The sequence below is a fragment of the Methylobacterium sp. 275MFSha3.1 genome, assembly GCF_900108435.1.
Lineage (GTDB): Bacteria > Pseudomonadota > Alphaproteobacteria > Rhizobiales > Beijerinckiaceae > Methylobacterium.
In genome coordinates, this window is record NZ_FNWP01000010.1 from 56,344 (window position 1) to 111,558 (window position 55,215).

At 72.8% G+C, this 55,215-nt stretch carries 51 protein-coding genes and 1 pseudogene (2 of these 52 cut by a window edge); 29 read left to right on the plus strand and 23 right to left on the minus strand.

The window, feature by feature from the left end; genetic code table 11:
* Positions 1–1,276: the 3' portion of an ABC transporter substrate-binding protein gene (locus BLW78_RS13645; protein ID WP_020092320.1), read on the plus strand. It extends 317 nt beyond the left edge of the window; 1,276 of the gene's 1,593 nt are visible here — the last part of the coding sequence; its start codon lies beyond the left edge, outside the window; it ends in the stop codon at positions 1,274–1,276.
* Between the two features lie 139 nt (positions 1,277–1,415).
* Here BLW78_RS13645 and cobT read toward each other — a convergent pair whose 3' ends face one another.
* The gene (cobT, locus tag BLW78_RS13650) at positions 1,416–2,456 is read right to left on the minus strand and encodes a nicotinate-nucleotide--dimethylbenzimidazole phosphoribosyltransferase (RefSeq protein WP_091680246.1); all 1,041 of its coding nucleotides are present in this window, start codon (positions 2,454–2,456) and stop codon (positions 1,416–1,418) included.
* An 86-nt stretch (positions 2,457–2,542) separates the two neighbouring features.
* On the opposite strand from cobT, the gene cobS reads away from it, so the two are divergent.
* The 3 genes from cobS to BLW78_RS13665 are packed head-to-tail and all read left to right on the plus strand — an operon-like array spanning position 2,543 to position 4,330.
* Complete coding sequence (gene cobS, locus BLW78_RS13655) at positions 2,543–3,376, plus strand: adenosylcobinamide-GDP ribazoletransferase (RefSeq protein WP_091680247.1); 834 nt, start codon at positions 2,543–2,545, stop codon at positions 3,374–3,376.
* A gap of 52 nt (positions 3,377–3,428) precedes the next feature.
* Positions 3,429–3,641 (plus strand): DUF1289 domain-containing protein, encoded by a 213-nt coding sequence (locus BLW78_RS13660; RefSeq protein WP_020092317.1) that lies wholly within the window; start codon positions 3,429–3,431, stop codon positions 3,639–3,641.
* On the plus strand, positions 3,638–4,330 hold the full coding sequence (locus BLW78_RS13665) for a retropepsin-like aspartic protease family protein (RefSeq protein ID WP_091680249.1): 693 nt from the start codon (positions 3,638–3,640) through the stop codon (positions 4,328–4,330). The genes BLW78_RS13660 and BLW78_RS13665 overlap by 4 nt, the downstream gene beginning before the upstream one ends.
* A gap of 21 nt (positions 4,331–4,351) precedes the next feature.
* Here BLW78_RS13665 and dusA read toward each other — a convergent pair whose 3' ends face one another.
* Complete coding sequence (gene dusA / locus BLW78_RS13670) at positions 4,352–5,494, minus strand: tRNA dihydrouridine(20/20a) synthase DusA (RefSeq protein ID WP_348272443.1); 1,143 nt, start codon at positions 5,492–5,494, stop codon at positions 4,352–4,354.
* 206 nt (positions 5,495–5,700) lie between these two features.
* On the opposite strand from dusA, the gene motA reads away from it, so the two are divergent.
* The 3 genes from motA to BLW78_RS13685 all read left to right on the plus strand — a co-directional run bounded on the left by motA (position 5,701) and on the right by BLW78_RS13685 (position 9,956).
* Positions 5,701–6,564, plus strand: a complete 864-nt coding sequence (motA, locus tag BLW78_RS13675; RefSeq protein ID WP_020092314.1) for a flagellar motor stator protein MotA — start codon at positions 5,701–5,703, stop codon at positions 6,562–6,564.
* A gap of 22 nt (positions 6,565–6,586) precedes the next feature.
* A complete protein-coding gene (locus BLW78_RS13680; RefSeq protein WP_056532644.1) occupies positions 6,587–7,447 on the plus strand; it encodes a flagellar motor protein MotB in 861 nt (286 codons plus the stop codon).
* 898 nt (positions 7,448–8,345) lie between these two features.
* Positions 8,346–9,956, plus strand: coding sequence for a methyl-accepting chemotaxis protein (locus tag BLW78_RS13685; RefSeq protein ID WP_244526939.1), 1,611 nt, complete (start codon positions 8,346–8,348; stop codon positions 9,954–9,956).
* Between the two features lie 68 nt (positions 9,957–10,024).
* Here BLW78_RS13685 and BLW78_RS13690 read toward each other — a convergent pair whose 3' ends face one another.
* Positions 10,025–10,900 (minus strand): SDR family oxidoreductase, encoded by an 876-nt coding sequence (locus tag BLW78_RS13690; protein WP_091680254.1) that lies wholly within the window; start codon positions 10,898–10,900, stop codon positions 10,025–10,027.
* Between the two features lie 322 nt (positions 10,901–11,222).
* On the opposite strand from BLW78_RS13690, the gene BLW78_RS31360 reads away from it, so the two are divergent.
* The 3 genes from BLW78_RS31360 to BLW78_RS13700 all read left to right on the plus strand — a co-directional run bounded on the left by BLW78_RS31360 (position 11,223) and on the right by BLW78_RS13700 (position 12,212).
* The gene (locus BLW78_RS31360) at positions 11,223–11,393 is read left to right on the plus strand and encodes a hypothetical protein (RefSeq protein ID WP_157862090.1); all 171 of its coding nucleotides are present in this window, start codon (positions 11,223–11,225) and stop codon (positions 11,391–11,393) included.
* Positions 11,394–11,406: 13 nt separating this feature from the next.
* Positions 11,407–11,622 carry a hypothetical protein gene (locus BLW78_RS13695; protein WP_091680256.1) on the plus strand — a complete coding sequence of 72 codons (216 nt, stop codon included), beginning with the start codon at positions 11,407–11,409 and terminating at the stop codon, positions 11,620–11,622.
* A gap of 164 nt (positions 11,623–11,786) precedes the next feature.
* Positions 11,787–12,212 carry a GFA family protein gene (locus BLW78_RS13700; protein WP_091680428.1) on the plus strand — a complete coding sequence of 142 codons (426 nt, stop codon included), beginning with the start codon at positions 11,787–11,789 and terminating at the stop codon, positions 12,210–12,212.
* 95 nt (positions 12,213–12,307) lie between these two features.
* On the opposite strand, the gene BLW78_RS13705 is transcribed toward BLW78_RS13700, so the two are convergent.
* The gene (locus BLW78_RS13705) at positions 12,308–13,009 is read right to left on the minus strand and encodes an urease accessory protein UreE (protein WP_091680258.1); all 702 of its coding nucleotides are present in this window, start codon (positions 13,007–13,009) and stop codon (positions 12,308–12,310) included.
* A 251-nt stretch (positions 13,010–13,260) separates the two neighbouring features.
* Here BLW78_RS13705 and BLW78_RS13710 point away from each other — a divergent pair, with 251 nt between their 5' ends.
* From BLW78_RS13710 to BLW78_RS13720, 3 genes are all read left to right on the plus strand, one after another.
* Positions 13,261–13,530 carry a hypothetical protein gene (locus BLW78_RS13710; protein WP_012318984.1) on the plus strand — a complete coding sequence of 90 codons (270 nt, stop codon included), beginning with the start codon at positions 13,261–13,263 and terminating at the stop codon, positions 13,528–13,530.
* 152 nt (positions 13,531–13,682) lie between these two features.
* Entirely contained in the window at positions 13,683–14,423 is a 741-nt protein-coding gene (locus BLW78_RS13715; RefSeq protein ID WP_091680260.1) for a TerB family tellurite resistance protein, read from the plus strand.
* Positions 14,420–15,175, plus strand: a complete 756-nt coding sequence (locus BLW78_RS13720; protein WP_091680261.1) for an N-acetylmuramoyl-L-alanine amidase — start codon at positions 14,420–14,422, stop codon at positions 15,173–15,175. The genes BLW78_RS13715 and BLW78_RS13720 overlap by 4 nt, the downstream gene beginning before the upstream one ends.
* A 24-nt stretch (positions 15,176–15,199) precedes the next feature.
* Here BLW78_RS13720 and BLW78_RS13725 read toward each other — a convergent pair whose 3' ends face one another.
* Positions 15,200–16,234 carry a TerC family protein gene (locus tag BLW78_RS13725; protein WP_091680263.1) on the minus strand — a complete coding sequence of 345 codons (1,035 nt, stop codon included), beginning with the start codon at positions 16,232–16,234 and terminating at the stop codon, positions 15,200–15,202.
* Positions 16,235–16,505: 271 nt separating this feature from the next.
* A complete protein-coding gene (locus BLW78_RS13730; RefSeq protein ID WP_091680265.1) occupies positions 16,506–18,041 on the minus strand; it encodes an MDR family MFS transporter in 1,536 nt (511 codons plus the stop codon).
* Positions 18,042–18,297: 256 nt separating this feature from the next.
* Here BLW78_RS13730 and BLW78_RS13735 point away from each other — a divergent pair, with 256 nt between their 5' ends.
* Complete coding sequence (locus tag BLW78_RS13735; protein WP_091680266.1) at positions 18,298–19,515, plus strand: TIGR03862 family flavoprotein; 1,218 nt, start codon at positions 18,298–18,300, stop codon at positions 19,513–19,515.
* 10 nt (positions 19,516–19,525) lie between these two features.
* On the opposite strand, the gene BLW78_RS13740 is transcribed toward BLW78_RS13735, so the two are convergent.
* Positions 19,526–20,428: a collagen-like protein gene (locus BLW78_RS13740; RefSeq protein ID WP_091680268.1), complete on the minus strand. Its 903-nt coding sequence runs from the start codon at positions 20,426–20,428 to the stop codon at positions 19,526–19,528.
* 225 nt (positions 20,429–20,653) lie between these two features.
* Here BLW78_RS13740 and BLW78_RS13745 point away from each other — a divergent pair, with 225 nt between their 5' ends.
* The 4 genes from BLW78_RS13745 to BLW78_RS13760 all read left to right on the plus strand — a co-directional run bounded on the left by BLW78_RS13745 (position 20,654) and on the right by BLW78_RS13760 (position 26,864).
* The gene (locus BLW78_RS13745) at positions 20,654–21,439 is read left to right on the plus strand and encodes an ImuA family protein (RefSeq protein ID WP_091680430.1); all 786 of its coding nucleotides are present in this window, start codon (positions 20,654–20,656) and stop codon (positions 21,437–21,439) included.
* Positions 21,366–23,051, plus strand: coding sequence for a Y-family DNA polymerase (locus tag BLW78_RS13750; RefSeq protein ID WP_091680270.1), 1,686 nt, complete (start codon positions 21,366–21,368; stop codon positions 23,049–23,051). Before BLW78_RS13745 ends, BLW78_RS13750 begins: the two co-directional genes overlap by 74 nt.
* Complete coding sequence (locus tag BLW78_RS13755) at positions 23,048–26,332, plus strand: error-prone DNA polymerase (RefSeq protein WP_020092275.1); 3,285 nt, start codon at positions 23,048–23,050, stop codon at positions 26,330–26,332. The genes BLW78_RS13750 and BLW78_RS13755 overlap by 4 nt, the downstream gene beginning before the upstream one ends.
* Positions 26,333–26,399: 67 nt before the next feature.
* On the plus strand, positions 26,400–26,864 hold the full coding sequence (locus BLW78_RS13760; protein WP_091680272.1) for a hypothetical protein: 465 nt from the start codon (positions 26,400–26,402) through the stop codon (positions 26,862–26,864).
* Positions 26,865–26,903: 39 nt separating this feature from the next.
* Here the strand turns inward: BLW78_RS13760 and fae are convergent, their stop codons facing one another.
* Positions 26,904–27,443 (minus strand): formaldehyde-activating enzyme, encoded by a 540-nt coding sequence (gene fae, locus BLW78_RS13765; protein ID WP_020092273.1) that lies wholly within the window; start codon positions 27,441–27,443, stop codon positions 26,904–26,906.
* A gap of 330 nt (positions 27,444–27,773) precedes the next feature.
* On the opposite strand from fae, the gene BLW78_RS13770 reads away from it, so the two are divergent.
* Positions 27,774–27,989, plus strand: a complete 216-nt coding sequence (locus tag BLW78_RS13770) for a hypothetical protein (RefSeq protein WP_020092272.1) — start codon at positions 27,774–27,776, stop codon at positions 27,987–27,989.
* Between the two features lie 18 nt (positions 27,990–28,007).
* Here BLW78_RS13770 and BLW78_RS13775 read toward each other — a convergent pair whose 3' ends face one another.
* A complete protein-coding gene (locus tag BLW78_RS13775; RefSeq protein WP_026604787.1) occupies positions 28,008–28,457 on the minus strand; it encodes a hypothetical protein in 450 nt (149 codons plus the stop codon).
* Positions 28,458–28,707: 250 nt separating this feature from the next.
* Here BLW78_RS13775 and lexA point away from each other — a divergent pair, with 250 nt between their 5' ends.
* A complete protein-coding gene (lexA, locus tag BLW78_RS13780) occupies positions 28,708–29,436 on the plus strand; it encodes a transcriptional repressor LexA (protein WP_020092270.1) in 729 nt (242 codons plus the stop codon).
* Here the strand turns inward: lexA and BLW78_RS13785 are convergent.
* Entirely contained in the window at positions 29,430–31,745 is a 2,316-nt protein-coding gene (locus BLW78_RS13785; RefSeq protein WP_091680273.1) for a ComEC/Rec2 family competence protein, read from the minus strand. The two genes, lexA and BLW78_RS13785, sit on opposite strands and share 7 nt — an antisense overlap.
* Positions 31,746–31,938: 193 nt before the next feature.
* Here BLW78_RS13785 and gltX point away from each other — a divergent pair, with 193 nt between their 5' ends.
* From gltX to BLW78_RS13805, 4 genes are all read left to right on the plus strand, one after another.
* Positions 31,939–33,366 (plus strand): glutamate--tRNA ligase, encoded by a 1,428-nt coding sequence (gene gltX, locus BLW78_RS13790; protein ID WP_091680275.1) that lies wholly within the window; start codon positions 31,939–31,941, stop codon positions 33,364–33,366.
* A 289-nt stretch (positions 33,367–33,655) separates the two neighbouring features.
* Positions 33,656–34,945, plus strand: a complete 1,290-nt coding sequence (gene gltA / locus BLW78_RS13795; protein ID WP_020092267.1) for a citrate synthase — start codon at positions 33,656–33,658, stop codon at positions 34,943–34,945.
* Between the two features lie 68 nt (positions 34,946–35,013).
* Entirely contained in the window at positions 35,014–35,895 is an 882-nt protein-coding gene (locus BLW78_RS13800) for a DNA-3-methyladenine glycosylase family protein (protein WP_091680277.1), read from the plus strand.
* A 73-nt stretch (positions 35,896–35,968) separates the two neighbouring features.
* A complete protein-coding gene (locus BLW78_RS13805; protein WP_020092265.1) occupies positions 35,969–36,217 on the plus strand; it encodes a hypothetical protein in 249 nt (82 codons plus the stop codon).
* 286 nt (positions 36,218–36,503) lie between these two features.
* Here the strand turns inward: BLW78_RS13805 and parC are convergent, their stop codons facing one another.
* Positions 36,504–38,750: a DNA topoisomerase IV subunit A gene (gene parC, locus BLW78_RS13810; protein ID WP_042674740.1), complete on the minus strand. Its 2,247-nt coding sequence runs from the start codon at positions 38,748–38,750 to the stop codon at positions 36,504–36,506.
* A 175-nt stretch (positions 38,751–38,925) separates the two neighbouring features.
* A complete protein-coding gene (recO, locus tag BLW78_RS13815; RefSeq protein WP_020092262.1) occupies positions 38,926–39,645 on the minus strand; it encodes a DNA repair protein RecO in 720 nt (239 codons plus the stop codon).
* A gap of 136 nt (positions 39,646–39,781) precedes the next feature.
* Here recO and BLW78_RS13820 point away from each other — a divergent pair, with 136 nt between their 5' ends.
* Together BLW78_RS13820 and BLW78_RS13825 are read left to right on the plus strand one after the other, a co-directional pair.
* Entirely contained in the window at positions 39,782–40,195 is a 414-nt protein-coding gene (locus BLW78_RS13820; protein WP_091680278.1) for a hypothetical protein, read from the plus strand.
* 20 nt (positions 40,196–40,215) lie between these two features.
* Positions 40,216–40,911: a gamma-glutamylcyclotransferase gene (locus tag BLW78_RS13825; RefSeq protein WP_091680280.1), complete on the plus strand. Its 696-nt coding sequence runs from the start codon at positions 40,216–40,218 to the stop codon at positions 40,909–40,911.
* A gap of 69 nt (positions 40,912–40,980) precedes the next feature.
* Here the strand turns inward: BLW78_RS13825 and BLW78_RS31365 are convergent, their stop codons facing one another.
* Positions 40,981–41,124, minus strand: a complete 144-nt coding sequence (locus tag BLW78_RS31365) for a hypothetical protein (protein WP_170855152.1) — start codon at positions 41,122–41,124, stop codon at positions 40,981–40,983.
* A 175-nt stretch (positions 41,125–41,299) separates the two neighbouring features.
* On the opposite strand from BLW78_RS31365, the gene BLW78_RS13830 reads away from it, so the two are divergent.
* On the plus strand, positions 41,300–41,923 hold the full coding sequence (locus BLW78_RS13830; protein ID WP_091680281.1) for a hypothetical protein: 624 nt from the start codon (positions 41,300–41,302) through the stop codon (positions 41,921–41,923).
* 64 nt (positions 41,924–41,987) lie between these two features.
* On the opposite strand, the gene BLW78_RS13835 is transcribed toward BLW78_RS13830, so the two are convergent.
* Together BLW78_RS13835 and BLW78_RS32165 are read right to left on the minus strand one after the other, a co-directional pair.
* Positions 41,988–42,734, minus strand: coding sequence for a substrate binding domain-containing protein (locus BLW78_RS13835; protein ID WP_348272445.1), 747 nt, complete (start codon positions 42,732–42,734; stop codon positions 41,988–41,990).
* Positions 42,735–42,792: 58 nt separating this feature from the next.
* Positions 42,793–42,987 (minus strand): annotated as a pseudogene (locus tag BLW78_RS32165) (LysR family transcriptional regulator); the annotation flags it as partial.
* Positions 42,988–42,989: 2 nt separating this feature from the next.
* Here BLW78_RS32165 and BLW78_RS13840 point away from each other — a divergent pair.
* The gene (locus tag BLW78_RS13840; RefSeq protein ID WP_091680283.1) at positions 42,990–43,709 is read left to right on the plus strand and encodes a L,D-transpeptidase; all 720 of its coding nucleotides are present in this window, start codon (positions 42,990–42,992) and stop codon (positions 43,707–43,709) included.
* 193 nt (positions 43,710–43,902) lie between these two features.
* Here the strand turns inward: BLW78_RS13840 and dnaE are convergent, their stop codons facing one another.
* Positions 43,903–47,421, minus strand: a complete 3,519-nt coding sequence (gene dnaE / locus BLW78_RS13845; protein ID WP_091680284.1) for a DNA polymerase III subunit alpha — start codon at positions 47,419–47,421, stop codon at positions 43,903–43,905.
* A gap of 440 nt (positions 47,422–47,861) precedes the next feature.
* Here dnaE and BLW78_RS13850 point away from each other — a divergent pair, with 440 nt between their 5' ends.
* Complete coding sequence (locus tag BLW78_RS13850) at positions 47,862–49,229, plus strand: glycosyltransferase (protein ID WP_234082876.1); 1,368 nt, start codon at positions 47,862–47,864, stop codon at positions 49,227–49,229.
* Between the two features lie 173 nt (positions 49,230–49,402).
* Here the strand turns inward: BLW78_RS13850 and BLW78_RS13855 are convergent, their stop codons facing one another.
* The 7 genes from BLW78_RS13855 to BLW78_RS13885 form a co-directional block, all read right to left on the minus strand.
* Positions 49,403–49,663 (minus strand): hypothetical protein, encoded by a 261-nt coding sequence (locus tag BLW78_RS13855; RefSeq protein WP_020092251.1) that lies wholly within the window; start codon positions 49,661–49,663, stop codon positions 49,403–49,405.
* A gap of 299 nt (positions 49,664–49,962) precedes the next feature.
* Positions 49,963–50,676 carry an ABC transporter ATP-binding protein gene (locus BLW78_RS13860; protein ID WP_020092250.1) on the minus strand — a complete coding sequence of 238 codons (714 nt, stop codon included), beginning with the start codon at positions 50,674–50,676 and terminating at the stop codon, positions 49,963–49,965.
* A gap of 13 nt (positions 50,677–50,689) precedes the next feature.
* Entirely contained in the window at positions 50,690–52,000 is a 1,311-nt protein-coding gene (locus tag BLW78_RS13865; RefSeq protein ID WP_091680286.1) for a lipoprotein-releasing ABC transporter permease subunit, read from the minus strand.
* A 9-nt stretch (positions 52,001–52,009) separates the two neighbouring features.
* Positions 52,010–53,335 (minus strand): proline--tRNA ligase, encoded by a 1,326-nt coding sequence (proS, locus tag BLW78_RS13870; protein WP_020092248.1) that lies wholly within the window; start codon positions 53,333–53,335, stop codon positions 52,010–52,012.
* Between the two features lie 507 nt (positions 53,336–53,842).
* Positions 53,843–54,169 (minus strand): DUF1467 family protein, encoded by a 327-nt coding sequence (locus tag BLW78_RS13875; protein WP_020092247.1) that lies wholly within the window; start codon positions 54,167–54,169, stop codon positions 53,843–53,845.
* A 5-nt stretch (positions 54,170–54,174) separates the two neighbouring features.
* A complete protein-coding gene (gene mce, locus BLW78_RS13880; RefSeq protein WP_020092246.1) occupies positions 54,175–54,579 on the minus strand; it encodes a methylmalonyl-CoA epimerase in 405 nt (134 codons plus the stop codon).
* 272 nt (positions 54,580–54,851) lie between these two features.
* Positions 54,852–55,215, minus strand: partial view of a ribonuclease J gene (locus BLW78_RS13885; protein WP_012319023.1) — the 3' portion only. 1,310 nt of this gene lie beyond the right edge of the window; the window shows 364 of its 1,674 coding nt (coding positions 1,311–1,674); the start codon falls outside the window, past its right edge — the gene reads right to left on this strand; the stop codon is at positions 54,852–54,854.

The following is a 55,215-nucleotide window of genomic DNA, read 5'->3' on the forward strand; positions in this document are numbered from 1 at the left end:
CTCCCCCGTCGAGGCCAAGGACTGCATCGCGTCCATCGCGCGCTGGTCCAAGCGGGACGCGTTCGGCCAGACCCTGGCGGGCTTCGTGGAGGGGTACGGCCAGGAGGACGCGCGGACCTTCACGGTCGCGCTGAAGAAGCCGTTCCCCCTGCTCCCGGCGGCGCTCGGCAAGCTGTCCTCGAACGTGCCCTTCATCATGCCGGAGCGCGTCGCCCTCCAGGACGCGTCCAAGCCGATCGCCGACGCCACGGGCTCCGGGCCCTGGCGCTTCGAGGCGCGGGAGTGGATCCCGGGCCAGAACGCGATCTACACCCGCCACGCCGGCTACCGCCCCCGCGAGGAGGCGCCCTCCTGGGCGGCCGGCGGCAAGGTCGCCAAGGTCGACCGGATCGAGTGGCTCGCCATCACCGAGGCCTCGGCGGCGGTGGGCGCGATGATCCAGGGGGCGGTCGACTGGTACGAGCAGCCGGCGATCGACCTGATCCCCGTCCTCAAGGGCAAGCCGGGGATCGAGATCCGCAACGTGCCGCTCGGGCTGATCCTGCTGATGCGGTTCAACCACACGCAGCCGCCGTTCAACAATCCCGAGATCCGCCGGGCCGTGATGATGGCCATGAAGCAGGACGACTACATGCAGGCGGTGGTCGGCAGCCCAGAATACTACCGGGAGGCCAAGACCTTCTTCACGCCGGGCTCGCCGATGTCGACCGGGGCCGGCGGGGCCGCGGCCATGCAGGCGGACCTCGCCAAGGCCAAGGCGATGCTGGCCAAGGCCGGCTACAAGGGCGAGCGCGTGGTGCTGCTGGCCCCGGCCGACCAGCCGATCGCCTACAACCAGTCGCTGGTGACCCAGGACCTGCTCAAGCAGCTCGGCATGAACGTCGATCTGGTCTCGACCGACTGGGGCAGCTTCATCGCCCGCCGCGGCAACCGCGGGCCGGTCGATGCCGGCGGCTGGTCGCTGTTCCACACCCTCTGGTCGGGGGCCGACGTGCTGAACCCGGCGCTCCACCCGCTGATCCGCGCCAACGGTCAGGCGGCGTGGTTCGGCTGGCCGGACGACCCGACCCTGGAGGGCCTGCGCAGCGAGTGGATCGCCACCAGCGACGAGGCGCAGCAGAAGGCGCTCGCCGCGCGCATCGAGGAGCGGGCCTTCGCGGTCGTGCCCTACGCCCCCGCGGGCCTCGTGCAGCAGCCGATGGCGGTCAGCGCGAAGCTCAAGGGCATGGTCATGGCGCCGGTGCAGTTCTTCTGGAACATCGAGAAGACCGCCTGAGTTTGGGCGCTCCCGAGGAAGGTTCGTCTTTGCGAGCGCAGCGAAGCAACCCAGGGCAGCGGGCCGCTGATGGGCGTGGCGCCGCTGGATTGCTTCGCTCCGCTCGCGAAGACGCGGCGTCTCGGGTGCGTCTGCGTCTTCAGCCCGCGCCCTTCCCCGACACGCCGGCCTGCGCGAAGGTCGCCATGCCGGTGTGGCAGGCGAGCGCGCCCTTCAGCAGGCCCATCGCCATGCCGGCGCCCGAGGCCTCGCCGAGGCGCATGCCGAGCGCCAGCAGCGGCACCAGCCCGAGCCGCTCCAGAACCTCCGCGTGGGCGCCCTCCGCCGAGACGTGGCCGGCGAGGCAGTGGTCGAGGGCGCCCGGGTCGGCGGCGTGCAGCACGGCCGCGGCGGCGGTCGCCACGTAGCCGTCGATCACCACCGGGATGCGCTGCAGCCGCGCGGCCAGGATCGCCCCCGCCATGGCGGCGATCTCCCGGCCGCCGAGGCGCGCCAGGACCTGGAGCGGGTCGTCGAGGTGGCCGGCATGGTGCGCGAGCGCCGCCTCCACGGCCGCGACCTTCCGGGACAGGCCGTCCCGGTCGACTCCCGTGCCGCGCCCGACCCAGTGGGCGGGATCGCCGCCGAACAGGGCGGCGTAGAGGGCGGCCGCCACCGTGGTGTTGCCGATGCCCATCTCGCCGATGCCGAGGCAGTCGGTGCCGGCGGCCACCGCCTCCATGCCGAACGCCATGGTGGCGACCGTGGCGCGCTCGTCGAGGGCCGGCCCCTCCGCGATGTCGCCGGTGGGCATGTCGAGGGCGAGGTCGAACACCTTGAAGCCGAGGCCGTAGGCCGCGCAGATCTGGTTGATCGCCCCGCCCCCGGCGGCGAAGTTGTCGAGCATCTGGCGGTTGACCGCGTCCGGGAAGGCCGAGACGCCGCGGCGCGTGACCCCGTGGCTGCCGGCGAAGACGCAGACCAGCGGCCGGTCGAAGCTCGGCGGTGCCTTGCCCTGCCACGCCGCCAGCCACGTCACGAGGCTCTCCAGGCGTCCCAGCGAACCGGCGGGCTTCGTCAGGGTCGCGTCCCGGGCCGCGACGGCTTCCTTCGCCTCCGCGTCGGGGCCCGGCATCGCCTTCAGCAGGTTGCGGATGTCGTCGAAGGGGCCGGGTTCGGGAGCGGTCGTCGAATCGGTCATGGCGGCGATGATTTCCTGTGGGCGCCTCCGGACGGGGAGACTATACGGGAGCGGCGCGCGGTGGCGGGCGGATGCGAGAGGCCGCGATGGACAGGCAGACCGGCGGGGAGGCCGACTGGCCCGGGCGCGGCGCCCTCTACGACCTCGCCGGGTGCCTGCGCTTCTACTCCCGCCTGCCGGTGCCGCAACTGCCCGGCGAGCCGGACCCGCACCGGAGCCCCGACTTCACCACCCTGCCGCGGATGCTGCCGCTGGCCGGCCTGATCCTGGCGCTGCCCGCCGCCCTGGTGCTGGCGGCCGGCTGGGCCGTCGGGCTCGGGCCGTTCCTGGCCGCGACCCTCGCGGTGGCGGTCGCCGTGGTGGCGACCGGCGCCCTCCACGAGGACGGGCTCGCCGACGTCGCCGACGGGTTCGGCGGCGGCGCCACGCGGGAGCGCCGCCTGGAGATCATGCGCGACAGCCGGATCGGGGCCTACGGCGGCGCCGCCCTGGTCCTGGCGCTGGCCCTGCGGATCGGCGCCCTGGCGACGCTCCTCGACCGGATCGGCCACGCGGCCGTGACCGGCCTGATCCTGGCGGCCGCCCTGTCGCGGGTCGCCGCCCTCGCCCCGATGGTGCTGCTCGCGCCGGCGCGGCCGGGCGGCCTCTCCGCCTCGGTCGGCCGCCCGGGCCGGGCGAGTCTCGCCACCGCGCTCGGCCTCGGCGCGGTGCTGGCGCTCGGCGCCGTGCCCCTCGGCCTGCCCCTCGGCGGCGTCGCGCTGATGATCCTGTGCGCCGGCCTCGCGGCCCTGGGCCTGACCCGGCTGGCGCGCGCCAGGATCGGCGGCCAGACCGGCGACGTCATCGGCGCCTGCCAGCAGGTCGCGGAGATCGCCGCCCTGCTGGCCCTGGTGGCGGCGACGGCGGGCGTGGCGGATTGAGGGAGGCCGCCGCGTCTTGACCCGGCCACGATCCCCCGGCCAAGGATCACCGATGCCGCCCGCGCCGAAACCCTCCTCGCCCTGCACCAAGGTCTGCGTCCTCGACGCCGCGACCGGCCTGTGCTGCGGCTGCGGCCGGACCCGCGACGAGATCGCCGCCTGGGGCTCGCTGTCGGAGGACCGGCGCCGCGCCGTGATGGCGGGGCTCGGCGCCCGGATGCGGGCCGCCGGCCTCACCCCCCTGGAAGCGCCGCTGCCGTCATGATCTATCTCGGCCTCGCGGCCCTCGCCCTGGTTCTCGTCGCCCTGGTCCTCAGCGACGGCAGCGACAGGGTCGGCGGCGTGATCGAGCCCGACCAGTTGGCGAACCTCGCCTGGACCGGCACGATCCTGCTCCTGGTGGTGGCCGGGTTCTGGCGGCAATTCACCGCCCGGCTCGGCGCGAACCTGCAGGCGCTCCTGGCCTGGGCGCTGATCGGCCTCGCCCTGGTGATCGGCTACAGCTACCGCGACCGGATCCAGGATGTCGGCGCCCGGGTGCTCGGCGATCTCCGGCCGGGGAGCGCGACCTCGAGCGGCGACGGCGCCGTCACGGTCACCCGGCGGGCGGACGGCGATTTCCGGGTCGACGCCTTGGTCAACGGCCGGGTGCAGCCTTTCCTGTTCGATACCGGGGCGAGCAGCGTCGTGCTCACCGCCGAGAACGCCGCCGCGCTGGGGCTCACGCCCGCGCCCTCCGAGTTCACCGCCCGCGTCTCCACCGCCAACGGCATCACCTACGCGGCGCCGACCCAGCTCGACTCGCTCAGCGTCGGGACGATCACCGAGCGGCGCGTCAACGCCATGGTGGCCAAGCCGGGCGCGCTCTCGGCGAACCTCCTCGGCCAGACCTTCCTGTCGCGGCTCTCCGGCTACGAGGTCCGGGGCGACCGCCTGATCCTGCGCCGGCCCTGACCGGGCCGCCGCGCAAGGCGCTCAGGCGGCGCGGGCCTCGGGGGCGGCGCGGGAGACCAGCGCCACCGCCTCCCGCAGGGTCGCGAGGTCGGCCTCCGGGCGCATCCCGTGGGTCGAGAGGTGGCGCCGGAAGGCCCGCGCGCCCGGCCGGCCGTTGAACAGGCCGAGCATGTGCCGGGTGACCGCGTGGAGGCGCTCGCCCCGGGCGAGGCACGCGGCGATGTAGGGCTCGAACGCCGCGACCGCCGCGAAGGCGTCGGGGGCCGGGGCCGGCACGCCGAACAGGTCGGGATCGACCCCGAGCAGGAGCGCCGGCTCGGTGTAGGCGGCGCGGCCGACCATGACGCCGTCGACCTCGGCGAGCCGCGCCCGCGCGGAATCCAGGTCGCGCAGGCCGCCGTTGACCGCGATCGGCAGGCCGGGAAGCCGCCGCTTCAGCCGCGCGGCGCGGCCGTAATCGAGGGGCGGCACGTCCCGGTTCTCCTTGGGCGAGAGTCCCTGGAGCCACGCCTTGCGGGCGTGGACGATCAGCCCGTCGACGCCCGCCGCCACCACGGCGTCGGCCAGGGTGTCGAGCGCCGCCTCGGGGTCCTGGTCGTCGACGCCGATCCGGCACTTCACCGTCACCGGCACGGAGACCGCGGCCTTCATGGCGGCGACGCAGTCGCCGACCAGGGCCGGCTCGCGCATCAGGCAGGCGCCGAAGCGGCCCTCCTGCACCCGGTCCGAGGGGCAGCCGACGTTGAGATTGACCTCGTCGTAGCCGAGATCCGCGGCGATCCGGGCGGCCCGCGCCAGGTCCGCCGGGTCCGAGCCGCCGAGCTGGACCGCCACCGGGTGCTCGATCTCCGCGAAGCCGAGCAGGCGCTCCCGCGGCCCGTGCAGCACCGCGCCGGTCGTCACCATCTCGGTGTAGAGGCGGGCGCGCGCCGAGAGGGACCGGTGGAACGCCCGGCAGTGGCGGTCCGTCCAGTCCATCATCGGGGCGACGGAGAAGCGCCATCCACTGAGAGTTCTGGGTTCTTCCGTTGCGGCAATCACTTGCTGTCGCTCTCGTGCTGTACCTCGGCGATGCCCCATCGGGCGTCGGACTGCTCGGAATCCGGCTGTGGCGTGCCCGCTCGGCCCCGTCCGGTCCCACCGCGGGGGCGCGATGGGGACCATCGTCGAGTCCGCGGGGAAGCACGGGACGACGGGGTATCACGCCCGGATCGTCGTCAAAAGAGACGGCACGGTTCACCGCGGGGCCCGGACCGTCGACCGGCGCGCCGCCGCGGCTCTAAACGCGCCGTTAACCAAGATCAGTGATTTCCCAGGTCATTGGTAGCGTCGCGCGGGGTGCATCTGCCGCCGCGCAAGGATGGCACATCATGCGGCTGATCGTCGGCACAGTGATCGTCTTCGCCTGCGTCTTCGGCAGCTACGCGGCGATGGGCGGCCATCTGCTGGTCCTGTGGCAGCCGTTCGAGTTCGTCATCATCCTGGGGGCGGCGATCGGCGCCTTCGTCATCGGCAACACCGGGCCGGTGCTCAAGGCCGTGCCCGCCATGCTGGGCACGCTGATCAAGGGCCCCAAGTACAACCAGCAATCCTATGTCGAGCTGCTGGGAATGCAGTATTCGTTGTTCAAGCTCGCGAAGCAGAAGGGTGCGATGGCGCTCGAGCCGCACATCGAGGATCCGGGCGAGTCGACGCTGTTCAACGCCTTCCCGACCTTCGCGGCGAACCACCACGCGGTCGAGTTCGTCTGCGACTACATGCGCATGGTGACGCTGGGCGCCAACAACGTCCACGAGATCGACGCGCTCATGGATGAGGAGCTGGAGACGCACCATCAGGAGCAGGAGCGCGTCGTCTCGGCCATGCAGTCGCTCGCCGACGGGACGCCGGCGCTCGGCATCGTCGCCGCCGTGCTCGGCGTGATCAAGACGATGGGGGCGATCAAGGAGCCGCCGGAGGTGCTGGGACACCTGATCGGCGGCGCGCTCGTCGGCACCTTCTTCGGCGTCTTCGTGGCCTACGGCTTCTTCGGGCCCATGGCGCAGTCGCTCAAGAGCCTCTTCGAGGCCGAGTCCAAGTACTATCTCTCGCTCAAGGCGGGGCTGCTCGCCCACATCGCCGGCCAGCCGCCTGTGATGGCGGTCGAGTTCGCCCGCAAGTCCCTGATGAGCGACGTCCGCCCGACCTTCAACGAAGTGGAAGCGGCGACCGCCGCTCTGCCCGCCCAGAGCTGATCCGACATCCGGGAGGGAGTCCATGGCGACGATCATCATCAAGAAGGTCAAGAAGGCCGCCCACGCCCACCACGGCGGGGCCTGGAAGATCGCCTACGCGGACTTCGTGACCGCCATGATGGCGTTCTTCCTGCTGATGTGGCTGATCAGCATGACGACGCAGGAGCAGAAGATCGGCCTGGCGGAGTACTTCTCGCCGGCGGCTCTGAGCCCTGCGACCAGCGGCGCCGGCGGAATCCTGTACGGGACCGCCCTCGACACGTCCGGCAACAAGCCGTCCACGCCCCGCGACGCGGAGCGGGGCTCCGCCGAGCGGGAGGAGATCACGCGCCCGACCAGCCCGGGGCGCGTCAGCGACGTCGATGCCAGCCGCCCGGTCGCCAACGTGGAGGCCAATTTCAGCGCCATAGCCAGCCTCCGGCAGGCGCTCCAGACGATGCCCGACATCGCCGAACTGTCGAAGAACATCGTGATCGAGCAGACCAAGGAGGGCGTGAACGTCTCCCTCGTGGACCAGGACGGCCGCTCCATGTTCCGCGAGGGGTCCGTCGAGCCCTACGACCGCACCCGTCGCGTGCTGGAGGCCCTCGCGCCCGCCATCCGGCGGCTGCCCAACCGCCTGTCGATCACCGGCTACACGGCCGTCGCGCGCCCGGGCTCGACGCGGGCCGGCGAGCCCTGGAACCTCTCCGCCGGGCGTGCCCTCGCCGTGCGCGAGGTCCTGTCGGGTGCCGGGGTTCCCAACGACAACTTCTCCTCCGTGTCGGGACGCGGCGACACGGAGCCGGTTTTCCCGGACAATCCCTATCTCGCGCCGAACCGGCGGGTGACGATCACGCTGCTCAACGCGAGCCCGCCGGTGCCCCCGAACCTTCTCCGCTGACGCCGGAGCGGCGCGCCGCGTGGGACCGCGACGCGGCGCGCCGTCGATGCCGCCTCACGTCACCGCGGCGCGTCACGCGCTCCGCGCGGGACCGCGCGCCGCCGCGTCGCTTCCGGCGCGCGGTGTCGAGGCGGCGCGGGTGGCCCGCGACCGGGCCGAGCGCCCGCGCCGCGCCGAGGCGGTAGGCTGACGGCGCGGCGGCGCGCGCGTCGCCCGCGAGCGGCACCGCGATCCCTGAGCTCGCCGCGCTCGGAGCCTCCGGGTTCGAGGCCGCACCGGCGCGATCCGGGTCAGCCCCGGGCATCCTCTCGGCCGGGACGCCGGAAATCGATGTCGCGGTCGGGCCGCGCGCCTCGCGCTCCACGGGGCGCGACAGCGTCCGACGATTCACCGCCGGGACCTGCGCGCAACCCGCCTCCCCCGCCCTGACTCCCGGAAGCGGACCGGCTGCAGGCCGCCCGGAGCAGCCGGTCGAGCGCGGTCGACGGGCGGGCGTGGACGACCGGCGGCTCGCTGGCCCGCCGCGTGTCGCGCGGCGTGCGCCTCTCGAACGTCGTGTTCCTGCCTCGCCCGCTCCGGCAGCGCGGTGGGCGCGTCCGGCACGCCGATCGGCGCCCGCGGGCCGTGCGACGGCGGCACGAGACCGTCCGCGACGAGGTCGATCGTCCCGGCCGACCGCTCCACCGGGAGCGCGATGAAGCATATCTCACATGTGTGGCCGGAATGGAATTATTCCAATGTTCGGCAGATGATCGGGGGGCGCGGCGCCGAAGGACAGTTGATTCGATCCGCGAGCTTCGCGGTGTAGCTTTATTTATAGTTAGGAATATTTGATATGACGATCGGTAGAAAGATATTTTGTCTTATCAGTAGCATCCTTCTGGCATTCATATCGATCGTGGGCGTCCAGGTCTCGTCCGTCGCCGCGGTGATGATGGAGGGGCGCAAGGCCGCCATCCGCGCCCAGGTCGAGTCGGCGCACGGCATCGTGGCGGCGTTCGCCCGGCAGGCGGAGGCCGGCGCCGTCTCGGCCGACGAGGCGCGGCGGCGCGCGGCGGAGGCGCTGCGGGCCATGCGCTACAACGGCGGCGACTACGTCTTCGTCTACAGCTCGGAGCCGGGCAACATCGGCCGCAACGTCGTGCATCCCGATCCCAAGATCGAGGGCACGCGGTCCCGCGACGACGCGGCGATGAAGAAGACCTTCGTCTGGACGATGATCCAGCACGCCCGGGAGGGCGGCGGCTTCACCGAGTACCGCTGGGCCCGCCTCGGCGAGACCGAGCCCGCCCCGAAGGTCGCCTACTCGCTCGCCTACGAGCCCTGGCAATGGGTCATCAATTCGGCCCTGTACGTGGACGACATCCACGCCCTGGACCGGGCGCGGATGGTCACCACCCTGCTCTGGCTGATCCCCCTCGCGATCGGGATCGGGCTGGTCGGGTTCCTGCTGGCGCGCAGCATCACCCGCCCCCTGAGCGCCTTCACGGCCGCCCTGCGCCGCCTCGCCGGCGGCGCGACGGACGTCGCCATCCCGGGTCTCGGCCGGCGCGACGAGATCGGCCAGATGGCCGAGGCCGCCGGCGTGTTCCGGGACAGCATGATCGAGGCGCGGACCCTGTCGACCGAGCAGCGCGCCGAGCAGGAGCGTCGGCAGGAGCGGGCCCAGTGGATGGAGGCGGTGACCCGCAGCTTCGACACCGAGGCGAGCCAGCTCCTGGCACGGGTCGACACCGCCGCGGCCGGCATGCGGGAGGCCTGTCGGGCGATGGCCGACACCGCCGCGCAGGCGTCGCGGCAGGCCGGCTCGGCCGCCGGGGCGGCGCAGCAGGCCGCCGCCAACGTGCAGACGGTGGCGGCGGCGACCGAGGAGCTGTCCGCCTCGATCGGCGAGATCGGCGGGCAGGTCACCAAGTCGGCCGCGATCGCCGGTCAGGCGGTGAGCGAGGCGGAGCGGACCGACCGGCAGATCCGCGGCCTCGCCGGGGCGGCGGAGCGGATCGGGGAAGTCGTGCGGATCATCTCGGCGATCGCCGAGCAGACCAACCTGCTGGCGCTGAACGCCACGATCGAGGCGGCGCGGGCGGGCGAGTCGGGGCGCGGCTTCGCGGTGGTCGCCGCCGAGGTGAAGGGCTTGGCCGGGCAGACCGCGAAGGCCACGGAGGAGATCACCGCGCAGATCGCGGCGATTCAGGGCGAGACGACGGAGGCGGTCGGCGCGGTCCACTCGATCGGGAGGACCGTCGACACGATGAACGCGATCGCCAGCGCGATCGCGGCGGCGGTCGAGCAGCAGCGGTTCGCCACCGGGCACATCTCGCAGAACATCGACGAGGCCGCCCGGGGGACCGACGCGGTGAGCGCGAACGTGGTCTCGGCCTCGTCGGCGGCGGAGGCGACGCACCGCGTGGCCGGGGAGGTCGGTGCCGCGGCCGGCGACGTCTGCCGCAGCGCCGAGGCCCTGCGCGCCGAGGTGATGCGCTTCCTCGTCGAGATGCGCGCCGCCTGAGCGCGCCGTCGCCCCGGACGGGCGCAGCTGCCGCGGGGCCTGTCCGTGAAACGCGCGGGAGAGGCGCGTCAGAACACCGGCATGGCCCCGGCCACCGTGACGAGCGCGCCCGACGTGTAGCTGCTCTCCTCGGAGGCCAGCATCACGTAGGCCGAGGCGAGTTCGGCCGGTTGTCCGGGCCGGCCGAACGGAACCTGACTGCCGAAGGATTTCACCGAATCCTGGCTCATCCCGGAGGGGATGAACGGGGTCCAGATCGGCCCGGGCAGCACGCCGTTCACGCGCACGCCCTTCTCGGCGAGGAGCTGGGCCAAGCTGAGCACCATGTTGCTCAGGGCGCCCTTGGTGGCGCTGTAGGCCATGAGCGACGGCATCGGGTGCTTGGAATTCACCGAGGAGGTGAAGATCACCGAGGCGCCGGGCTTCAGATGGGCGAGCGCCGCCTTGGTCACGTAGAACGCGCCGAACACGTTGGTGCGGAAATGGTCCTCGAACACGGCGTCGTCGATCGCGGCGAGGTCCTCGTTCGGCTGCTGGAACGCGCCGTTGTTGACCAGCACGTCGAGGCGCCCGAACGTCTCGACCGTGCGGGCGACGATCTGGCGCCCGTAGGCGGCGTCCTTGAGGTCGCCCGGCAGGAGCAGCGCCCGCCGACCCGCCTTCTCGACCCACTGGGCGACCGCCTCCGCGTCGGCCTGCTCGTCCGGCAGGTAGGAGATGGCGATGTCGGCCCCTTCCCGGGCGAAGGCGATGGCGACCGCGCGGCCGATACCGGAATCGCCGCCGGTGATCAGCGCGGCCTGGCCGGTCAGCTTGCCCGAGCCCTTGTAGCTCGCCTCGCCGTGGTCGGGTTCGGGCTCCATGCGGCCGGTCTTGCCGGGGAAGCTCTGGGGCTGCGCCGCGAAGGGCGGGCGGGGATACTTGTGCAGCGGATCCGTGGTCACGCGTCGTCTCCGATGGGGATGCCGGTCCAACCGCACGGCATCCCGGGTGTTCCGGTGCCCTGGCGCCGCGCCCCGCCGGCACAGCCCCGTTCGAGGCCGCCCGCCGCCCTTCCCCCCTCGCGGACAACACGAACCCGTGTGCCGGCGAGGGGCCGACACAGGTCAGCAACAGCCGCTCGTCACTCTGGCCGCGAGGAGGTCCCGCCATGATCGACGTTCAGCCGGAGGATCGGGCCGCCCGCGTGATCGACCGGGTCCTGCTCTGCGCAGCGATGCTCTCGCTCACCTTCGGACTGGCGACGGGCCTGTGGGGCCTGCTGCAGTGAGCCAGCCCGGGGATCCGGGTCCCGCGCAGGGATCCGGGGCGCGGATCACGATCCGGCCCGGTCGCGCGCCCGCGCGGCGGTCCGGACGCGACTACACCGCCGTGACACTGATCGGAGCGGGACTCACGGTGCTCGCGCTCGCGCTGCTGCTGGTCGGGATCCCGTGAGCGGTGGCCGCCGATGCTGCTGAATCGCGTCCTCGTCGCCGCGCTGGTCGTCGCGGTCGCGGCGTTCCTGCTGTACCTGGCGGCCCTCGCCCGCGCGGCGCTGTCGCCCAACGAGCCCTACGCGGCCAGCATCGGCCTCACCCTCGACCAGTGCGTGGCCGCCCAGGACAGCCTGTCCGCCGAGGCGGCGCGCCTCTACTGCCTCAGGCCCGTCCCGAAGCGCCTGTGACCGGCAGGGATCTCGGCCCGCCGGAGACCCTGGGTGAGTTTTCCTGACACATCGTGTGAGGACATGGTGATTGTCCGCACGGTGCCGGAAACTTAGGGTTCGAGGTGCCGGCCGGCTCCGCCGCCGCGCCCGATCGCAGGAAAACGCACGGGATGCCCAGCACCATGGCGGACGACGCGACGACCCGGTCCGGACGCTGCCACTGCGGGGCGGTGCGCTTCGAGGCGGCCCTCGACGGGGATCTCGCGTCGATCCGACGCTGCACCTGCTCCTACTGCCGCATGCGCGGTGCCGTCGTCGTCATGGCGCGGCCGGGCGGGGTGAGGATCCTGGAGGGGGCGGAGGCGCTGACGACCTACCGGTTCCATACCGGGGCGGCGCAGCACTTCTTCTGCTCCCGCTGCGGCGTCTACACGCACCATCAGCGGCGGTCGGACCCGAACGTCCACGCCGTCAACGTGGCCTGCCTGGACGGGGTCAGTCCCTTCGACTTTCCGGCGGTCCCGGTGATGGATGGCGTCAATCACACGAACGACACCGGCCAGCCCACGCGGCGCGCCGGCACGCTGCGCTTCGTCCCGGCAGAGTGACGGCCGCGTAGGGCTGCGTGAGGGCCGCGTGACGGCGGCGGACCGTCCGCGGTCGGGGCCCGGTGCGGGATCCCCGATCGGGCCCGGCTCAACCGCTAGTGATCGTGGCCGCAGCTGCAGCCGGGACCGTGCACGTGGCCGTGCTTCTGGTGCCCGTGCTCGTGATCATGGCCGTGATCATGGCTGTGATCATGGCTGTGACCGTGGACATGATCGTGGCCGTGCTTCTCGTGCCCGTGATCGTGGCTGTGCCCATGATCGTGCGCGTGGGCGTGGTCATGCCCGTGGTCATGGCCGTGCTCATGCCCGTGGTCGTGATGATGGTGGGCGTGATGGTCGTGCCCGTGATCGTGCCCACAGGTGCTGTGATCGTGGGCGGCCTGCTCGGGACGGAAGGCACGGGAGACCGGGATCGCGACGCAGCCCTGCCCGCGCACCAGCTCGGCCGCGGCGGGCGTCGCCGGCACGTAGAGCACGTCCGCGCCGATCTCGGCGTCCACGTGGCTGCCGCCGAGCTGCCAGGCCAGGCGCAGCAGGCGGGCCGGATTCTCGGTGCGCACCTCCAGGAGATCCTCGGCGGCCGCCCGCACCGCGACGAGCCGGCCGTCGTCGAGGCGCAGGGCGTCGCCGTCCTCGAGCGCCGCGGCCTTGGTGAGCGCGACGTCGAAGCCGAGGCCGCCCTCGGCGACCAGGGATCCGGCGACGGCAGCCCGGCCCGCGCGGTCGAGGGTCACCGTGTCGGCGACGCGGTCGGCGCGGACCGCGGCCCGGCGGACGATCGTGGTGGCTGTCGGCATGGGACCCTCGGACATGTGCCGGACTGGTGCCGGGCGTGGTGCCGGATAGGGCGTCGCGGCACCGCGGCCGGAGCGCCTCCGAACGTGGCATAGGGCGAGACGGGAACCGGGCGCAACTCGTCTCGCAACGCGTCTCGCGGCCGATGGAACCTTAGCCGTATGGCCGACATTCCTTTCCTGCTAAGCTCGACCCGATCCGCAACGATCACGGCCACCGGCCGGACCGGATTCACAAGGGAGTTCTGGGGACCATGAAGAAGCTGACGGCCGCCGCCATCGCCACCATCGCCGCCCTCTCGCTCGCCGGCTGCAACACCCCGGAGGACCGGGCTCTGGGCGGCGCCGGCCTCGGCGCCCTGACCGGTGCCGCGATCGGCGCGGCGGCCACCGGCCGCGCGGGCGGTGCCCTGGCGGGTGCCGCGATCGGCGGCGCCGGCGGCGCCATCGTGGGCGCCTCGACCGCGCCGCGCTGCCCCTACGGCACCTATCGCGACGCCTACGGCAACGTGTACTGCCGCTAAGCTGAAGGGGAAGGGCCGGGCGCGTCCCGGCCCTTCCTCGCGGCGTGCGGAGCGGCTATCCCGTCGCTCGGCCGGGCCCGTCCCGGTGCCGGAACCCCGCCGCCGCCGATGACAGAGCCGAGCCGAGGATCAGCGCCGGGACCGGTCGTCCCATGACTCAGGCGACCAAGACTCAGGGCGTCTGGGGCAAGCTCGGCGGCGCCGGATTCGGCCTCGCGATCGGCGGCCCCCTCGGGGCGCTGATCGGCGGGGTCGCCGGTCATTTCCTGCTCGACCGCGTCGGCGCGCCCTTCGGGCGGACGCCGCGCGACGTCGTGTTCACCACCGGACTCGTGGCGCTCGCCGCCAAGATGGCCAAGTCCGACGGCGTCGTGCTGCCCTCGGAGGTCGAGGCGTTCGGCCGGGTCGTGCAGGTGGAGCCGTCCGCGCGGGCGGGCGTCGAGCGCCTGTTCGACCTCGCCAAGAAGACCACGAACGGCTTCGAGGCCTACGCCCAGCAACTGGCGACCACCTTCGGCGACGAGCCGGCGCTCCTCGAGGACGTGCTCGACGGCCTGTTCCAGATCGCCGGCGCCGACGGGGCGCTGCACGAGGCCGAGGATCGCTACCTGCGCGCGGTCTCGGGCATCTTCGGCTTCGACGAGGCGGCGTTCCGGCGCATCGCCGCCCGCCACGTGCGGTTGCCGGACGATCCCTACGGCGTCCTCGGGCTCGACCGCGAGGCGGACGACGCCGCCGTGAAGGCCCGCCACCGGGCGCTGGTGGCCGAGCACCACCCGGACCGGGCGCTCGCCCGCGGCCTGCCGACGGAGGCGGTGGCCATCGCCACGCGGCGGCTCGCCGCGATCAACGCCGCCTATGACCGGATCGCGCAGGAGCGCGGGCTGCGGTGAGCCTGACCCCCGACAGCCCCCTCGCCCGCCGCGTCGCGCCCTCGCCGAACCACGGCGCCCGCCGCGCGGGGCCGCTCGACATGCTGATCCTGCACTACACCGGGATGGACAGCGGGGCCGCCGCCCTCGCGCGCCTGCGCGACCCGCTGAGCGAGGTCTCGGCGCACTACCTCGTGTTCGAGGATGGCGGGATCGTCCAGATGGTGCCGGAGGCCCGCCGGGCCTGGCACGCCGGCGCCGGCGCCTGGAAGAGCGAGACGGACGTCAATTCCCGGTCGATCGGGATCGAGATCGTCCATCCGGGCCATGCCGGCGGCCTGCCGCCCTACCCGGAGGCCCAGGTCGAGGCGGTGATCGCGCTGGCCCGGGACATCCTCGGCCGCTGGCCGATCCCGCCGGAGCGGGTGCTCGCCCATTCCGACGTCGCGCCCGAGCGCAAGGAGGATCCGGGGGAGATCTTCCCGTGGGACCGTCTGGCGGCGGCAGGGGTGGGCCACCGCGTGCCCCCCGCGCACCTCCAGGACGGCCGGTTCTTCGCGCGGGGCGATGCCGGCCAGCCCGTCGAGGCGCTGCAGGCGATGTTCGCGCTCTACGGCTACGACCTGCCGGTGACCGGGCTGTTCGACGCGCGCACCCAGGCGGTGGTCACCGCGTTCCAGCGCCACTTCCGCCCGGCGCGGGTGGACGGCGTGGCCGACGCCTCGACCATCACCACCCTGCGCGACCTGATCGCGGCGCTGCCGCCGGCCTGAGGGCCGGGCGCCCGCCGGGCCCCCTCAGGCGCGGTGGGCCCGGGCCTCACGGGGGTGCCCGGCCTCAGGGGCCGGCGCGACCGGCGCGTCGGTCCGGGTCCGCCAGAGGCTGTAGACGACGCCGGCCGCCAGCAGCGTCAGGGTCACCACCAGGGAGACCCAGGGCTGCACGTGGACGAGCTCGAACGTGTCGGCGACCACGATCTTGGCGCCGATGAAGATCAGGATGAAGGCGAGGGCCGTCTTCAGGTAGGCGAACCGGTCGACCATCGCGGCGAGGGCGAAGTAGAGGGCGCGCAGGCCCAGGATCGCGAAGATGTTGGAGGTGTAGACCACGAACGTGTCGGTGGTGATCGCGAAGATCGCCGGCACGCTGTCGACCGCGAAGATCACGTCGGCGCCGTTCACCAGCACCAGGGCGAGGGCCAGCGGTGTGAAGTACAGGGCGACCTTGCCGGTCTTCGGGTCGGTCTTGCGCACGGTGAAGCGCTGGCCGTGCAGGTCGGGTGTGACCCGGAAGGTCGTCTTGAACCAGCGCACGACGGCGCTGTTCTGGAAGTCGCCCTCCTCCTCGTCGCCCGCGATCAGGATCTTCAGGCCGGCGTAGATCAGGAAGGCGGCGAACAGGGAGAGCACCCAGTGCACCTCGTGCACCAGGGCGGCGCCGAGCCCGATCATCAGGCCGCGCAGCACCACGGCCGCCAGGATGCCCCAGAGGAGGACCCGGTGCTGGGCCGCCCGCGGGATGCCCAGGGCCGTGAGGATCATGGCGATGACGAAGACGTTGTCCATCGACAGCGACTTCTCGACCACGAGGCCGGTGACGTACTCCTCGGCGGAAGACGGTCCGAGATACCACCAGATCCAGCCGCCGAAGGCGAGGCCGAGGGCGAGGTAGAAGCCGGTGAGCAGCAGGCTCTCCCGGACGCCGATCTCGTGCTCCTTGTCGCGGTGGAGGAGCCCGAGGTCGAAGGCGAGCAGGCAGGCGATCAGGACGTGGAACCCGAGCCACATCCACAACGGCTTGCCGAGCCATTCGACGGTGAGGACGTCCATCATGTGCGGGACCTGATGCTGATTCCAAATGGAAAGCATCGGCTCCGACATCACGGGCGCTGAGGAGCGCCCGCCAGAGGGGCCCGCAGCCGATGGGGCCGACGTAAGGGGTGATCCGGGCGAATCAAGGGCAAGATGCCCGGGCGGTGCGCGGGCCGGTGACGATCTCCGGCCCCCGTGGCCCCGATGCGACGCGGGCGCGCGTGTCGGGGCGACCTCCGGTCCCGGACGGGAACGCGGGGGTTGAGGGAACGCGTCCGGTGCCGCGAGGCCGTCAGGCGGAGGCCTCCGGGGTCTCGGCGGCCATCCTGGGCGACGTGCGCTCGCGCAGGGGCCGCTCCTCCATCAGCGCCAGGAACGTGAAGGCCCCGAGCAGGCCGAGGCAGGCGGCCAGGAAGACGTGGCGGAAGGTCAGGGCGAGCTGGGCCGGGTCCGCGCCGCGGATCAGGCTCTCCACGTCGTGGGCCCCTCCCCCCGCCCCGCCGGCGGCGCCGCCGAGCACGATCGTGCCGAAGGCCGCCACGATCAGCGCCCCGCCGAGGGAGCGGAAGAAGTTCATCGCGGCGGTGGCGATGCCGAGCTGGTGCGTCTCCACCGCGTTCTGGATCGAGATGGTCGAGAGCGGGAGGATCGTCCCGATCCCCATGGAGAGCAGCGCGAACAGCACCTCCATGAGCCAGAAGGGCAGTGCCCGGCCCTGCCAGGCGATGGTGGCGCAGCAGGCGAGGCTGACGCACATCATCGCCAGGGGCACGCGCTTGTAGTGCCGGAAATGCAGCATCGACCGGCCCGACAGGGTCGCGCCCGTGACGGTGCCGATCATCAGCGGCACCAGGGCCACCCCGGACTCGCTCGCCGAGAGTCCGATCACCCCTTCGAGGAAGATCGGCACGTAGATCGTGAGCCCGATGAAGGTGCCCATGGCGAAGCACGCGGCCAGCGTCGCGCTGTAGACCACCCGGTCCTTGAGCACCTCCGTGGGGATCAGCGGCTCGGCCGCCGTGGCGAGCCGCGCCGCGAAGGCGCCGCCCAGCACGGCCGCCCCGGCGAGGAGGGCGAGGACCGGCGCCGAGTCCCAGGGATAGCGCACCCCGCCCCAGCTCAGGGCCAGCAGGAGGGTGACGGAGCCCGCCACCATCAGGGCGGCGCCGGGATAGTCCAGCCGGTGGCGGCGCTCGTGGCGGGGCAGGCGCTTGAGGTTGGCGTTGGTGAGCGCGAAGGCGAGGACGCCGATCGGCAGGTTGATCCAGAAGATCAGGGACCAGTGCAGGTGCTGGGCGAAGAGGCCGCCGAGCAGCGGCCCCGCCACCGAGGCCGTCACGAACACGCCCGCGATCACCACCTGGTAGCGCGCCCGCTCCTTGGGCGACATGATGTCGGCCAGGATGGTCTGCGCCAGGGCGATCAGCCCGCCGCCGCCGACACCCTGGAGACCTCGGGCGAGCGCCAGCGCCACCATCGTGGGCGCGAGCGCGCAGGCGAGCGAGCCGACCACGAAGGTCGCGATGGCGATCAGCAGCATGACCCGCCGGCCGTGGATGTCGCTGAGCTTGCCGTAGAGCGGGGTCACCGCCGTGGAGGCCAGCAGGTAGGCGGTGACGATCCAGGGCAGGTTCGCGGCGTCGCCGAGGTCGAGGCCGATGGTCGGCATGGCGGTCGCCACGATGGTCTGGTCGAGGGCCGCGAGCAGCATCGCGGTCATCAGCCCGTAGACGATGGCGCGGATCTCGCCGGGGCTGAGCGCGGCCTGCGGGGCGGGCCGCGCCTGGGCCTGCGGCTGGATCTCGGTGACGGCGACGGGACTGGCCACGTGTCTGAGAGCCTCTGATCCGGACCGTGCCGGCCGACCGTCCGGGGCGGACGGGGCCTGGGGCGGCATGAGGGGGGCGCGGGCGGGCCGCGGTCGCGGGCCGGTGCATCGGTAACCGCAGCGCCCGGGATCGGGAAGAACGTGCGTTCGGGCGTGTCCGTTTCCTAGCGCAACGCCGGAGGCCGGCCCATGGCGCCCGGCGCCGATCCGACCTTCGCCCTTGACAGAGGGTGCCGGGCTGTCGCTCTCCCGCCCCATGCCGGATGACAGGGACGCAATCGCCATCGTGGGCGGGGGGCCCGCCGGGCTCGCCGCGGCCGAGGTGCTGGGCGAGGCCGGCCGCGCGGTCACGGTCTACGAGCGCATGCCGTCGGTCGCCCGCAAGCTGCTGATCGCCGGGCGCGGCGGCCTCAACATCACCCACGGCGAGGCGCGGGCTGAGTTCCTCGCCCGCTACCATCCGCGCGGCGCCCTCGACGCGGCCATCGCGGCCTTCCCGCCCGACGCGCTCAGGGCGTGGTGCGGGGATCTCGGCGAGCCGACCTTCGTCGGCACGAGCGGGCGCGTCTTCCCGCGCAGCTTCAAGGCCTCGCCTCTGCTGCGGGCGTGGCTGGCGCGGCTCGACCGCCTCGGCGTCCGGATCCGGACCCGCCACCGGCTCACGGGGATCGCCGAGGGCCTGCGCTTCGAGACCCCGGACGGTCCCCTGGACATCCGGCCGCGCGCCACCCTGCTGGCGCTGGGCGGGGCGAGCTGGCCGCGCCTCGGCTCGGACGGGCGCTGGGTGCCGCTCCTCGAGGGGCTCGGCGTGGCGGTGTCGCCCCTGCGTCCGGCCAATGCCGGCTTCGCGGCGGCGTGGTCCGACCTGTTCCGGGAGCGGTTCTCCGGCGCGCCGCTGAAGCGGGTGGCGCTCACCTGCGCGGGCACCACGGTGCGGGGCGAGGCCGTGATCACGGAGGCCGGCCTCGAGGGCGGGGCGGTCTACGCCCTCTCGCGCGTCCTGCGCGAGGCGATCGCGGCCGGGGGCAGCGCGCGGCTCGTCGTGGATCTCCGCCCGGACCTGACCCGGGACGCCCTCGCCCGCCGCCTGTCCGGCGCCCGGCCGGGCGACTCGGCCGCGACCCGGCTGCGCAAGGCCGCGGGCCTCGCGCCCGCGGCGGCGGGGCTGCTGCGCGAGGCGGCCGGCGCCGCCCTCCCGGCGGAGCCCGGGGCCCTCGCCGGGCTGATCAAGGCGGCGCCCATCACCCTCACCGCCTCCGCGCCGATCGAGCGGGCGATCTCGACGGCGGGCGGCGTCCGGCTCGACGCGCTGGACGGGCGGTCCATGCTGCGCGCCCATCCCGGCCTGTTCCTGGCCGGCGAGATGCTCGACTGGGAGGCGCCGACCGGCGGCTACCTCCTCCAGGGCGCCTTCGCGGGCGGCCGGTCGGCCGCCGCCGGGATGCTCGACTGGCTGCGCGAGACCGGCGGCTGACCCGCCCGGCTCACGGCCGCGTGCAGAACCCGACGATGCCGGTCGCCTCCGCCGGGCAGCTGGCGCCCTCCCCGTCGTAGGTCGGCGCGCCGCCCTTGAGGCAGTGGGCCGTGACCAGCATCTCTCCGGTCCCGCAGGTGATCGTGCAGCCCCCCGGGCAGTCGGACTTGCGCACGGGCCGCAGGCTGGCGGCCTCGCCCTTCGGGCCCGGGCCGCCTTGCGGTCCGATCGGCCCCCGCGAGCCCGGTGCGCCCGGCGGGCCCGAGGCTCCCGTGTCGCCCTTCGGGCCCGGTGCGCCCTGCGGGCCGGCCGCGCCCGTGGCACCGGGCTCCCCCTTCGGGCCGGGCTCGCCCTGGGGACCCGTATCGCCCTTGAGGCCCTGATCTCCCTTGAGACCCTGATCCCCCTTGGGACCGGTCTCGCCCCTGGCCCCTGTCTCGCCCTTGGCCCCCGTCTCGCCGGGCGGTCCCGCCGCACCCTGGGGACCGGGCGGTCCGGGCGGACCCTCGGGCGCGCAGTTCGCCACGACCGCCTCGCGCTCGTCCGGCTCCGCCTTCAGCGTCACCACGCAGGTCGAGGGCCGGTAGGGCAGCCGGAAGGTGAACCGGCCGCGCCGGTCGGCCTGGATCGAGATGTCGTCGTCCAGCACCACGATCGCGCCGGGCTTGCGCACGGAGCCCGAGATCCTCAGGTCGCCGGCCTCGATCCGCGCGTCGTAGACCATGATCGGCTGGCTCGGGGCCTGCGCGTGGCGGACCCGCGGACGGGCCGGGCGCGCCCGCCCCGTCGCGGGGGCGGACGCGGCCGGATCCGGGGCGGCGGCACCCGGCGGATCCGCCTGCTGGCCGAGCGCCGCGCCCGGCAGGGCGAGCAGGAGCGTCAGGGTGAGGGCTGAGCTGAGGGCTGAGCGCATGCGCGGTCCGGTTCGGCCGCGTCACGCGCGCGGCGTCCGGACATTGGTCTCGCCCTGCGATTGCGGTCAACCGCGACCTCGGACCCCGCGGGGGCGGCCGATTCCACAGGCGTCCACAGCCGTCCACAGGCCAAGCCGCTGCCGCCACGTGCGATTCCGGGACCCCGCGGAAACCGTTTGTGCATGTTCCTGTTATGTTCCTATCGTCCAGCATGACCGGAGCCGATGGAGATGGGGCTGGACCCTGCCGACGAGACCGAGGCGGCGATCGCGCGGGGCGATCCCCGGGCCCGGCTGGCGGTCCTGCGGGCGCGCCTCGCGCCGCCGGATCGCGGCCGGGATCCGACCCCGGTCCTGCCGCTGGGCGTTCCGGATCTCGACGCGCACCTGCCGGGCGGCGGTCTCGCCCTCGGGCCGCCCCACGAGATCGCGCCGGCCGAGCCCGCGGACGCGATCGCGGCCCTGGGCTTCGCCCTGGCGCTCTGCGCCCGCCAGCTCGCCCGGGAGCCGGGGGAAGCGCTGATCGCCGCCGCGCCCGGCCAGCCCCTGCCCTACGGGCACGGCCTCGCCGGCCTCGGCCTCGACCCCGGCCGCCTGCTGCTGCTGGAAGCCGGCAGCGACGCGGAGGTGTTCCGTGCCCTGGAGGCGGCCCTGCACGCGCGGGCGCTCACGGCCCTGATCGGCCTCCTGCGGGACGGGCTGCCGCTGAAGCCGGGCCGGCGCCTGCAACTCGCCGCGGAAGGGCCGGCGCCGCCGCTGCTGCTGATCCTGCGGCCGGCGCCGGCCGGTCTGCCCAACGGGGCCGCCACGCGCTGGCGGATCGCCGCCGCGCCGGCGGCGCGGGACCGGTTCGGCACCCTGGACAGGCCGCGCTGGCGGGCGCGGCTCGAGCGCTGCCGCAACGGGCGGGGCGGCGACTGGCTTCTGGAGTGGGACCATGCCGCGCATCGTCTGCATCTGCCTGAGCCACTGGCCGGTGACGCGGCTGCGGCGGGCCGGTCTCGCGCCTGAGCGCGTCCCCCTCGCGGTGGCGGCCGAGGGGTCCGGCGGGCTGCGGCTCGTGGCCCTCGACCCGGAGGCCCGCGCCCTCGGCCTCCGGGTCGGCGAGCCCCTCGGCCGGGTCCGGGCGCGGATCGGCGTGCCGCTCCAGGTCTACCCGGCCGACCCGGAGGCCGACCGGGACGCCCTGCTGCGGCTCTGCCGCTGGGCGAGCGGCTACGCGCCCCACGTGGCGCCGTTCGGGCCGGGCGAGGCGGCGGACGGGCTCTACATCGACGTCGCCGGCGCGAGCCACCTGCGCGGCGGCGAGGCGAACCTCGTCGCGGACCTGGCCGCCCGGCTCGCGCGGAGCCGCGTACCGGCGGGGATCGCGCTGGCCGACACGCCCGGCGCCGCCTTCGCGCTGGCGCGGCAGGGCGGGCCCGATCCGGTCGTGGTGCCGCCGGGCGGGGCCTCGCAGGCCCTGCGGGCCCTCCCGGTGGACGCCCTGCGCCTCGATCCCGGCACGGTCGCGGGCCTGAAGCGGCTCGGCCTGCGCCGGATCGGCGAACTCGACGCCCTGCCCCGGGGGCCCCTCGCCCGGCGCTTCGGCGCGGCGCTGCTGCTGCGGCTCGACCAGGCCCTGGCCCGCCGGCCGGAGCCGTTGGCGCCCCTGACGGAGGCGGCCGCCTACGCCGCCGCCCGCGGCTTCCTCGACCCGATCGGCCGGCAGTCGGACATCGTCCGGACCGCCCGGGACCTGATGGCGGAGACCGCGCCGCGGCTGGAGCGGGACGGGCTCGGCGCCTGCGCCCTGCGCCTCGGCCTGCACCGGGTCGACGGCGCCCTGCGGGTGATCGATCTCGGCCTGTCCCGCCCCGAGCGCGATCCTGAGCGGGTCGCGGCCCTCGTCGCCCTGCGCCTCGACCGGCTGGGCCCCGCCCTCGACGCCGGCTTCGGCTTCGAGACGGTGGCGCTCGCCGTGACGGTGACCGGCCCCATGCCGGCCCGCCAGACGGATCTCGGCGCGGCGGCCCCGGGCGACGGGATCGGGTTCCTGGCCGACGCCCTGGCGCAGCGCCTCGGGCGGGCGCTCCTGCGGCTCGAGCCGCGGGCGAGCCACCTGCCGGAGCGGGCCGACCGGGACCGGGTTTGGGTTGCCGGAATGGGGCACGGACCGTCGACCGATCGAGGCGTCAGCCGGCCACGGGCGCCTCTCCCGCCCCCCCCTCCCGAACGGCAGAGTGGGCCGGATGCGCTCCTTCAGCGTCGGCGTTCAACCGTGATGGCTGAGCCTTCCGGCCCAGCGGCGGAAGAGGAGGCGCGCACCGGCGCGTTCCCCTGGCCCGACCACCTCCCGCCCCGCCCCCTGGTGATCTTCCCCCGCGGCGAGGCCGCCCTGGACGTGCTCTCGACCGTCCCGGAGGGGCCGCCCCGGCGCTTCCGCTGGCGCGCCCGGGTCCACCGCGTCGCCCATGCCGAGGGGCCGGAGCGGATCGCCGCCGAATGGTGGCGCGCGCCCGGCGCGGATCGCGATTACTACCGCATCGAGTGCGAGGCCGGGCACCGGCTCTGGCTCTACCGCGACGGCCCGCACGCCCCTGATCGCCCGGCCGCGTGGTACGTCCACGGGCTCTTCGCGTGAGCGGCCCCGCCTACGCCGAGCTCGCCGTCACCACGAACTTCTCCTTCCTGCACGGCGCCTCCCATCCGCAGGACTTCGTCGTGCAGGCGGCGTCCTACGGCCTCGCGGCCATCGGCATCGCCGACCGCAACACCGTGGCCGGCGTGGTCCGGGCGCACGCGGCGGCGCTGGCGCTCGACCAGGAAGGCACACCGATCCGGATCCTGCCGGGGGTGCGCCTCGTCACCGAGGAGGGGTTCGAAGCCGTCACCTACCCGATGGACCGGGGCGCCTGGGGGCGCCTCTGCCGGCTGCTCACCCTGGGCAACCGGCGCGTCCGCAAGGGCGCGTGCCGCTTCTCCTTCGCCGAGATGGTGGAGGCCGCCGAGGGGCAGATGTTCATCGCGATGCCGCCGGCCCGGCGCCTGCCGGAGGGGTTCCGGGCGCGGCTGGAGGCGCTGGCCGCCGCCGCCCCGGGCCGGACCTTTCTGGGGGCGAGCCACACGCGCCGCGGCGACGAGCGGCGGCGCCTCGGGCTGCTCGCCGAGCTGGGCGCGGCCTCCGGCGCCCCGATGGTCGCGGTCTCGGACGCGCTCTACCACCATCCCGAGCGACGCCCGCTGCAGGACGTGGTCACCTGCATCCGCCAAGGCTGCCGGATCGAGGACGCCGGCTACCGGCTGGAGGCCAATGCCGAGCGCCACCTGAAGCCCGCCGCCGAGATGGCGCGGCTGTTCTCCGACCACCCGGAGGCGCTGGCCCGCACCGTCGAGATCGCGCAGGCCTGCGAGTTCAACCTGTCGCAGCTGCACTACGAGTATCCCGACGAGCCGGTGCCCCCCGGGCGCACGCCGCAGGAATACCTGGAGGAGAAGACCTGGGAACGGGCGCGCTGGCGCTACGGCGGCGAGGTCCCGGACGGCGTCGCGGCGACGCTGCGCGAGGAGCTGCGGCTCATCGCCAAGATGAAATACGCCCGCTACTTCCTGACCCTGTTCGACGTGGTCGAGTTCGCTCGCGGCCGGGGCATCCTCTGCCAGGGCCGCGGCTCGGCGGCCAATTCCGCCGTGTGCTTCTGCCTCGGCATCACCGCGGTGGACCCGTCGAAGCACCGGCTGCTCTTCGCCCGCTTCATCTCGGAGAACCGCGGCGAGCCCCCCGACATCGACGTCGACTTCGAGCACGAGCGCCGCGAGGAGGTGATCCAGCACCTCTACGCCCGCTACGGCCGGGAGCGCGCCGCCCTCTGCGCCACGGTGATCCACTACCGGCCCCGCATGGCGATCCGCGAGGTCGGCAAGGTCCTGGGCCTGACCGAGGACGTGACCGCGGCGATCGCCGACACGGTCTGGGGCTCCTGGGGCACCGGCATGCCGGACCAGCACGTGCGCGAGGCCGGGCTCGACCCGGAGAACCCGGCGATCCGACAGGCGCTCGACCTCGCCCACCAGCTGATCGGCTTCCCCCGCCACCTGTCGCAGCATGTCGGCGGCTTCGTGCTGACCCGCGGCCGCCTCGACGAGACCGTGCCGGTGGGCAACGGCGCCATGGCGGACCGCACCTTCATCGAGTGGGACAAGGACGACATCGACGCGATCGGCCTGATGAAGGTCGACGTGCTGGCGCTCGGCATGCTGACCTGCCTCAAGCGCGGCCTCGATTTCTTGGAGAAGGATCACGGCACCTTCTACGAGACGCTGGCCGACCTGCCGCAGGACGATCCCGCGACCTACGCGATGCTGACGAAGGCCGATTCCGTCGGCGTGTTCCAGGTCGAGAGCCGGGCGCAGATGTCGATGCTGCCGCGCCTTAAGCCCAGGGAGTTCTACGACCTCGTAGTGCAGGTCGCGATCGTGCGCCCCGGCCCGATCCAGGGCGACATGGTCCATCCCTACCTGCGGCGACGCTCCGGGATCGACCCGGTCGAGTACCCGGCCCCGCACCCGGATCACGGCCCGGCGGACGAGCTGAAGGAGGTCCTGCAGAAGACCTACGGCGTGCCGCTGTTCCAGGAGCACGCCATGCAGATCGCCATCACGGCGGCGGGCTTCACCCCGGCCGAGGCCGACGGGCTGCGCCGGGCGATGGCGACCTTCCGCCACGTCGGGTCGATCGGCGGCTTCGCGGACAAGTTCGTGGGCGGCATGACCCGCCGGGGCTACCCGCAGGACTTCGCCGAGCGCTGCTTCGCGCAGATCCGGGGCTTCTCGACCTACGGCTTCCCGGAGAGCCACGCGGCGAGCTTCGCGCTCCTCGTCTACGCCTCGGCCTGGATGAAGTGCCGGCACCCCGACGTCTTCCTGGCCGCGATCCTCAACGCCCAGCCCATGGGCTTCTACCAGCCGGCCCAGCTGGTGCGCGACGCCCGGGCCCACGGGGTCGAGGTGCGGGGCGTCTGCGTCAACGCCAGCGACTGGGACTGCACCCTGGAGCCGGCCGGGGATCCGGCGCTGCACGCCGTGCGGATCGGTCTGCGCGTCGTGCGCGGCCTGCCCGAGGCCGCGATGCGCCGGCTCGTGCGGCTGCGCGCCAACGGCTACGCCAGCATCGAGGGGCTGCAGGCGTCCCTCGCCCTGCCCCGCAACGCCCTGGAGCGGCTGGCCGAGGCGGACGCGTTCCGCTCGCTCGGCCTCGACCGGCGCGCCGCCCTGTGGATGGTCCGCACCCTGGAGGGGACGTCATCCCGCAAGGCCGCCAAGGCCGATGCGAGCGAGCGCCGCGCCCATCTCCTCGACGCACCCCTGCCGCTCTTCGCGTGGCACGCCGATGACGGCCTGTTCCGGCACGAGCCGGCGGTGGACCTTCAGCCCCTGGCCCCGTCCGAGGCCGTGGCCGAGGATTACGCCGCCACCGGCCTGTCGCTCCAGGGGCACCCGGTCGCGTTCTTCCGGGGGCGGCTCGCCCGGATCGGCGCGATCCCGGCCCGGGCCCATCTCGATCCGGCGCTGCCCCAGGGGGCGCGGGTCACGGTGGCGGGGCTCGTGCTGATCCGCCAGCGGCCCGGCACCGCCAAGGGCGTGGTCTTCCTGACGCTGGAGGACGAGACCGGTATCGCCAACGTGATCGTCTGGAAGACCGTGTTCGAGGCGAATCGCCGGATCGCCATGCAGGCGCGGTTCCTCGCCGTGCGCGGCCGGATCCAGCGGGCGGACGGGGTGGTCCACCTCGTGGCGGAGGGGTTTCGCGACCTCACCGCCGCCCTGCGCGACCTGCGCGAGGCCGGCATGAAGCTGCCGCCCGAGAACACGGATTTCGGCGTGCCCCCGGACCGGCGCGTGTTCCCCAGCCGGGATTTCCACTGAGGCCGGCACTTCGAGCGGCCCTCGACCAGCCCCTCGACAGGCCCCGCGCGGCGCGTAGAGTGCGGCGATGTCGAGCTTCGCCGTCCCGCGCCTCCTCCTCGCCGCCTGCGCGGCCCTGCCCCTCCTGGCGGAGGCCGCCCGGGCCGACAGCTGCGACGACCTCACCCGCCAGATCGCCGACGCGATCGGCGGCCGGGTCAGCAAGCGCGCCGGCCCCAGCATCGACATCCGCGTGGCCGGCCCGATCAAGTTCGACGTGACCTGCCGGGCCGAGCCGATCGTGCAGGCGACCTCCGCCGAGCCGAGTCCCTCGGCGACCTTCTTCCGCGACCTGTCGGTGGCCTCCGAGATCCTCGTCGGCCAACCGGCCGCGACCGTCGAGCCGATCATCGCCACCGCCTACCGGACCGCGCTGGCGGAGCGGCGCAAGTCGTTCATCCAGCAGAACGGCTGGTCGGCGTCCTGCTACACCGACCCGGGCAGCAGCGCGATGCGGACCCTCTGCTCGGTGGGGCGCATCCCGCCGGGCTGAGGCGGACCTGAGCCGGCAGGATGCGCGACGCGGGCCCGCTCAGTACTCGATCACGCCGTCGAGCGCGTAGTGCTTCACGGTCTTCCGGTTGGCGATCAGCTCGTCGACCGTGGGCTCGCCCTTGAGGGCGCGGGCGATGGCGAGTTTCGTGGCCTCGTAGTTGGTCCGGTAGAGGTCCTTCTGGTCGAGGTTGTCGTCCTCGGCGCAGCGCTGATCGAGCCAGATCATGATGATCATGCACAGCTCGTCGAGCCCGTCCTTCGGCAGGATGCCCTCGATGATGCAGTCCACGATCGCGTCGCCGGTGGCGGCCTGGACCACGCCGCCGAGGAGCTCGGCATACTCGGCCGTGTGGATCGTGACCTTGGTGGTCATCATCGTGGCCGGGCGCACGAGCTGGTTGAGGTCGCGCACCACGAACATCCGCGTGTGGCCTTGGACCTGCCCCATCATCGACGCGAAGGCCTGACCGACCGGGCCGCGCACCGAGCCGATCAGCACCTCCGGCATGGCGTCGGTGTACTGGCCCTCGGCCGCCAGCACCGTGGCCTCGCCCGTGCGGAACCAGATCTCTTGCATGTTCGAACTCCACCTGATCGGAGCCCGCGGGAGACATCATCGGCGGCCTCGCGTCAATCGCCCCGAGGCCGGCCCCCATCCCGGCCGCCCCTGCCCTCGCCCGCGCCGCGGCGCGGGCGCAGCCCCGTGCCGCCCCGTGCCGCCCCGTATCGCCGCGATGCGGCCGCCGGCATCCGCGACGGCGCGCATCTCCACCCCCGCGCGGCCTGTGGCCTTGAGGAACGCGGACAGGCGAGGCAGGGAAGACCGGAGCGTGGCTCCGGGAGCGGTCCCGGGCCTGGCCGTTCCGGTGGGCGCGCGGCGCCGTGCCGGGCATGCGGGAGGAACACGATGGCGGAGAGCACGGACCGGGGCTCCGGCTGGAGCCTTCAGGCGAGCGCCGTGCCCGACGGGGTGCGCCTGGAACTCGCCCTCGCCGACCTCGGCGGTGCGCCGGTCACCGCCGCGATCGTGCTCGACCGGACGGAGGCCCGGGCCTTCGCCCGCGCCCTGCTGGCCGCCGCCGGCGACGCCGCGGAGCGGACGTTCCCGAAGCCGGGCGCCTGAGGGCGCGCCGCCGGCCGGTCAGCGCACGCCGAGGCCCGGATTGCGGCCCGGCAGGCGGGGGACCACGGTGCCGCGCTTCTCGATCGGCGCGTCGCAGGCGTAGGCGAACTCGGTCTTCAGCGGATCGAACACGGTCTCGCCAGTGATCCGGCAATCCTCGCGCACGGTCTCGTCGAGATAGGCCCGGGCGGCGGTGCGGAAGCGCTTCACCCGGGTGGCGCCCGGCTCCGGATCGATCCGGACCTCGCTCAGGTTGCAGCCGGTATACTCGCGCAGGGCGTTGGACACGATCAGCATCCGGCGCAGCTGCCGGTTGTCGTAGACCTCGTAGGGCTCCTTGCAGCCGATCGTGACGACCTGGGGAGTGAGCGCCACGTAGTTCCGCGAGATGTAGGAGAATCCGGTGGTGCAGCCGGCGAGGCCGAGGGCGGCGAGGCCGAGGGGCAGCAGAGCTGCGGGTCGTCGCATCCTCGTCATTCCAAGAGGGTCCCAGCCCGCACCCCGGATCCGCCGCCTTCCCGGCGGGGCGCCGCGATGCATTGAAACGGCTCCGCTTGCGCCGTCAATGCGTTTCTCGACCTTCTCCCGCGGGCGCGCCCGCGGCGCGCCGGGCCGAGCGGTGCCGCTCTTGCGGAACACTTGCGGAACGTTTAACCTGTTCGTGATTTGTTTCGGAGACCGTCACGTGGCGGTCCGCCAAGCCGCGAGTCCCCCGTCGATGCTCACGCGCAAGCAGCTGGACCTCCTGCGATTCATCCAGAGCCGGATGCAGGAATGCGGTGTCCCGCCGTCGTTCGACGAGATGAAGGATGCCCTCGATCTCAAGTCGAAATCCGGCATCCACCGGCTGATCACGGCGCTCGAGGAGCGCGGCTTCCTCCGGCGCCTCCCAAATCGGGCCCGCGCCATCGAGGTGATCCGCATCCCCGAGAGCCTGACCCAGGCCGCTCCGGCGACTCAGGCCCCCGCCGAGCCGCGCCGCTTCACGCCGAGCGTGGTCGAGGGCGGTAAGTCCAAGCAGCCGCCGGCCCCGGCGAGCACGCGGATGATCGACGAGTCCGGCCGCGCCATCTCGATCCCGGTCATGGGCCGGATCGCGGCCGGTACGCCCGTCTCGGCGATCCAGAACCAGAGCCACGCCATCACCCTGTCGCCGGACTTCGTGGCCGGCGGCGAGCACTACGCCCTCGAGGTGCGCGGCGACTCGATGGTCGAGGCGGGCATCCTGGACGGCGACCTCGTGGTCATCCGCAAGCAGGAGACGGCCAATACCGGCGACATCATCGTGGCGCTGATCGACGACGAGGAGGCGACGCTCAAGCGCCTGCGCCGCCGCGGCTCGTCGATCGCCCTCGAGGCCGCCAACCCGGCCTACGAGACCCGCGTGCTCGGGCCCGACCGGGTCCGGATCCAGGGCCGCCTCGTGAGCCTCGTCCGCCGCTACTGAAGCGGCTCGGCCGGCGCGTCGCCGGGGGCGAGGTCTCCGCCCGGCGCGGCGTCGGCCTCCGGCGTCGCGGCGATCCCGTTCTCCGCGGGGCGGTCGCCCGGCTCCGCGGTGACCGGCGACGGAGGTCCCGGCCCGCGCCCCGCGGCCGGCCGCCAGGGCACGGCGCGGCCGTCGTCCCGGGCGTAGCGCGCGGCGAAGCCGTCGCCGTCGGTCCGGAGGGCCACGGCCCCGCGGGCGGCGAGGACGCGCCGGTCGATCACCAGCGGCCCCGTGCAGGTGGGCGGCGCCGCGAGGCCCGTGATCAGCACCGCGGCGCGGGCGCAATCCTCCGGGAAGGCCCGCCGGTCCCGGACCAGGGCGACCGCCCGCCCGTCCGGCAGCCGGGCGGTGCAGCCGAGCCGGTCGCAGCGCCCGCTGCCCGACCGGACGATCAGCGCCGCGGACCGCCGCCCGTCGCCGTCCGCCTTCAGCCACTGCTCGAGGACGAAGCCCGAAGGGCTGCCGAGGGCCGCGAGCTGCCCGTCCGGGCCCCGCACCGCGGCCCCGGCGCCCTGCCGGTCGACGTAGAGGTCGTAGCGGTCGGGCCGGGCCGCGAGGACGAGCCCGAGCAGGACCGGCGGCACGGCGAGCCAGCGCAGGCGCGAGGCCGGCAGCGTCCCCAGCAGCAGGCCGGCGGTCAGCAGGGCCAGCGCCCCGGCGCCGAAGGCCGGCAGCACCAGGACCGCCCGCTCGAACCCGGCGATCCAGTCCGAGATCGCCAGCATCCCGGCCACCGCCTGCCCCATCAGCCACCAGACCGGCCGGTCGAGGGCGAAGGGATAGGCGAGGCAGCCGATCACCGCGGCGGGCATCACCACCAGGGAGACGAGCGGCAGGGTCAGGGCGTTGCCGACGAGGCCGAAGGGCTGGACCGTCTGGAAGTGGTAGGTGGCGAAGGGGGCCGTCGCGACCTGCGCCACCAGGGTCGTGGCCAGGGTCCCGGTGATCGCCGACAGGCCGGTCCCGACGAGCCGCCCGATCCGCCCGGCCCCCGGGCGCACGAGCAGCCGCCCGTCGATCAGCCGCGCGCAGGCGATCAGCCCGGCCACGGCGCCGAAGGACATCTGGAAGCTCGGGCCGAGCAGGCCCTCCGGCTCGCGGGCGAGCGCGATCAGCGCCGAGAGGGCGAGGTTGCGCATCGACAGGGCCGGCCGGTCCACCAGGATCGCGCCGAGCATGATCAGGGTCATGATCAGCGAGCGCTCGGCCGCGATGTCCCAGCCCGAGAAGGCGCAGTAGGCGGTGACGCCGACCATGGCGAAGCCGGCCGCGATCTTCTTGATCGGCCAGAGGAGCGCGCAGAGCGGCACCGCGGCGAGGAGCGCCCGCACCAGCCAGAACACCACGCCGGCGGCCAGCACCATGTGGAGGCCCGAGATCGACACCACGTGGTAGATGCCGGCGGCGCGGAGCGCGTCGTTGGTGGCCGGCCCGATGAGGCCGCGCTTGCCCGTCACCAGGGCCGCCGCCACCGCGCCCGCCTGGCCGCCGGCGGCCTCCGCGATCCGGCGCGTGAGTCCGTTGCGCGCCGCGTCGAGCGCAGCGGCGAGCCGCAGGCCCAGCGGCGGCGGCCCGGACGGTTCCCGGACGGTGACGGTGCCGATCAGCGAGCCCACCGCGCCGATCCCCTGGAAATAGGCGTCCCGGGCGAAGTCGTAGCCGCCGGGCCGGGCCGCCTCCGGGGGCGGCAGCAGCCGGGCCGTGGCGGCGACGCCGTCCCCGGGACGCGGGATCGGCGTCTTCCGGAACGAGACCCGGACCCGGGCGGGCCGCGCCTCCGGCGCGAGGCCGGCGAAGCTCTCCACCCGGATCACCAGCCGGGCGCCGACCTCGCGCTCGTCCAGGGCCTCGACCGTTCCGACGAGCGGGCCGATCGTGGTGCGGGTGAGGATCGGTGCGGCGACCTGCGAGACCCGCCAGGTCGCCGCCGCGAAGCCGAGGAACGCGGCCGCCACCGCGAGCGCCGCCGCCAGGGCCGCCGGCCGCGCGCCGAGGACGGGGACCGGCGCCAGCGCGAGGCCGGCCGCGATCAGGGGGGCGGCGAGGCTCGGCGCGCCGTCGGCCGCCGCGAAGTAGACCAGGATCCCGCCGCCGAAGGCCACCGCCAGCCAGGGGAACAGCCGGCGCTGCTCGGCCTCGCGGGCGAGGCCGGCGACGACCCAGTCGCGGAGCGCCGGGAGGGCAGCCAGGAGGGCGGCGGGAAGGGCTCGGGCGCGCGGGCCGATCAGCGCGACCGCGCCGTCCGCCCGCCTCGCGCCGATCCGCCGCATCGCCGCCGCCCCGCTCCGCGCGACCTGTCGTCGGGGCCGGGCGATTCTGCGGGCGATTCTTAACGCATCCACCGGCCCGTGCTACAGCGGGTTCTTCGTGCTACGGGCGCCCTGTCGAGCCCCTCGCCGCTCCGCCGCCCCTTCGCCGTCCGTCGCGCCCCGTCCGCGACCAGCCCCGGAACATACCGGACCGATGTCCTCAGCCGTCGTCACGCGCTTCGCCCCCTCGCCCACGGGTTACCTGCATATCGGCGGGGCCCGCACGGCCTTGTTCAACTGGCTCTACGCCCGCCACACCGGCGGCAAGATGCTGCTGCGCATCGAGGACACCGACCGCGAGCGCTCCACCAAGGGGGCGATCGACGCGATCCTCGACGGCCTCTCCTGGCTCGGCCTCGACTGGGACGGCGACGTGGTCTTCCAGTTCGCCCGCGCCGAGCGCCACCGCGCGGTCGCCGAGGAGCTGCTGGCCGCGGGCCGCGCCTATCACTGCTACGCCACCGCCGAGGAGCTCACGCAGATGCGCGAGACCGCCCGCGCGGAGGGGCGCGCCCCGCGCTACGACGGCCGCTGGCGCGACCGCGACCCGTCCGAGGCCCCCGCCGGGGTCAAGCCGGTGATCCGCCTGCGCGCCCCGACCGAGGGCGAGACCGTGGTCGAGGACGCCGTCCAGGGCCGCGTGACCTGGGCCAACAAGGACCTCGACGACCTCGTCCTGCTGCGCTCGGACGGGACGCCGACCTACATGCTCGCCGTCGTGGTCGACGACCACGACATGGGCGTCACGCAGATCATCCGCGGCGACGACCACCTCACCAACGCGGCGCGCCAGAGCCAGATCTTCTCGGCCCTCGGCTGGGACATCCCGAGGATGGCGCATATCCCGCTGATCCACGGGGCGGACGGGGCCAAGCTCTCGAAGCGCCACGGCGCGCTCGGCGTCGAGGCCTACCGCGATCTCGGCTACCTGCCGGCGGCCCTGCGCAACTACCTCGTGCGGCTCGGCTGGAGCCACGGCGACCAGGAGGTCTTCTCCACCGACGAGATGGTCGCGGCCTTCGACCTCGGCGCGGTCGGACGCTCCGCGGCGCGGTTCGACTTCGCCAAGCTTGCGAACCTCAACGGCCTCTACATCCGCACCAGCGCCGATTCCGACCTCGTCGCGGCGATCGAGACCATCCTGCCCAACGTCGGGCCGGAGCGCGGCCTGTCGGCGCCGCTGCGGCCCGATCTCAAGGACAAGCTCGTCCAGGCCATGCCGGGCCTGAAGGAGCGGGCCAAGACGCTGATCGAGCTCCTCGACAGCGCCTACTACCTCTACGCCCAGCGGCCCCTGGCGCTCGACGACAAGGCCCGCGCCCTGCTCTCCGACGAGGGGCGCGGACGCCTCGCCGGGGTGCGGCCGGTGCTCGAGGCGCTGCCCGACTGGAGCGCGACCTCCACCGAGGGCGCGGTGCGGCAGTACGCGGAATCGGCCGGCTGCAAGCTCGGGCAGGTGGCCCAACCCCTGCGCGCGGCGCTCACCGGCCGGACCACCTCCCCGCCCCTGTTCGACGTGATGGCGGTGCTCGGCCGGGAGGAAAGCCTGGCGCGCCTCGGGGATCAGGCGCCGCAGGGCTGAGGCCGGGCTGAGGGCAGGGACGAGGCGGCGCTGGGACCGCTGCGCGCGGACCGGGAGCGGACAGGGAACTGCCGGCCCCGACCCGGATTGCGTTGGGTGGAAATCGGTTGGCGGAATTCGCTTGGCGACGGGGGCGGGTTGTCACCGACCCCGTTGCTGCTGCACTGCCGTTTGGGTAACCCATGGCTGTGAGCACCCGCAGCATAATGCGTGTGCTCAGGCCCCCGGGACCGACTCGGGCAGCCCGAGGCCGGCATCCGCCACGTCGCCAGAGAAGGGTCCACGATCCATGAGCGCACCCAGCACCATCACCGTGGACGGCAAGTCGATCGAACTGCCGGTGAAAACCGGCACGATCGGGCCGGACGTGATCGATATCGGCAAGCTCTACGCCCAGACCGGCGCCTTCACCTTCGACCCGGGCTTCACCTCGACGGCCTCGTGCGAGTCGAAGATCACCTACATCGACGGTGACGAGGGCGTGCTGCTCTACCGCGGCTACCCGATCGAGCAGCTCGCCGAGAAGGGCGACTTCCTCGAGACCTGCTACCTGATGCTGTTCGGCGCCCTGCCGACCGCCGCCCAGCGGGCCGATTTCGAGTACCGGGTCACGCGCCACACCATGGTGCACGACCAGATGAACCGGTTCTTCACCGGCTTCCGCCGCGACGCGCACCCGATGGCCGTCATGGTCGCCTCGGTGGGCGCCCTGTCGGCCTTCTACCACGATTCCACCGACATCACGGACGAGAGCCAGCGGCTGATCGCGTCGATCCGCATGATCGCCAAGATGCCGACGCTCGCCGCGATGGCCTACAAGTACTCGATCGGCCAGCCCTTCGTGTACCCGAAGAACGACCTCGACTATACGTCGAACTTCCTGCGCATGTGCTACGCGGTGCCGTGCGAGGAGTACGAGGTGAACCCGGTCTTCGCCCGGGCACTCGACAAGATCTTCATCCTGCACGCCGACCACGAGCAGAACGCCTCGACCTCGACGGTGCGGCTCGCCGGCTCCTCGGGCGCCAACCCCTTCGCCTGCATCGCGGCCGGCATCGCCTGCCTGTGGGGCCCGGCCCATGGCGGCGCCAACGAGGCGGCCCTCAAGATGCTGATGGAGATCGGCACCCCCGAGAATGTCAGCAAGTACGTCGCCAAGGCCAAGGACAAGAACGACCCGTTCCGCCTGATGGGCTTCGGCCACCGCGTCTACAAGAACTACGACCCGCGCGCGCGGATCATGCAGAACACCACGCACCAGGTGCTCAAGGAGCTCGGCAAGACCGACGACCCGCTGCTCCACGTCGCCATGGAGCTGGAGCAGATCGCGCTCAAGGACGAGTACTTCATCGAGAAGAAGCTCTACCCGAACATCGACTTCTACTCGGGCATCACCCTCAAGGCGATGGGCTTCCCCACCGACATGTTCACCGTGCTGTTCGCGGTGGCCCGCACCGTCGGCTGGATCGCCCAGTGGGCCGAGATGATCGAGGACCCGTCGCAGAAGATCGGCCGTCCGCGCCAGCTCTACGTCGGTCCGGCCCAGCGCGACTACGTGGCCGTGGACCAGCGCGGCTGAGGCGGGACCACCTGCCCCGGGAAGCGTCGAGCGGGGCGGCCGAGAGGCCGCCCTTCGCGTTCGCGGAGGTGATCGAACGCCGCCTGCCCGTCCGGCCGCCCTACGACTGGCCGGCGATCCGCGCGTTCCTCGCCAAGCGGGCGATCCCGGGCGTCGAGACGACGGATCCCGCGGCTTCCTACGCGCGCACGATCAGCGTCGCGGGGCGGCACGGGCTCCTGACGGTGGCACCGGGCGCGGATTGCCTGCACGTCGCGCTGCGCGGCGTCGAGGCCGGGCACGAAGACGCCGTCGCGGGACGCCTGCGCCGCCTGTTCGACTGCGACGCCGACCCGGCCGCCGTCGCGGCCTGCCTCGGCGGGGATCCGGTCCTGGCCCCGCTCGTCGCGGCGCGGCCGGGCTTGCGCCTGCCGGGGGCCTGGGACCCGTTCGAGACCGGCTGCCGGGCGATCCTCGGCCAGCAGGTCTCGGTGGCGGCCGCGATCGGCCTCGCGGGCAGGCTGGTGGCGGCATTCGGGACGCCGCTGGCGGAGCCGGCAGGCGGTCTGACCCACGTGTTTCCCGCGCCGACCGATCTGGTCGAGGCGGATGTCGCGCTGGCGCTCAACATGCCGCGGGCCCGCGGCGCGGCGATCCGGGCGCTGGCCGCGGCGGCGCTGGCCGATCCGGACCTGTTCGCCCCGGCGGAGTCGCTCGAGGCCGCGGTGCTGCGCTTCACGGCGATCCGCGGGATCGGTCCCTGGACGGCGCAGTACATCGCCATGCGGGCGCTCAAGCTGCCGGACGCCCTGCCGGTGGGCGATGTCGGGCTGCTGCGGGCGCTGGAGAGCGGCACCGGCCGTCCGAGCCCGGCGGCGCTCCTGGCCCGGGCCGAGGCGTGGCGGCCGTATCGCGCCTACGCGGCGCAGCACCTCTGGGCGGCGGACGAAGCATCCGCGACGGGGCGATGAGGCGACCGAGAGGTTCATGTTCCGCATCGCCGATATCGGCTAAGCTTGCGGCCGGCCGGGGGGCTCAGGTTCGATGTCGGAAGCGGACAGCGAAGCGCGCGACACGCTTGTTGCGAACGAGCGGATCAAGTTCACGGCCACCTACGCCAACGGCCTCGCGGTCGCGATCTTCGCCGTCGGCGGTTTCGCGCCGTTCATCTCGACTGCCCTGTCGGATCGTCCGCACTTCGCGCCCGTGCTCATCGCCATGGTGGTTTGCTGGATCATGAGTGGCGCCATACATTGGGCTGTGAGGCGCGCATTGCGGAACCTTCGCCCATGACGACAGCTCAGCTTCTTCTCCTGCTCGCGGTTCCGATCGGCGGCGGCGTGCTAGCCTTCGGTGCGCTCTGGCTCGCCCAGCGGGCGCATTGAGGACTGGCCCTCCGCACCGCGGGAACCGTTCCAGACACTCCCAATCGCGCCCGCATCTCGAGGGGCGGCGGAGCCGCCTCGAAGGCGGGCTCCAGGGATTGCGCGGCTGACCGGAGGTCTCCCCCCGAGGCGACTCCTCTCCGGCATCTCAGGATGAGGTGGTGGGTCGGGAATCCTTCACCCTCCGCGGCTCCTCACCGCCCGAAACGCTCGAATTTCGGGAAGCTGCGCGCCATCATCAGCCCGACCTCGGCGCGGTGACCGAGCCACTTCTCCAGCACCGATGCGTTGGCGAGCCGGCCCTCGGCCGAGCCGTCCTGCCAGGGCAGGCCGTCGGCGAGCTTGAACACGTGCGCGTCGAGCAGCGTCCCGCTGCGGCAGCGCTGCAGCCGGACCCCCTTGCCGCGGGCGAGCTCCGCCACCTCGGAGACCGGGAAGACCAGCAGCAGCTTCTCGGTGTTCACCACCGCCACGTGATCGCCGTCGGCCGGCACCAGCACGGCGGCCGTGGCGTCGCCGTCGAGGCCGAGCACGCTCTTGCCCTTGCGGGTGTTGGCCACGAGCGCGTCGGCCGGCGCCACGAAGCCGCGTCCGTCCGAGCCGGCGATCAGCAGCTTGGTCTCCGGCCGGTACGGCAGCGCCGCCACGATCTCGGTGCCGTCGTCGAGGTCGGCCATCAGCCGGACCGGGTCGCCGAAGCCGCGGCCGCCCGGCAGCTTCGAGGCCTCGAGCGTGAACACCTTGCCGTTGGTGGCGAGCAGCAGGATCTTCTGGGTCGTCTCGGTCGGGAAGGCGATCTTCAGGGTGTCGTCGCCCTTGAACGCGACGCCCGAGAGATCGGCGACGTGGCCCTTGAGCGCCCGGATCCAGCCCTTGGTCGAGACGATCACGGTGATCGGCTCGCGCTCGACCAGGGCCGCCGTGAAGTCGATGCCGCCGACATCCGGCGGGCTCGCCAGCGTCGTGCGGCGCTTGCCCAGCTTGGTCTCGGGCCCGAAGGTCTTCTTCACCGCGCGGATCTGCGCCTGGATCGCCTTCCACTGCGCCGGCTCGGAGGCGAGGAGCGCGTCGATCTCGGCCTTCTCGGCGGTGAGCGCCTCGAACTCGCGCTTCAGCTCCATCTCCTCCAGCTTGCGTAAGGAGCGCAGCCGGGTGTCGAGGATGGCGTTGGCCTGCACCTCGGTCAGCTCGAACCGGGCCATGAGGGCGGCTTTCGGCTCGTCCTCCTCGCGGATGATGCGGATCACCTCGTCGAGGTCGAGGTAGACGATGAGCAGGCCGCCCAGGATCTCGAGGCGCCGGTCGATCTGGCCGAGGCGGTAGCGCGAGCGGCGCTGCAGGACCACGCGGCGGTGGTCGACCCACTCGCGCAGGCACTCGGCGAGGCCGATCACCTTCGGCACGAGGCCGCCGACCAGGACGTTGAGGTTGAGCGGGATGCGGGTCTCGAGTTCCGTGAGCCGGAACAGCGATTCCATCAGGATCACCGGGTCGACCGTGCGCGAGCGCGGCTCCAGCACCACGCGCACGTCCTCGGCCGACTCGTCGCGCACGTCGGCGAGCAGCGGCAGCTTCTTCTCCTGCAGCAGCTCGGCCATCTTCTCGATCAGCCGGCCCTTCGGGATGCCGTAGGGAATCTCGGTGACGACGATGTTCCAGGTGCCGCGGCCGAGATCCTCCTTGGCCCAGCGGGCACGGACCCGGAAGGCGCCCCGCCCGGTCCGGTAGGCCTCGGCGATCGACTCGGCCGAGTCGACGAGGATGCCGCCGGTCGGGAAGTCCGGCCCCTGGACGAACTTGGCGAGCTGCCCCGAGGTCGCCTCGGGATGGTTGATCAGGTAGAGCGCCGCGTCGCACAGCTCGGCTGCGTTGTGCGGCGGGATCGAGGTCGCCATGCCGACCGCGATGCCCTGGCTGCCGTTGGCGAGCAGGTTCGGGAAGGCCGCCGGCAGGACGATCGGCTCCTCCTTCTCGCCGTTGTAGGACGGGCGGAAGTCGACCGTGTCCTCGTCGATCCCGTCGAGCAGGAGGCGCGCGACCTCGGTGAGCCGCGCCTCGGTGTAGCGGTAGGCCGCGGGACCGTCGCCGTCGATGTTGCCGAAATTGCCCTGGCCGTCGACCAGCGGGTAGCGCTGGGCGAAATCCTGGGAGAGCCGGACGAGCGCGTCGTAGATCGCCTGGTCGCCGTGGGGGTGGAAGTCGCCCATCACGTCGCCGACGATCTTGGCGCACTTCTTGTGCGCGGTGGTCGGGTCGAGGCGCAGCAGCCGCATCCCGTACAGGATGCGCCGGTGCACGGGCTTCAGCCCGTCGCGGGCATCCGGCAGGGCCCGGTGCATGATCGTGGAGAGCGCGTAGGCGAGGTAGCGCTCCTCCAGCGCGGATTTCAGCTCGACGCTCTCGATCCCGTCGCCGGACGGCGGCTCGAAGGGCTGGCCCATGACGGCTCCTCACTACAACGTCTTCACCGCGCGCCGTCATTCCGGGGCCGCGCAGCGGGGCCCGGAATCCAGAGCCGCCGACGTCCCGCGCGTGCGCGCGGACGGTGGTTCTGGATTCCGGGCGCGCCTTCGGCACCCGGAACGACGACGGGGTATCAAGAACAGAACACGAACATTACCCGGCCTCGCGGCCGAGCGCAACGAATCGCGCCCGCTCCTCGGGCGGCCCGAGGCCGCGGGGGCCCCAGACGTGCCGGTCGAGGAAGTACCCCGTCAAGGTAAACCCTTGGGCAACGCCGTCGGGACCCGGGGAACCGCCCGCGTGCAGGAAGGTCGGGAGCGCCAGGAGACGGTCCCGGTAGGGCTCGCCGGCCGAGGCGCTGACCGCCCGGCCGCTCTTCGGCGACACGTAGGCCAGGGCGTCGTTGCCGCCGGTGGCCGCGCAGGCGGTGAGGTCGAGGCCGAAGCCGAGTTCCGACAGGATCGCCAGCTCGAACCGCACCATCAGGGGCGGGGCGATGGCGGGGTCGTCGAGGTGCTCGACCAGGATCCCCGCCGCCGCGTAGAGCGCCGGATGCGGGTCGCGCTCGGGGAGGAGCCGCAGCAGCGCGGCCATGTGGTTCATGCCGTAGAGGGCGAGGCTCGACCCGATCAGCCGCGAGACCTGCGAGTCCAGGGGCTCGACCGCGTAGGCGCCGAGACCCTCGTCGAGGCGCGCCCGCCACGTCACGCGGACCCGGTTCCCGGCCTGCAGCACGGGCTGCATCCGGCGCGAGCGCCCACCGTGCACGAGGCCGAGATGGCGCCCGTGGGCCTCGGTCATGGCCTCGAGGATGACGCCGGTCTCCCCGTGCCGGCGCAGGCCGAGCACCAGGGCGTCGTCGGTCCACTGCATCGAACGTCGCGTCTTCGTGTGAGAGATCGGGTGAGAGGCGCGCTTCGCGCCTGTCTCTCATATAGGGGGCCGCGGCCGCCGGCGCTGCCCCGCGCGGTCCCAGCCTCGGGCAACCTTGGCCGGGTAGCGATGACCGATGCCGCTCCGCGCCGCCCTCGCCGCCCTGCTGGTCCTCCTCGCCGCCGGCGCGCAGGCCGCGCCGCGCGCACCGAAGCCCGCTGCCGAGCCCGCCGCCGAGGCCGACCCCTCCCCGGCCCTCCTCCGGCGGATCGCCGCCCTGGTGCTGAGGCAGGTCGATTTCGGCGCGGTCTCGCTGCTGCCGGTGCGGTTCGCGGGCAGCCGGATCGCCGGGCCGATCGCCGAGGGGGGCGGGGTGATCTACTGCGTGTCGGGCCGGATGTACGGCCGGACCTTCGGCAAGCCCGAGCGCCCGAGGGTGGCGCTGCGCTACGACAACGACCGGCTCACGGTGCTCGACGACGACGAGGTCTGCACCGGACACCGCACCCGGCCCTTCCCCGAACTCGACGCGCTGGGCAACAAGCCGTGAGGCCCGGGCGTTGAGGGCCCATGCCCGCCGCGTCCGCCCGCACCCTCGACCTTAGCCTCGACCTGATCGCCCGCGCCCATTCCGTCCCGATCCCCGACGACCCGCGCGCGCTCGAGGTTCTGTCGGACGCCGAGTTGCGCCCGGGGCTCGACGCGATCGTCGCCGGGCGCGAGGGCAGCGACCTCTGGGTCTTCGCCTACGGCTCGCTGATGTGGAACCCGGAATTCCCGGTGGCCGAGCGCCGGATCGGGACGGTGCGCGGCTTCCACCGCCGCTTCTGCCTGCTCCAGCGGCGGTTCCGCGGCACGCCGGAACGGCCGGGCTTCGTCCTGGCGCTGGACCGCGGTGGCCTGTGCCGGGGTGTGGCCTTTCGCCTGCCCGGCATGGAGATCCGCGAGGCGCTGATGCCGGTCTGGCGCCGCGAGATGCGCGGCCGCGGCTACGTCGCCCGCTGGCTGCCGGTCGCCACCGAGGCCGGGACCGTCCCGGCCCTGACCTTCCTGGCGAACCGCGCCAGCGACCGCTACGCCGGACGCCTCTCGGATTCCGAGATCGCCGAGAAGATCGCCGCGGCCTGCGGCCACAAAGGGCCGAGCGCCGAGTACCTGTTCCGGACCGTGGAGGCCTGCGAGCGCCTCGGCATCCGCGACCGCCACCTCTGGAGCCTCCAGGCCCTCGTGGCCGCGCGCCTCAGGGCCTGCGCGCCCGGGGGGTGAGACCGTCTCCTGTCGAGCGCGTCGGTGCAGCCGTGCTCGCGAGGACGGTCGCGTTGACCGGGCAGCGGTTCAGATCCAGGCCCGCTTGGTCGCGACCACGAGGCGCCCGCCGCCGTGCTCCGCGTCCGGATTGCGCAGCTCCCGGATGCCGGGGGCGCGGCCGGTGGTGACGTAGACGAGGAGGGTGAGGACGAGCAGGATCTTCGTGCGCATGGCGACGCTCAAGGTTGAGCGTCGGTGCATAGGAACGATCGGTTTTTACCGAGTTGCTGCAGTGCACGCGGGCGCGCCGGCGGACGATTCCCTGCGGACGTGGTGAACGGAGGGTTGCGATGCGGCCGCGATCGTCTATGCCGCCGGCCCGTGATGTCCACAGGCGGAGGATGGGATGCGGCTCCGGATCGGCGTGGCCCTGGCGGTGGTCGTCATCGCCGCCGTTGCTCTGCTTGCCGGGCCGCTGAGCCGCGGCGACAGCCTGTCCGACATCCTGACCGGCCGGACCCCCCTGCTCGCCGGCAGCGCCCGGGCGCCCGGCGGCAGCGCGGACCTGACCGGCACCGCGACCCTCGCGGCGGACCAGCGGCCGGCGACCCTGCACGTCGCCTGCGATCCGGGCGGCACCGGCCTGTCGGCGGCGCTGACCGTGCCGCGCTTCGCCGAACTGGCGCCGCGCTTCGATTTCGCGGGCCTCGAAGGGGCCGACAGCGAGAAGCCCCTGACCGGCCTCCTGGTCTCCAGCGCCGGCAGCGTGCGCTCCGTGCGCATGCCGGTCCGCGGCGCCGCGACCGGGGCCGATGCGGGCTTCACGCTGACGGTGGCGGGCGCGCGCCGCGGCGAGGATCCGCTGCGCGGGGTCGCCCTGGCCCTCGTCCAGCCCGGGACGAAGCTGACCTGGACGCAGGCGAGCCCGCGCGGCGAGGACCCGACCCTGACGGCCACGTTCACGGTGGCGGAGGCCGACGCCGCCGCGCTGAAGGGCGCCCTGAGCGGCTGCCTCGCGGCGCCGTTCTAGGGTCGCGATCGCGGCGGTCGGCCACCCCGGCCCGTTCGTCGCGGCCGCAGCGCACCGGAGCCGGTCAACCGGCGTGGCTGATCCCCTCGATGGCGCGGATGCGCGGCACGGCGAAATCGGTGAATGCGCGGACGACCGGGCGCATGTGGCGGACCGAAGGGTAGACCAGATAGGCGTCCGTCGAGCGCACCTCGTACGCGGGCAGGACGCGGACGAGGTGGCCGGCCGCCAAGTCCTCGGCGACCAGCAGGTGCTGGACCGGGCCCATGTACCGTCCCGCGCGCAGTTCGGCCAACAGCACCTCCGCGCTGTTGGTCCGCAGGGCCGGGCGGACGGCGAGGCTCAGCGTCTCGCGCCCGTGCTGGAGTACGAGCGTGTTCCGGTCGTCCAGGGCCGACGTGGTCGTCACGAGGGCCCGGTCGGCGATCTGCCCGGGCGCGTCGATGCCGCCGGCCCGCGCCAAGTATGCCGGGGCGGCGACCAGGATTCGGCGCACCCAGCCGAGTCGCCGCGTCACGACGTCCTGCCCGTGGGGCCGGCCGTAGCGGAGCGCGAGGTCGTAATCCTCGTAGACGAGGTCGATCAGTCGGTTGTCCAGCACGAGATCGACCGTGACCCGCGGATTCTCGGCCTGGAACGCCGCCACGATCCGGTGCAGATGGGCCGCCCCGATGCAGGCGGGCGCGTGCAGCCGCAGCCGGCCTTCGATGCGGCCAGCCTCGGTGCGGGCATCTTCCAGGGCGGCGTCGATCGTGGCGAGCGCGGGCTGACAGGCCGCGTAGAGCCGCTGGCCCTGCTGGGTCGGACGCACCCCGTTCGAGGAGCCGCGCGCCGACCTGGGCCTCCAGATTGCGCAGATGCTTGCTGATCGCCGGCTGCGACACCGCGAGGTCGCGTGCGGCCGCGGTCATCGAGCCGCGCTCGACGGTCCGGAGGAACGCGCGCAGGGCCAGCGTCAGATCCATGGATGCCATCCGGTTATGGGTGCGATCACCCCATAGCCGATGGACGGGGCGGCAGCGTGGCGGTTCTGTGCGTCGTCGCCAGACCTCGGAGCGCAGCATCGATGTTTCCGACCCGCCGCAGCCTGCTCGCCGGCACGCCCCTGCTCGTCGCCGGCTGCGTCACCCGCGAGCCGCGCCCCGTCGCCGCGCTGCGCCCGCCCGTCGACCCGGCCTACACGGCCCTCTACGCCGCGCTGCGCCCGCCCGTCGACCCGGCCTACACGGCCCTCTACGCCGCGCTCGACGGCGAGCCCTTCCCCGTGCCGGCGGTGGACCTGTCCGCGATAGACCCGCGCTTCCTGCGCCGGGAAGTGGCCTACGCCACGGCCGAGCCGCCGGGCACGATCGTGGTCGATCCTTCGGCGCGCTACGCCTACCTCGTGCGCGAGGGCGGGCGCGCCATCCGCTACGGCGTGGGCGTCGGTCGCGATGAGGCGTTCAACTTCCGAGGCGCGGCCGTCATCGCCCGCAAGGCCGAATGGCCGCGCTGGACGCCGACCCAGGCCATGATCAAGCGGGAGCCCGAGCGCTACGGGCCCTATGCCGGCGGCCTGCCCGGCGGGGCCGGCAATCCGCTCGGTCCGCGGGCGCTCTACCTCTATCGGGACGGCGGCGACACGCTCTACCGCCTGCACGGCACCACGGAGCCGCAGACCATCGGCACGATGGTGTCGTCGGGCTGCGTCCGGTTCCTGAACCAGGACATCATCGACCTGTACGCCCGCGTGCCGGTGGGGAGCCGGGCGGTGGTGCTGGCGGCCAGCGGGACGGCGGCGAGCTGAGGGCCTCGACGAGCACGCACCTACAACTCCCGGCGACAGAACTCACAAAAGCCGACCCGTCCTTGCGAGCGGAGCGAAGCAACCCCGTGTCGCGCGCCCTCATCGAGCGTGGCGCGTCCCTGGATCGCTTCGCTCCGCTCGCGAAGACGGCGCGGGCCGACCGAACCCACAGGCGCTTGGTATCAGCCGCCCCTCAGCTCACCTCCACCTGCACCACCCCGGGCACGGTCCGGAGCTGGCCGGCGAGCGCCGGGCTCGCCTGGAACTTGCCCGGCAGCCGGATCTCCACCTCGCGCTCGCCGCCGTCGAGCTTGAGGATCAGCGAGACCTCGCTCTCGCCCCGCATCGACAGGCGCTGCTGCACGGGCGCGACGCCGCGCGGGTCGCTCAGATGGATGCGGATGCCCTTCTGGTGGCGGGCGACCGCTTGGTCGAGGGGTTCCGCGGTGAGGATGCGGGCGCGCACGTCCTCGCCCTCCAGGTTCGCCTGGAGCTGCAGAACCAGCGGTCGGCCCGGTTCCAGGATGTCGCGGTACTGGCCGAGCCCCTCGGAGAAGATGATCGCCTCGAAATGCGCGGTCCGGTCCGACAGGGTGACGATGCCCATCTTGTTGCCGGTCTTGGTCCGCCGCTCCGCCCGGTCGAGCACCGAGGCCGCCACCCGGCCGACGCTCGACGTCCCGGCCCGAACGGCGCGGCAGAAATCCGTCCAGCTCTGCACCCGCAGCTTGTCCAAGAGGTCGCCGTACTCATCCAGCGGATGGCCCGAGATGAAGAAGCCGATCGCCGCGTACTCGCGCTTGAGCGTGTCGGCCATCGGCCAGATCTCGTGCGGCGGGATCCGCAGGGACACGTCGTCCGCCACCACGCCCCCGAACATGTCGGTGACGCCGGCCGATTCCGCCTCCGCCGCGCTGGCGGCGAGCTTCATCATCGGCTCCACCGCCGCGAAGGCGCGCGCCCGGTCGGGCTCGATGCAGTCGAGCGCCCCGGCCTGGACGAGGCTCTCCAGGGTGCGCTTGTTGATCATCCGCGGGTTCAGCCGGCGGGCGAGGCAGGCGAGGTCCTTGAACGGCCGGTCGCCGCGGGCCTCCACCAGCGCCCGCACCGCCTCGCGGCCGACGCCCTTGATGGCCGCCAGCGCGTAGAAGATCTTGCCGTCGCGCACCGCGAACACCTCGCCGGAGGTGTTGATCGAGGGCGGCTCGACCGTGATCTTCAGGCGCTGCGCGTCCTGGCGGAATTCGGCCAGCTTGTCGGTGTTGTCGATGTCGAGGGTCATGGCGGCCGCCAGGAACTCGACCGGGAAGTTCGCCTTCAGATAGGCGGTCTGGTAGGTCAGCAGCGCGTAGGCCGCCGCGTGGCTCTTGTTGAAGCCGTAATCGGCGAACTTGGCGAGCAGGTCGAAGATCTCGTTGGCCTTGGCCTTGGTCAGCCCGCGCTCGGTGCAGCCCTTGAGGAACCGGTCGCGCTGCGCGTCCATCTCGGCGCGGATCTTCTTGCCCATGGCGCGCCGGAGCATGTCGGCCTCGCCGAGCGAGTAGCCGGCGAGCACCTTCGCGATCTCCATCACCTGTTCCTGGTAGACGATGATGCCGAAGGTCTCCTTCAGCATCGGCTCCAGCTTCGGATCCGGGTACCAGGACGCCTCGTTGCCGGCGTCTCGGCCGAGCTTGCGCTCGCAATAGACCGGGATGTTGGCCATCGGGCCCGGCCGGTAGAGCGCCACCAGGGCGATGATGTCCTCCAGCCGGTCGGCCTGCATCTCGCAGAGCGCCTTGCGCATGCCGGCCGATTCCACCTGGAACACGCCGACCGTCTCGCCCCGGCCCATCGGCCCGTAGGTGTTCGGGTCGTCGAGCGGCAGCGAGGCGAGGTCGATGTCGATGCCGCGCTGCTTCAGCAGATCGGTGCAGCACCGCAGCATCGTCAGGGTCTTGAGGCCCAGGAAGTCGAACTTCACCAGCCCCGCCTGCTCGACCCACTTCATGTTGAACTGGGTGACTCGCATGCCGGTCTTCGGGTCCCGGTAGAGCGGGACCAGCTCCTCGAGCGGCCGGTCGCCGATCACTACGCCGGCGGCGTGGGTCGAGGCGTGCCGGTGCAGGCCCTCCAGCTTCTTGGAGATGTCGATGAGCCGGCCGACGATCGGCTCCTCCTCCATGGCCTGCTGGAGCTTGGGCTCGCCCTCGATCGCCTGCGCGAGCGTCACCGGGTTGGCCGGGTTCTGCGGCACGAGCTTGGTCAGCTTGTCGACCTGGCCGTAGGGCATCTCCAGCACGCGGCCGACGTCGCGCAGCACGCCGCGGGCGAGCAGCGTGCCGAAGGTGATGATCTGCCCGACCTGCCCCTCGCCGTAGCGCTGCTGCACGTAGCGGATCACCCGCTCGCGGCCCTCGACGCAGAAGTCGATGTCGAAATCCGGCATCGAGACGCGCTCGGGGTTGAGGAAGCGCTCGAACAGCAGGCCGAACCGGAGCGGGTCGAGGTCGGTGATGAGCAGCGACCACGCCACCAGCGAGCCGGCGCCCGAGCCGCGGCCCGGACCGACCGGGATGTCGTGGTCCTTGGCCCACTTGATGAAGTCGGAGACGATCAGGAAGTAGCCCGGGAACTTCATCTTGACGATGACGTCGAGCTCGAATTCGAGGCGCTTGCGGTAATCCTCCTCGGAGAAGCCCGGCGCCGTGCCGTGCTGCTTCAGGCGCAGCTCCAGCCCGGCCTCGGCCTGCCGGCGCAGCTCGGTCGGCTCGTCGGCCGAGACCGCCCGCGCGCCCGCGTCGGACGCCTCCGCCAGGGCCTCCGCCATGGGCGGCGTCTCGCCGGCCGCCACGGCGCCGAAATTCGGCAGGATCGGCTTGCGGGTCCGCGCACGGACGGCGCAGCGCATGGCGATCTCGACCGTCGCCTGGAGCGCGTCCGGCAGGTCGCGGAACAGCTCGGCCATCTCGGCCCGGGTCTTGAAGGCGTGGCTCGGCGTCAGGCGGCGGCGGCGCTCGTCCGAGACGAGGCGGCCCTCCGCGATGGCGAGCAGCGCGTCGTGGGCGTCGTAGTCGTCGGGCTTGGCGAAGTAGGGCTCGTTCGTCGCCACGATCCCGAGGCCGTGGCGGCCGGCGAGGTCGAGGAGCGCGGTCTCGATCCGCGCCTCCTCGGACTGGCCGTGGCGCTGGATCTCCACGTAGAGCCGGTCCTCGCCGAACGTCTCCTTCAGGCGCTTCAGGCGGTTGAGGGCGAGCTCCGGCCGGCCAGCCCGGAAGGCCGCGTCGAGGGGGCCCGCCATCCCGCCGGTGAGCGCGATCAGCCCCTCGGAGGCGCCCGCGAGCGCTCCGGCATCGAGGCGCGGCGCCTCGCCGAGGGCCGTGTCGAAATAGGCGCGGCTCGCCAGCCGCAGCAGGTTGGCGTAGCCGGTCTCGTCCTGGGCGAGGAGCACGATGCCGTGGCTGGTCGGCGCCTGACGCTGGTGCGGGTCCGCGGCCTCGAACGCCACCGAGAGCTGCACGCCGGCGATCGGCTGGACGCCCTCCCCGGCCGCCTTCTCGGAGAATTCCAGCGCGCCGAACAGGTTGTTGGTGTCGGTCAGGGCCAGGGCCGGCTGCCTGTCGGCGACCGCCGCCTTGATCAGGGAGCCGACCTTCAGCGCCCCTTCGAGCAGGGAATAGGACGAGTGGACGTGGAGGTGGACGAATCCGACCTCCTTGAGCTGGCGTGGCATGGCCGACCTTGTTCCGGGGTCGGGCAGCATCCCCGCTCGCCGGCCTCAAGTCGACGTGCGCCGCGCCGCCGGCGGACGATATCCACCGGTCGTGCCCCGGAAGCACCAGTTCGGCCCGCCCCTGTGGACAATCGGCGCCTACGGGGCGATCGCCTGTGCATAACCCGTCCGCGGACGGAACCGGGCGGTCTTCGGAAAAATCCGGCTAACGAACCGGTGCCAAGGCTATCGCCCAGGCGCCCACCGCCGCGAACAGCATCCCGAACGCCATGAACTCGACCATTCCGGTCAGGATCACCCGCTTCAGCATCGACCTGCCTCCTGTGTTCCGGCCCTAGTATGTTCATGTTTTGTTCTATGGAAAGGGTCTGTGGGTCACAGGGCGGCCCCGTTTCTTCGACAGGGTAAAAAGTGTCTTGATGCGGATCGGGCGGGCTGGCATGCCCCCGCCTTCGAGACGAGCTCGTCACCGGCTGGGGAGTTCGAAGGAGCAAGCCATTCCCGAGCACCGGACGGTCGAACGGTTCGACGTCGCCCTCGTGGCCGTCGGCACACACGGCGATGTGCTTCCGTTCATCGCGCTGGGGCACGAGCTCCTGAAGCGCGGCCACGGCGTCTCGCTGGCGGCCCCGGCCCCGTTCGAGGCGATGGCCCGCCGGGCCGGCCTCGCCTTCCAGCCCCTGGGCACGGTCGCCGATTACGAGGCGGTGATCCGCCAGCCGGATCTGTGGCACCCGCAGCAGGGGTTCCGCCCGATGTTCGATTACGCCCTGCGGGTGGCCGAGCCGGCCTGCCTGTGGCTCGGCGCGACCCGCGCCCGGGGGATTGACCTGCGGGTGGTCGCCTCGCCGCTGGGCTGGGGGGCGCGGCTCGCGCAGGACCTCTACGATCTGCCGACCGCGACGCTGCACGTCATGCCGTTCCTGATCGAGAGCCGGTACGATCCGCCGCGCCTGCCGGGCCTGCCGCTGCCGCGCGTCCTGCCGGCCGCCCTGCGGGCCTACGTGAATCTCGGCGTCGACAAGGTGGCGGTCGGCCCGTTCACCCTCCCGCCGCTGAACGCCCTGCGGGCGCGTCTCGGCCTCGATCCGGTCTACCGGCTGCGGCACTGGTGGAACAGCCCGACCGGCATGCTCCTGATGTTCCCCGACTGGTACGCGGAGCCGCAGGCCGACTGGCCGGGCCAGGCCGTGCAGCTCGGCTTCCCGCTGGTCGACCGCTTCGGCGACGTCGCGTCCATGCCGCCGGAGCTGGAAGCGTTCCTCGAGGCGGGCGACCCGCCGATCGTGTTCACCTACGGCTCGGCCATGCGCCAGGGCGCCGGCTTCTTCGACACCGCGGTGCGGCTGTGCCGGCGCATGGGCCGGCGCGGCGTCCTGCTCGCCCCGCAGGGGGGGCAGATCCCGAAGCCGCTGCCGGCCGGGATCATCCACCTGCCCTACGCCCCCCTGAGCGCCCTGCTGCCGCGCAGCGCGGCGCTGGTCCACCACGGCGGCGTCGGCACGGTGGCGCAGGCGCTGGCTGCGGGCGTCCCGCAGCTGGTGGTGCCCGTGGCCTTCGACCATTTCGACGAGGGGCGGCGGCTGAAGGATCGGGATCTCGGCGCCACCCTGAGCCGCCGCGCCTTCCGGCCCGCGCGGGCGGCGCGGGTCCTCGGCCGGCTACTCGCCGACCCCGCGGTGACGCGGGCCTGCGCGGCGGCCCGGGCGCGGATGGCGGATGGCCGCGACGCCGTCCTCGACGCCTGCGACTACGTCGAGCGGCTGACGGCCGCCGAGTCCGGTCCCGGCCCGTCCCGCGCGTCCTGACCCGCCGGCTGCCCGAACGCGGGGGGCGCCCCCTCCGACGGAAGCGGCGCCCTTTCGATTACTGCCCGAGCAGCGCGGTGGCCGAACCGACGAACGTCATGAGCAGGCCGCTCACGAAGGCGCCGATCATGACGTAGGAGAGAGCCTTGAGCTTCATCCGTCCTCGCGTCGGCTCAGCAGCGGTAGCCGCCGGAGGTCTGGCCGTACTGCTTCACCGGCCGGGTCTGCTGGTCGGCGTTGCCCTCGGCGGCCGAACTCAGCGGGCAGCCGACGTAGTTGGGATTGTCGTGGACCCCCAGTCCGAGCGAGCCCGTGGTCTCGACCTCGTAGGGAGCGAGGCCCGTCCAGCGGGCGCCGTTCGCCGCCAGAGCGGACGAGATCGGGGCAACGCCAAGGACAAGTGCGGTGACGGCTGCGGCGATACGGGTCTTCATGGTCAGGCTCCAGAGATAACACAGTACAGACCGGTTGTTCGGCTCTGTTTTGTCTTGCGTGATCACAAGATAGGGGCCCCGTGTCTTCCGCGACGTGACGCGTCGCACGCGGCGCGACGGATTAAAGATCGCGTGCACTTGCGGGGCTCGGAGGTCTGCGGGCCGGCTGGCGTCGCGGGCCGGGAGCGATGCGCCCTGTGGTTGATCGAGGCTGCCGCGGCGCGGCGTGCAAGGGGCGCGCCGCCGCGCGTGCCGTCGCTGCGCCGGCACACGGGAGACCTGCTCAGCGGGTGGCCCGCTCAGTCGAGCTGCGTGATCAGCCCGTCCCGGATGGTGACCCGCCGATCCATGCGGGCGGCCAATTCCAGGTTGTGGGTCGCGACCAGGGCGGCGAGCCCCGAGGCGCGGACCAGGGCCATCAGGATCGAGAAGACGTGGCCCGCCGTCCCGGGATCGAGGTTGCCGGTCGGCTCGTCGGCGAGCAGCAGCCGCGGGCCGTTGGCCACCGCCCGGGCGATGGCGACGCGCTGCTGCTCGCCTCCCGACAGCTCCGCCGGACGGTGCGGCAGCCGCTCCTTGAGGCCGAGGAAGCTCAGGAGTTCCGTGGCGCGGGCCTTCGCCTCCGGGGCCTTCAGGCCGCGAATGAGCTGGGGCATCACCACGTTCTCCAGCGCCGAGAACTCCGGCAGCAGGTGGTGGAACTGGTAGACAAAACCCATCTCCTCGCGCCGCAGGCGCGTGCGCTCGGAATCCGCCATCGCGGCCGTGGGCTGACCGCCGATATAGATCTCGCCCCCGTCCGGCCGCTCCAAGAGGCCGGCGAGGTGCAGCAGGGTCGACTTGCCGGCTCCCGACGGTGCCACCAGCGCGACCAACTCCCCCGGCCAGATCGCGAGGTCGGCCCCGCGCAGGATCTCGAGGGCACCCTCGGCCTGGGCGTAGCGCCGCTCGACGCGGGAGAAGAACAGCGCCGGCACCGGCTGGTCGCCGGCGGTCTGGCTCGAATCGCTCATCGGATGCGGCCCGTCAGCCGTAGCGGAGGGCCTGCACCGGATCGAGCCGGGCGGCGCGCCAGGAGGGATACAGCGTCGCCGCGAGCGACAGCAGCAGGGAGGTGATCACCACGGCGGTGATCTCCTTCGGGTTCATCTGGGCCGGGATCTCGGCGAGGAACCGCACCGTGGGGTCCCAGGCGCCCGGAAACAGCACGTGCTGGATCGGCTTGATGTTGAGGGTGATCAGGATGCCGAGGCCGAGCCCGCTGAGCGTCCCGACGACGCCGATCAGCGCGCCGTTGATCAGGAACACCCGCATGATCGTGCCCGGCGTCGCCCCCATGGTGCGCAGGATCGCGATGTCACTCGACTTGTCGCGCACCAGCAGGATCAGGCCGGAGACGATGTTGAGCGTCGCCACCACGACGATCAGGCTGAGGATCAGGAACATGACGTTCCGCTCGACCTCCAGGGCCCCGAAGAAGGTGCGGTTGCGCTGGCGCCAGTCGGTGAGCAGGATCGGGCGCTCGGCCGCCATCTCCAGGGGCTCGCGCATGTCGCCGACATGGTCGGGATCGTCGACGTAGATCTCGATCATGCTCACGTCGCCGTCCTTGTTGAAGAACGCCTGGGCCTCGGCCAGCGGCATGAACACGAAGGTCTGGTCGAACTCGGTCATCCCGACCTCGAACACCGCCTTGACCGTGTAGCTCTTGGTGCGCGGCGCCGTCCCGAAGGGCGTCGACGAGCCCTTGGGCGTGACCAGCGTGATCGTGTCGCCGGCCTGCAGGCCCAGCGTGTCGGCGAGCCGCCGCCCGATCAGCACGCCGGTGCCGTCGTCGAAACCTTCGAGGGTGCCGCCGCGGATCGCCGAGGACACGGCCGCCAGCGCGTCGAGGTCGGCCGCCCGCACGCCGCGGATGATGACCCCCGAGCCGCCGTACTGCGACGAGGCGAAGGCCTGGCCCTCGACCAGCGGCACCGCGGCGCGCACGCCCGCCACCTTCGACAGGCGCTCCGACAGGTCGGTCCAGTCGTTGAACGGCCGGTCGATGGGCGTCGCGAACAGGTGGCCGTTGATGCCGACGATCTTCGACAGCAGCTCGGCGCGGAAGCCGTTCATCACCGACAGGACGATGATCAGCGTGGCGACGCCGAGCGCGATGCCGAGCACCGAGAAGAACGCCACCACCGAGACGCCGCCGCCCCGGCGCCGGGCGCGCAGGTAGCGGCCGGCGAGGATCCACTCGAACGGCGCGAAGGGCGCGGTGCCCTGGCGGAACGAGGCCGCGAACGAGGCCGCGAAGGTCCGAACCCGGTCCAGCTTCGCTGAGGCGGCCATCGGCACGCCTCAGACGCGCCGGATGCGTGCCAGCAGATCGACGGTCGCGAGGCTCTCGCGCTCGCCGCCGGCACGCCGCTTCAGCTCGACCTTGCCCTCCGCCAGGCCCTTGGGCCCGACGATCACCTGCCAGGGCAGGCCGATCAGGTCGGCGGTGGCGAACTTCGCGCCGGGGCGCTCGTCGCGGTCGTCGTAGAGCACCGACAGGCCGGCGGTCTCGAGGTCGGACTGGATCTGCGCGCAGGCGGCGTCGGTGGCCGCGTCCCCGACCTTGAGGTTGATCAGGGCGACGTCGAACGGCGCGACCGAGTCCGGCCAGATGATCCCGGCCTCGTCGTGGCTGGCCTCGACGATGGCGGCGACCAGCCGGCTCGGCCCGATGCCGTAGGAGCCCATATGGACCGGCCGCTCGATCCCGTCCGGACCGGCGACCTTGGCGCCCATCGGCTCGGAATACTTGGTGCCGAAGTAGAAGATGTGCCCGACCTCGATGCCGCGGGCCGCCATGCGGTTGTCCTCCGGGACCTCCGCGAAGGCCGCCGGCTCGTGCATCTCCTCGGTGGCCGCGTAGTGCGAGGTCCAGGCATCGACGATGCCCTGGAGGGCGGCGACGTCGTCGAAATCGACGGTCGCCGGCGGGATGTCGAAGTCGAGATAGGCCTTGTCGCAGAAGACCTCGCTCTCGCCGGTCTTCGCCAGGATGATGAACTCGTGGGACAGGTCGCCGCCGATCGGGCCGGTATCGGCGCGCATCGGGATCGCTTTCAGGCCGAGGCCCGCGAAGGTGCGCAGGTACGCCACGAACATCCGGTTGTAGGCGTGGCGCGCGCCGGCCTGGTCGAAATCGAACGAGTAGGCGTCCTTCATCAGGAACTCGCGGGAGCGCATCGTGCCGAAGCGCGGCCGCACCTCGTCGCGGAACTTCCACGAGATCTGGTAGAGGTTCTTGGGCAGGTCCTTGTAGGAGCGCACGCTCGCCCGGAAGATCTCGGTGACCATCTCCTCGGCGGTGGGGCCGTAGAGCATCTCGCGGTCGTGCCGGTCCTTCAGGCGCAGCATCTCCTTGCCGTAGGCGTCGTAGCGGCCGGATTCCCGCCACAGCTCGGCGGACTGCACCGTCGGCATCAGGATCTCGACGGCGCCGGACCGGTCCTGCTCCCGCCGGATCACCGCGCAGACGCGCTCCAGCACCCGCAGGCCCAGCGGCAGCCAGGCGTAGATGCCGGCGGCTTCCTGGCGGACCAGGCCGGCGCGCAGCATCAGCCGGTGCGAGACGATCTCGGCTTCCTTGGGCGTCTCGCGCAAGGTCGGCATGAAATAGCGGGAGAGACGCATGTCGTCAGAGTCTTGGAAGAGGATCGGCCGGGAGGAGCCGCGGCGCGCCGGCACACAACACGCCGGAGACGCAAATTACAAGCACTGCGCGACCACGGCGGGGCGTAATCGCGGCGAACCGGAGGCGGCGACCCGGCCGCGCTGAGGCCGCTGCCTAGGCGGAAAGCGGTATGCCCATTTGCCGGCAAGAAAGCGCAGATTTTTCTCGCAGACCCGGTGACAACACGAATTGTTGTTCCTATAAGCGTCCGGCGATGTTTGCGACGCCCGGAAGAGGTGGCGCAAGGTCCGAGTCTCGGGAGGAAAAGCGACCGCCCCGCAGCCAATGCGAGGGATATTTCAAGGTCGAGCCAGTGAAGCTTGAAAGCAAGGCCTCGGGCCTTGCTTTTTTTATTCTTGGGTCCGGTCGGCGCGGCCGTGTCGGACCACCCGCTAGGCCCGCGCCCATCTGGTTTCGGGCGGTGCCCCGCCGCGGCGGCGCTTCCCGGATCGCCGCTCCGAGCCGTCCTAGAGCCCGGTCAGCGGGAACACCGCCAGGGCGATCAGGAAGGCGGCGCCCGCGACCAGCGTCGTCCAGATCGCCTTCTCGCGCAGTCGCGGCGCCGCCGGCGCGCCGGGATCCTGGCCCGGAACTACGTGGCTGGGCCGCGTCTCCGGCTGGTTCCGCAGGGGCAGGACCGCGAAGAGCAGCGTCCACCAGACCACGAAGTAGAGGGCGATCGCCCCGCCCACCGTCAGCTTGAACAGGCTCACCGCCGCCGCCACGAAGGCGGCGATCAGGACGGTGATCGCCGCCAGGGTCACCGGCGTCGAGCGGGCCAGCGCGTTCATCATCCGGCTCACACCTGCTCCAGCTCGACCAGGGTGCCGAGGAAGTCCTTGGGGTGAAGGAACAGGACCGGCTTGCCGTGCGCGCCGATCCGCGGCTCGCCGGTGCCTAGCACCCGGGCGCCCTGCGCCTTGAGCTGGTCGCGCGCGGCCAGGATGTCGTCGACCTCGTAGCAGACGTGGTGGATGCCGCCGCCCGGATTGCGGGCCACGAAGGACTCGATCGGCGAGCCCTCGCCCAGGGGAGACATCAGCTCGATCTTGCTGTTCGGCAGCTCGACGAACACGACGGTGACGCCGTGCTCGGGCTGCGGCAGGGGCGCGGTGATCGTCGCGCCCAGCGTGTCGCGGTAGACCGCGCAGGCGGCGTCGAGATCCTGCACGGCGATGGCCACGTGGTTGAGACGGCCGATCATGATGTTTCCTCCCCGGCGTTCTGGCCCCCTGTCCGGGAGCTTCGTTCGTTCGCGGGGAAGGCTCCGCCCGTACGCGCGGACGCGACCGGCCCCCTCTCCCGTGCGGCAGAGGGTTGGGGTGAGGGACGAGCCCTCTCCGGCAGAACCTGTCCCCCTCACCCTGTCCCTCTCCCGTGCGCGAGAGGGAACCCGGGCCCTGTCCGGCAGCCGATCGGATGATCGGCTGCTTCGGCTCCGTCTAGATTACAGCCAACCGCTATCGGCAGCCAGCTTCACACCTCCACCACCTGCACGTGGCAGGCCGGCTTCTTGCCCCACACCTCGTTGACCGCGGTGCGCACCGCCCGGTCGACCGTCTTCTCGACGCTCTCCGAGTCCTTGAGCTTGCCCCGCGACATCCCCGACAGGGTGCGGGAGACGGCGTCCACCACGGTCTCGATCAGCGGCTCGCCGGACCGGCCGCGGTTCGGCAGGCCGATGATGTCCACCGCCGGCTCGCCGAGCACGACGCCGTCCTCGTCGATAGCGATCGCCACCGAGACCAGGCCGGCCTGCATCAGCTTGCGCCGCTCCGGGATCGCCCGGTCCTTCTCGTCGATCAGGACGTCGCCGTCCTTGAACAGGCGGCCGGCCTTC

What these genes read in the sequence shown, in the direction of transcription:
- cobT (WP_091680246.1), bottom strand. Translation starts at nt 2,456, where the DNA reads ATGACCGATTCGACGACCGCTCCCGAACCCGGCCCCTTCGACGACATC.
- cobS (WP_091680247.1), top strand. Translation starts at nt 2,543, where the DNA reads ATGGACAGGCAGACCGGCGGGGAGGCCGACTGGCCCGGGCGCGGCGCC.
- BLW78_RS13660 (WP_020092317.1), top strand. Translation starts at nt 3,429, where the DNA reads ATGCCGCCCGCGCCGAAACCCTCCTCGCCCTGCACCAAGGTCTGCGTC.
- BLW78_RS13665 (WP_091680249.1), top strand. Translation starts at nt 3,638, where the DNA reads ATGATCTATCTCGGCCTCGCGGCCCTCGCCCTGGTTCTCGTCGCCCTG.
- dusA (WP_348272443.1), bottom strand. Translation starts at nt 5,494, where the DNA reads ATGGTCCCCATCGCGCCCCCGCGGTGGGACCGGACGGGGCCGAGCGGG.
- motA (WP_020092314.1), top strand. Translation starts at nt 5,701, where the DNA reads ATGCGGCTGATCGTCGGCACAGTGATCGTCTTCGCCTGCGTCTTCGGC.
- BLW78_RS13680 (WP_056532644.1), top strand. Translation starts at nt 6,587, where the DNA reads ATGGCGACGATCATCATCAAGAAGGTCAAGAAGGCCGCCCACGCCCAC.
- BLW78_RS13695 (WP_091680256.1), top strand. Translation starts at nt 11,407, where the DNA reads ATGCTGCTGAATCGCGTCCTCGTCGCCGCGCTGGTCGTCGCGGTCGCG.
- BLW78_RS13700 (WP_091680428.1), top strand. Translation starts at nt 11,787, where the DNA reads ATGGCGGACGACGCGACGACCCGGTCCGGACGCTGCCACTGCGGGGCG.
- BLW78_RS13705 (WP_091680258.1), bottom strand. Translation starts at nt 13,009, where the DNA reads ATGCCGACAGCCACCACGATCGTCCGCCGGGCCGCGGTCCGCGCCGAC.
- BLW78_RS13710 (WP_012318984.1), top strand. Translation starts at nt 13,261, where the DNA reads ATGAAGAAGCTGACGGCCGCCGCCATCGCCACCATCGCCGCCCTCTCG.
- BLW78_RS13715 (WP_091680260.1), top strand. Translation starts at nt 13,683, where the DNA reads ATGACTCAGGCGACCAAGACTCAGGGCGTCTGGGGCAAGCTCGGCGGC.
- BLW78_RS13725 (WP_091680263.1), bottom strand. Translation starts at nt 16,234, where the DNA reads ATGATGGACGTCCTCACCGTCGAATGGCTCGGCAAGCCGTTGTGGATG.
- BLW78_RS13735 (WP_091680266.1), top strand. Translation starts at nt 18,298, where the DNA reads ATGCCGGATGACAGGGACGCAATCGCCATCGTGGGCGGGGGGCCCGCC.
- BLW78_RS13740 (WP_091680268.1), bottom strand. Translation starts at nt 20,428, where the DNA reads ATGCGCTCAGCCCTCAGCTCAGCCCTCACCCTGACGCTCCTGCTCGCC.
- BLW78_RS13745 (WP_091680430.1), top strand. Translation starts at nt 20,654, where the DNA reads ATGGAGATGGGGCTGGACCCTGCCGACGAGACCGAGGCGGCGATCGCG.
- BLW78_RS13750 (WP_091680270.1), top strand. Translation starts at nt 21,366, where the DNA reads ATGCCGCGCATCGTCTGCATCTGCCTGAGCCACTGGCCGGTGACGCGG.
- BLW78_RS13760 (WP_091680272.1), top strand. Translation starts at nt 26,400, where the DNA reads ATGTCGAGCTTCGCCGTCCCGCGCCTCCTCCTCGCCGCCTGCGCGGCC.
- fae (WP_020092273.1), bottom strand. Translation starts at nt 27,443, where the DNA reads ATGCAAGAGATCTGGTTCCGCACGGGCGAGGCCACGGTGCTGGCGGCC.
- BLW78_RS13770 (WP_020092272.1), top strand. Translation starts at nt 27,774, where the DNA reads ATGGCGGAGAGCACGGACCGGGGCTCCGGCTGGAGCCTTCAGGCGAGC.
- BLW78_RS13775 (WP_026604787.1), bottom strand. Translation starts at nt 28,457, where the DNA reads ATGCGACGACCCGCAGCTCTGCTGCCCCTCGGCCTCGCCGCCCTCGGC.
- lexA (WP_020092270.1), top strand. Translation starts at nt 28,708, where the DNA reads ATGCTCACGCGCAAGCAGCTGGACCTCCTGCGATTCATCCAGAGCCGG.
- BLW78_RS13785 (WP_091680273.1), bottom strand. Translation starts at nt 31,745, where the DNA reads ATGCGGCGGATCGGCGCGAGGCGGGCGGACGGCGCGGTCGCGCTGATC.
- gltX (WP_091680275.1), top strand. Translation starts at nt 31,939, where the DNA reads ATGTCCTCAGCCGTCGTCACGCGCTTCGCCCCCTCGCCCACGGGTTAC.
- gltA (WP_020092267.1), top strand. Translation starts at nt 33,656, where the DNA reads ATGAGCGCACCCAGCACCATCACCGTGGACGGCAAGTCGATCGAACTG.
- BLW78_RS13805 (WP_020092265.1), top strand. Translation starts at nt 35,969, where the DNA reads ATGTCGGAAGCGGACAGCGAAGCGCGCGACACGCTTGTTGCGAACGAG.
- parC (WP_042674740.1), bottom strand. Translation starts at nt 38,750, where the DNA reads ATGGGCCAGCCCTTCGAGCCGCCGTCCGGCGACGGGATCGAGAGCGTC.
- recO (WP_020092262.1), bottom strand. Translation starts at nt 39,645, where the DNA reads ATGCAGTGGACCGACGACGCCCTGGTGCTCGGCCTGCGCCGGCACGGG.
- BLW78_RS13820 (WP_091680278.1), top strand. Translation starts at nt 39,782, where the DNA reads ATGCCGCTCCGCGCCGCCCTCGCCGCCCTGCTGGTCCTCCTCGCCGCC.
- BLW78_RS13825 (WP_091680280.1), top strand. Translation starts at nt 40,216, where the DNA reads ATGCCCGCCGCGTCCGCCCGCACCCTCGACCTTAGCCTCGACCTGATC.
- BLW78_RS31365 (WP_170855152.1), bottom strand. Translation starts at nt 41,124, where the DNA reads ATGCGCACGAAGATCCTGCTCGTCCTCACCCTCCTCGTCTACGTCACC.
- BLW78_RS13830 (WP_091680281.1), top strand. Translation starts at nt 41,300, where the DNA reads ATGCGGCTCCGGATCGGCGTGGCCCTGGCGGTGGTCGTCATCGCCGCC.
- BLW78_RS13840 (WP_091680283.1), top strand. Translation starts at nt 42,990, where the DNA reads ATGTTTCCGACCCGCCGCAGCCTGCTCGCCGGCACGCCCCTGCTCGTC.
- dnaE (WP_091680284.1), bottom strand. Translation starts at nt 47,421, where the DNA reads ATGCCACGCCAGCTCAAGGAGGTCGGATTCGTCCACCTCCACGTCCAC.
- BLW78_RS13850 (WP_234082876.1), top strand. Translation starts at nt 47,862, where the DNA reads ATGCCCCCGCCTTCGAGACGAGCTCGTCACCGGCTGGGGAGTTCGAAG.
- BLW78_RS13855 (WP_020092251.1), bottom strand. Translation starts at nt 49,663, where the DNA reads ATGAAGACCCGTATCGCCGCAGCCGTCACCGCACTTGTCCTTGGCGTT.
- BLW78_RS13860 (WP_020092250.1), bottom strand. Translation starts at nt 50,676, where the DNA reads ATGAGCGATTCGAGCCAGACCGCCGGCGACCAGCCGGTGCCGGCGCTG.
- BLW78_RS13865 (WP_091680286.1), bottom strand. Translation starts at nt 52,000, where the DNA reads ATGGCCGCCTCAGCGAAGCTGGACCGGGTTCGGACCTTCGCGGCCTCG.
- proS (WP_020092248.1), bottom strand. Translation starts at nt 53,335, where the DNA reads ATGCGTCTCTCCCGCTATTTCATGCCGACCTTGCGCGAGACGCCCAAG.
- BLW78_RS13875 (WP_020092247.1), bottom strand. Translation starts at nt 54,169, where the DNA reads ATGATGAACGCGCTGGCCCGCTCGACGCCGGTGACCCTGGCGGCGATC.
- mce (WP_020092246.1), bottom strand. Translation starts at nt 54,579, where the DNA reads ATGATCGGCCGTCTCAACCACGTGGCCATCGCCGTGCAGGATCTCGAC.